This window comes from Streptomyces sp. NPDC048461, from assembly GCF_055587105.1.
The window spans coordinates 1-45032 of record NZ_JBVJGW010000008.1 but is presented as its reverse complement, the minus strand read 5'-3'; the positions used below and the strand labels follow the sequence as shown (position 1 = coordinate 45032).

Below are 45032 nucleotides of genomic sequence, written 5' to 3'. Positions count from 1 at the left end.
GGGTGGGGGGGGGGCGGGCCGGGGCGGGGGGGGGGGGGGGCGCGCCGCACGGCGCCGCGGGGGTGCGCGGCGGGGGGGTCGGGGGGGCCGCCGGGGGGGGCCCCCCCCCCCCCGCGCCGCCCCCGGCCCCCTGAACCGCCCCGCCCCACCCCCGTGCACGACCCCAGAACGGAATCCCATGCACACCCCCTCGCAGGACCCCCGCCGGTGGATCGTCCTGGCGATCCTCTCCGGCAGTCTCCTGCTCATCTCCATGGACACCACGATCCTCAACGTGGCCTTCCCCTCCCTCGTCGGAGACCTCCAGCCGGGCGCCGTCCAGCAGCTGTGGATCATCGACGTCTACGCGCTCGCCCTGTCCGGCCTGCTCGTCACCGCGGGGGCGCTCGGTGACCGCTGGGGACGCAAGCGGCTCCTGATGGCGGGCTTCGGCATCTTCGCCGTCGCCTCACTGATCGCCGTGTTCTCCACCGAGGCCTGGCACGTGATCGCCGCCCGCGCCCTGCTCGGCGTCGGTGGCGCCGCCATCATGCCGTCCACCCTGTCGATCCTGCGCAGCGTGTTCACCGACGCCAAGGAGCGTGCCTTCGCCCTCGCCGTGTGGGCGGCCGTGTTCGGCGGCGGCATGGCCTTCGGCCCGGTCGTCGGCGGCCTGCTGGTCCAGGACTACGGCTGGCACTCGGCGTTCCTGCTCAACCTCCCCGTCGCCGCGGTCATCGTCGCGGCCGGCCTGCGCTACCTCCCCGAGTCCCGCTCCCCGCGCGCCGCCGGAGCATGGGACTGGTGGGGCGTCGGGCAGTCGATCGTCGGCATGCTCGCCCTCGCGGGCGGCATCAAGCAGCTCGGCAAGAGCGGCGTCGCCGACCCGCTGCCCTGGGCGCTGCTGCTCCTGGCCGCCGTGGCCCTGACCGTCTTCGTCCGCCGCCAGCTGCGCCTGGACAACCCCCTGCTGCAGGTGCGGCTGTTCGCCAAGCCCGCCTTCAGCGTCGCGGCCACCGCCATCTTCCTGCCCATGGTCGGCATGGGCGCGATCCTCTTCCTGGTCACCCAGTGGTTCCAGTACGGCCAGGGCTACACCCCGCTGGAGGCCGGGCTGCGCCTCCTGCCGGCGCCGCTCGCCCTGATCTGCGCCTCGATGGTGGCGCCGAGCCTGATGCAGCGCTTCGCGATCCGCCACGTGCTGGGCGCGGGCCTGGTCGTCCTGGCGGCCGGAATGGCGCTGCCCTGGACCTTCCAGCAGTTCACCGACCTCGGTTACCCGGCCTTCGCCGCCGCCCTCACGATCATGGGCCTGGGCGCGGGCCTCGCCACGACGGTGGCCTCGGTCACGCTGATCTCCGCCGCTCCCGCGGACGAGGTGTCCAGCGCCGCCGCCATCGAGGAGACCTGCTACGAGCTCGGCTCGGCGATGGGCGTCGCCATCCTCGGCTCCACGGCCGCCGCCCTGTACCGCGGCAACCTCCCCGCCCTCGACCTGGACGGCCCCAGCACCGCCGCCGTGCGCGACTCCGTCGGCGAGGCCGCCCACACCGCCGAACGGCTCGGCGGCGCCGTCGGCCAGGCGCTGCTGGACACCGCCTCGCACGCCTACACCCTGGCGATCACCCCCGCGTTCCTGATGGCGGGAGTCCTCGCGGTCGCCGCGGCGGCCACCACCTGGTCCCTCATTCCGCGGGACCTGCAGCCCACCGAGAACCACTGACGGGAGCGGAGCCGAACGCGGGTGCGGCGGGCGCCGGGCCGAGCGTGGTGGTCCCGGGCGCGGCCCGGTGCCCCAGCCCCGTGCGGTAGACGTCCAGCGCCGCCTCCACCCGGCCGGCCCGCCGCAACAGGTCGCCCAGCAGCCGGCACAGGTCGGCGAGGTCCCCGCTCGCACCGCTGCGCTCCAGCAGGGCCAGCGCCCGTACGTAGTGCTCCTCGGCGGCCTCGGTCTCCCCGCGCTCCTCGGCCATCAGGCCGAGGAGGCGGTGTGCTCCGCCCGCGTGGACGGCGCCGTGGCTGTCGCCCAGCTCCAGCAGGGCCGAGAGCAGCCCGGCGGCCTCGTCGTGGCGGCCCCGCCGGCGCAGCACGTCCGCCAGTTCCACCTCCACCTGCGCCGTGTACAGCACGGCGCGACGGGCGGACAGCATGCCCCTGGCCGTGCGCAGCTCCCGCTCGGCCGAGGCGAGGTCCCCGTTCTGCGCCTGGACGTAACCGCGCATCCAGTGGCAGTGCGCCAGGTCCGTCCGCAGCCGCAGCTGCCCGTAGATCTCCTGGGCCTTGGCCAGCGACGCGTCGGCGTCGGCGACCCGCCCCTCGGCCAGGAACGTGCGCGCCACCTGCCGGTGCATGCCCGCCACCAGGGCCGGATCCTCCACCCGCGGGGCCAGGGCGAGGGCGAGCTCGGCGGCGTGCGCGGCGCGGGCGTGGGCGCCCATGTCGATGTACGGCCCGATGACCGCGGCGTACAGCAGGACCAGCGCCTCGGGGTCGCCCAGCCCGCTGGTGCCCAGCTCGTCGATCGCGGACTCCAGCAGGTAGCACGCGTAGCGCAGCTCCCCGGCCAGCAGGTGCGCGACGGCGCGTCCGCGGACCGCGCGGGCCCGGCGGGGGAGCGGCTCCCCGGCCAGCAGCCGCTCGGCCGCCTCGAAGCGGGCCGCCGCCGCGGGCAGTTCGCCCGCCTCCAGGGCGCAGTCCCCGAGCCCGAGCTGGGCCTCCGCCTGCTCGGGCGCCAGGCCCAGCCGTTCGGCCTCGGCGAGCAGGCCGCGGTAGCGCTCGGCGGCCTCCCCGGCCTCGCCGTCGGCGAGGGTCTGCTGCGCGTCGGTCAGTGCGAGCCGCAGCTCGGTGGCCAGGTGGGCGGGCCGCCCGGTGGTGAGTTCCTCGTACGAGGTGCCGAGGCGCCCGGCGAGGAAGCGCAGGGCGGTCTCGGAGGGGCGGACCTTGCCCGACTCCAGGGTGGAGATGTAGGCGGACGTGTACGCGGGGTCCGCCAACTGCTTCTGGGTCAGGCCTCGTTCGGTGCGCATGCGCTGAACCCTGCGTCCGATGCGGTCCGGTTCGTCCACGAAGTCCCCCTGGTTGCTCGAACTCCCCAGTATTCAGCGGGAGCGGGCCATTGCGCACCCTCCGCGCGCCACCTAATTTAAGCAACTGGTTCAGCAGACTTAATCCGCCACTTAACTCTCCTTCCCCGGTGAGGACTTCATGGATCCAGTGAGACGTTCCGTCACGGCCGTCGCCGCCGCCTGCGCAGCCGCCGTGCTCCTCGCCACCGGGCCGGCCGGAGCCGCCGGCGCGGCCGGGCCACCGGACCGGACCCGGGTGGAGGTGGAGGTACCGGGGCCCGAACGGGGCGGCGACGCCGGATCGGGCCACGTCGGCGTTCCGGCCGGCGGCCGGGAGAAGGCCGCGGGCCGGCTCTCCGCCGCCGAGCGGGCCGCCGACGGCGACGTGACCAAGGTGATCGACAACGGGCCCACCGCCGACCGGCTCGACGTCGTCGTCATCGGCGACGGCTACACCGCGTCCGAACTGGCGAAGTTCCACACGGACGCACGGGAGAAGTGGGCCGAGGTGACGGCCGTCGAGCCGTACACCACCTACCGGGCCCTCTTCAACGTGTGGACGGTCGACGCGGTCTCCCGCGAGTCGGGTGTCTCGGGCGACCCGGATCCGGCCACCGTCCGCGACACCGCCCTCGGCTCGTACTTCTGGTGCGAGGAGATCGAGCGACTGCTCTGCATCGACCAGCCCAAGGTCGACGCGTACGTGGCGAAGGCGCCGGCCGCGGACCTCGTCATCGTCCTCGCCAACAGCGCCAAGTACGGCGGAGCGGGCTACAACGAACCCAGCGAGACCCTGGGCTACGAGGGCATATCCACCGCCTCGGCGGACCACGCCAAGTCCGGCCAGGTCGCCATCCACGAGACCGGCCACTCGCTGGGCAAACTCGCCGACGAATACTTCTACCCGGGCGTCCCGGACTACGAGAAGTACACCGGCCCCGAACCGGCCGACTCCAACTCCACCACCCTGACCGCCGACCGGCTGGCCGCGGAGCGCGCCAAGTGGTACCGCTGGCTCGGCGAGGAGTCGCCCGACGGCGGCACGGTCGGCGCGTACGAGGGCGGCGGCTACTTCGCCACCGGGCTCCACCGGCCCACCGACACCTCCCTCATGCGGGTCCTCGGCAAGCCGTTCAACCTGCCCGGAGTCGAAGCGATGATCGGCGGCTTCTACCAGCACGCGCGGATCGTGACCCCGCTCACCCCCACCGACCGCACCCTGCGCCTGCGCCACACGGCGAAGGCGGCCGTGCCCCGGCTGGCCGGCGCGGACGGTCGGCAGCTCGACGTTCGCTGGTACCTCGACGGCAGGGAGATCAAGCGCTTCGCGGGCCGAACCGAGGTCCGCGTCGCGGACCTGTGGCTGTTCGACCTGCGCGCGCACCGGCTGTCGGTCACGGCGCAGGACCCGACCCCCTCGGTCCGCGACCCGAAGGTCGCCCGCACGCTGAAGTCCACCGCACAGTGGACCGTCCGGCTCTGACGGCCCCGCACCCCGTGCGAAAGCCGCTGCCGGGACCCCGAACGGTCCCGGCAGCGGCCTCCACGCGCGGTCGTCAGACGCGGCGCCAGCGCGCCATCGCCCAGGAGAACACGCCGAACAGGACGAGCCCCGCGGCGACCACCACGAGCAGCCACGGACCCGCGGGCGTCTGGGTCAGGGAACGCAGGGTGTCGTCCATGCCCTTCGCCTCCGCCGGGTCGAAGCGCACCGCCGCGTACACGACGAATCCGCCGGCCGCGGCGAAGACGATGCCGCGGGCGATCCCGCCGGCGACGCCGAGGACCTCGACCGCCTTGCGGACGCCCGGGGACACCCCGTCCATCGCGAGGTGCTTGCGGAAGGTGCGCCGCGCCGCCTGGACGGCGATCACGACACCGGCGATGCCGATCGCCAGCCCGACCGCGCCCACCCACCACGGTCCACCCGGCAGCTCCATCGCCTTCGACGTCATGTCCCGCGACTGCTGGTCGCCGGACGAACCGCCGGAACCGGCCGCGAACGACAGCACCGAGAACGCCACGACACCGTAGAAGACGGCGCGGGCGGCCGACGTCAGCCGCTTCGAGGCCTTCTCGCCGTCGGGACCGGCCGCGCCGAACACCGCCTCCGAGAGCCGCCACAGCATCATGCAGACGAGGCCGATCCCGACGGCCCACACCAGGAAACCGCCGAACGGCTTCGCCGCGAGCTCCTGCAGCGCCCCCTGCCGGTCCGCCTCCTGGCCGCCCTCGCCGAACGCGATGCGGACGGCCAGGACGCCGACGAGTACGTAGAGCACTCCGCGCGCCGTGAGTCCGGCCCGGGCTGCGATCTTGCGGCCCGTACCGCCCCGGGACGCGGTCCGGACGCCTTCTCTCGCCACTCCACCCCCCATGGCGCTCAGACCTCGCCGCGCCAGGAGCCGGTTTCGACCCCTCGCGCCTCGATGAAGTGCTTGAAGCGCTTCAGGTCGCCGGATATCTGCCGCTGGACGAAGCCGAGCTTGTCGGCGGCGTTCTCCGCGAGACCGTCCGGGACCCAGTTCATGTGCAGGTCGATCCGGGTGGTGGTGGCGTCCACCGGCTCGAACGTGACCAGACCCGCCTGGCGGGCCTCGCCGTCCACGGTCATCCACGCGATGCGCCGGTCCGGGAGCTGCTCGGTGATCCGGGCGTCGAACTCGCGCTCCACGCCGTTCACGTTCGTCACCCAGTGCGTGAGCGCGTCACCACGCTGCTCGATCCGCTCCACCCCCTCCATGAAGGCGGGGAACTCCTCGAACTGCGTCCACTGGTTGTACGCCGTCCGCAGGGGGACGTTCACCTCGACGTGTTCCTCGACGTGCGACATCGAGAATCCTTCCCTCGTGGTCGGTGCCTCCGCGGACCCTCGACAGAGGGGCCGCCTGGCGGATGCTTCGACCGCGCGGGTACCCGGGCGCGGTAGCTCCATGCGCCCGGGATCGCGGAGACGGACGGCGCCGTCCTACAGGGAGTCCATGCCGCGGTCGTCCATCCGGCTCTCCTGCTCGCTCTGCTCCTGGAGCCGGCGCGCCTTGTCGCGCAGCCGCTGCCGCTCGTGCGCGTCGGTGGACCGCTCGGCGGCCTCGTTCAGCTCCTGCGCCTTGGCCCGCAACTGCCCGGACCGGCCGCGGGACTCGCCTGCATCGCTCATGATCGCTCCTTGGAACCGTGGGGAGAGCGGGCGGAATCAGAGAACCAGCACGACCGTCCGCCCGCATCTCGAACCGTCACCGAGCGTGACGCTCCGGGTCGGGGTCCGCCGCCGGAGAGGTGGTGAGGGTGAACAGGGCGCCGTCCGGGTCACGCAGCGCGACCCATCGCTCCGTGGCGTTCGAGGTGACGTCGGAGACCGTACGGCCGCCCAGCGCCACGGCCGCCTCGACCGCGGGGCGGAGCCGCGGCACGCGGAAGTGGACGTGCCAGCGGGGCCGGGTGTGCGGGGTGTAGGCCGCCGCCTCCACCGGGCCGCTGCCCAGGCGGGCCACCGGCTCGCCGGCCTGCCGCAGGACCACCTGGTCCTCCTCGTACGAGACCTCGCAGCAGCCCGAGCGCCCGGAGGCCCACTCCAGCACCGCGCCGTAGAACATCGCCGCGTCGAAGGCGTTGCGCGTGCGCAGCTCCAGCCACGCCGGTGCCGGGCCCCGGCCCACGCGCCAGTCCGAGGAGACGGCACCCTCCCAGATCCCGAAGACCGCCCCCTCCGGGTCCGCGACGAGGGCCGCCCGGCCGCCGGAGTCGAAGGAGACCGGGCCGACCGCGATGGTGCCGGTGCGCTCGCGGATGCGGTCCACGGCCACGTCGGCGTCGTCGACGGCGAAGTACGGGGTCCACGCCGCCGCCACCCCCAGGTCGGCCGCGAGCGCGCCGATGCCGGCCACCGGAACCCCGTCCAGTTCGGCGACGGAGAAGGCCGTGCCGAGGCGGGCGCGCCGGTAGGTCCAGCCCGCGACCGCGCCGTAGAAGCGCTGCGAGGTGCCGAGGTCGCGGGCCATCAGGCTCACCCAGCACGGAGCCCCGAAGACCTCCTTCGTAGAAATCTTCACCGCTCGCTCCGTCCCTCGTAGCCCCGGACCCATTCTGGTCCTTTTCGGGACGACTTTCGCCGTCAGACGGGGAAGCGTTCGGTCACCACCAGTAAGCGGGATACCTGGGGGCGTTCCGGCGCACGCGGGAGGCGGCGTACCCGGTCAGGACGAGCAGCACGCCGGCGCCGAACACGAGCGGCGCGAACCGTGCGGGAGCCGGGCTCTGCAGCACGATCACCACCGCCGTGGCGCAGGCCGGGGAGTGCGGGGTGCGGGCGAGGGTGTTCAGGGCCAGGGTGACGCCGGCCGCGACGGCGGCCACCCAGGCGCTGCTGCCCGCGGCCGCCAGGGCGGCGTAGCCGACGGCGGTGCCCACGAGGTGGCCCACGACGACGCTGCGCGGCTGAGACAGCGGCAGCGCGGGGGCGCTGTGGACCAGGGCGGCGCTGGCGGCCAGCGGGGGGATCAGCACCGGCTCGTGGATCATCGCGCCGATGCCCACGAGGCCCAGGAGCACGGCCGTGGCGGCGCTCACGCTGTGCAGGGCGGCCGCGGGGGTGGGCCGGGCGGGCGCCCGGCCGACGGGTATCCGCGTCCGGGCGGGGGCGGGCGCCGGCCCGGCGCTGACCGGTTCGGGTGCGGGGGCGGACGGGGGGTGCAGTGCGGTGTTCATGGCGGAGGTCTCAGGGGCGGGCGGCCGACGGCCGGGCAGGGAGGCGGGGGCAGGGCGGGGAGGCGGGGGGCAGGGCGGGGCGGGCACGGGTGGTGGGGCACGGGCGGGCACGGGGGTGGCGCGGGCCGGGGAACGGAGCCGGGCGGAGCGCCGCACGGGTGGTCGGCGGGTGCTCGCGGGCGCGTCCGTTCCTCGTGGGCCGGCGCGGCCGTCCCCGACCCTATCCACCCGGTGTGTCCCGACTTCGTCCGGGGTACGGAGCCTGGTGGTCGAGCCGCTCGGGACCCGGTGGTCGGCCCGCTCGGCAGCGCCCGGCGCTAGGGTCTCGGTGCTCCGGGAGGCCGGGGCGCGAGGTGTGCGGCACAGACGCGGAAGGCAGGCATCCCATGGCAGGTCCCCTCATTCCCGTGATCGACCTCGGACCGTGGCGCTCCGGCGCCCCCGGGGAACGGGCCCGAACGGCGGCCCGCGTGGACGAGGCGCTGCGGGCGGCCGGGTTCCTGCTGGTCACCGGGCACGGGGTGGACCCGTCGCTACCCGTTCGGATCAGGGAGGCGGCCCGCGCGTTCTTCCGGCTGCCGCCCGGGGCGAAGGAGCCGTACGCCGTCACCGTCGGCGACCGGGGCTGGCTGGGCCCCGGAGCCGAGGCCAACAGCCGGGCGGAGGGCGCCCCCTCCCCGCCGGACCTCAAGGAGTCGTGGTCCTGGGCGGCGGAGGAGCCCACCGGCCGGGCCGCCGTGGACGCGGAGTGGTTCCGGCCCAACGCCTGGCCCGCCGAGGTGCCGGAGCTGCGGCCGCTGGTGACGGAGTACCTGGCCCGGATGCGGGCCCTGTCGGACGAGCTGCTGGAACTCCTCGCCGAGGCCCTCGGGCTGGGCCGGGACCACTTCACCCGTCACACCTCGCACCCGACCTGGGGGTTCAGCGTCAACTGGTACCCCGGCACCGAGGTCGTCGGCCCGGCGCTCCCCGGCCAGTTCCGCATCGGGGCGCACACCGACTTCGGCACCGTCACCGTCCTCGACCGCGAGCCCGGAGCCGGCGGGCTCCAGGTCCACACCGACGCCGACGGCTGGCAGGACGCGCCCTACGACCCGGCGGCCCTGACCGTCAACATCGGTGACCTGATGGCCCGCTGGACCGGCGACCGCTGGCGCGCCGGCCGCCACCGGGTCCTCCCGCCGCCGCCCGACGCACCGGCCGAGGAACTGATCTCCCTCGTCTACTTCTACGAGTGCGACGCGCACACCCGGGTGGAATCCCTGCCCGCCCCCGTCGGGCGGATCCGGCACGACCCCGTCGACTCGCACGCGTACCTGCGCGAGAAGCTGCGCGCGATCGACTCCGGTGGGGAACGTACGACGTGAGGGGGAGCCGGTGTCCCACCCGGGTGGGACGGCCCGCTCCTCCTGCGAGCTGACGATCCGGCACCCGCCGCTCCGTAGCGTCGTACCCATGAACCGACGCCGCACGGCTTCCGCCGCAGCCCTGCTCGCCCTGCTCCTCCCGCTGCCGCTCGCGGGCGGGGCCGCCGCCGCCTCCGACGCCCCCCTCACGGCCTCCGACGCCCCGGCCGCGGCCGAGACCCGCCGGGCCTTACCCGAACTTCCCCGCCCCACCGGCCGCTTCGCCGTGGGGCAGGACACGCTCCACCTCGTCGACCGCGGCCGCACCGACCCCTGGGCGAAGGCCGGGCCCCGGGAACTGATGGTGACCATGCGCTATCCGGCGCACCGCGGTACCGGCGGCCCGGTGCGCTACCTCACCAGTGCCGAGGCCCGCCTGCTGCTCGTCTCCCGCGGTCTGGACGGGGTGATCCCCGTCGATACCCTGGCCGGCACCACGGCGCACTCCCGGTCCGGCGCGCGGCCCGTCGCCGGTCGCCATCCGCTCATCGTCCTGTCTCCCGGGTTCACCGTCCCGCGCGCCACCCTCACCTCCCTCGCCGAGGACCTGGCCTCCCGCGGCTACGTCGTCGCCGCCGTGGACCACGCGTACGAGAGCGCGGGCACCGCCTTCCCCGGCGGCCGGGTGCTGGAGTGCCTGGCGTGCGAGACGACCGGCGGCGGCGCGGGCTACCGGGCGGTCACCGACAACCGCGCCCGCGACGTGTCCTTCCTCCTGGACCGCCTCACCGGACGCAACCCGGCCTGGCGCCACGCGGGCCTCATCGACACCGGCCGGATCGCCATGGCGGGCCACTCCATCGGCGGCGCCTCGGCCGCCGCCACGATGGCCGTCGACCCCCGCGTGCGCGCCGGCGTCGACATGGACGGCTCGCTGATGACCCCCGTTCCCGAGGACGGACTCGGAGGCCGCCCCTTCCTGCTGCTCGGGGCCGCCGACACGGTGCCCGGCGGGGACGCGAGCTGGGACCGGGACTGGTCCCGGCTCAACGGCTGGAAGCGCTGGATCACCTTCGCGGACTCGGGCCACTTCACCTTCACCGACTTCCCGGCCATCGGCGACCAGCTGGGCCTGCCGGACCCGGGGGCCCCGCTCCCGGGCGTCCGCTCCGTCGAGCTGACCCGCCGCTACGTCGGCGCCTTCTTCGACCGGCACCTGCTCGGCCGTCCGCAGCCGATCCTCGACGGACCGGTCGCGGACGCCCCCGAGGTCCGCTTCCACACCCCCTGAGCGGGAGCTCAGACCACCGTCACCGGGTGGCGCACGACCGCGTCGAACAGGTAGCCCTGCGTGTTGTGGGCCGCCGTCGCGGGCTGCGTCCGCCCGGTGGCGTCCGTGGCCCGCGCCAGCAGCGCGGCCGGACCCGTGGCCCGCGGGGTCCACGGCAGAGACCAGCGCACCCACCCGCCCCGGCGCGGGGCGTCGTGCAGCCTGGCCCGCTGCCAGCGCGCGCCCCCGTCGGTGCTCACCTCCACCCGGTGCACCGGCGCCGCACCCGACCAGGAACGGCCGGTCAGCAGGCGCGTACGGTGCACGGGGAGGGTCGCGCCCGCCTCCAGCTCGAAGGCGCTCTTGAGCGTCTGCCGGGTCAGCGGCGCACTGCCCTGCGGGGGCTGATCGGGCCCGAACAACCGGTACAGGTCCGTGTTCCACGGGGTGTACAGCGGCTCGGCGCTCACCTCGATGTCGCCGACCCATTTGATCGAGGAGATCCCGATCCAGCTCGGAACGATCACCCGGACCGGTCCGCCGTGGTCGGGCGGCAGCGGCTCGCCGTTCATCTCGTACGCCAGGATCACGTCGTCCAGGGCCTTCGACACCGGCAGCGGACGCCGCACCCGCCCCAGGTTCACCCCGTTCGTGACCACCTCGTCGTCCAGCCCGCGCGGCAGCACGTCGACGGCCGCGCGGGTCACGCCCGCCCGCCGCAGCACGTCCGAGAGCCGGGCGCCGCGCCAGCGGGCCACGCCGATCGCGCCGAGGGTCCACGCCGTGCCCGTCACCTGCTGGCCCTGCTGGGTGGTGTAGAAGCTCCGGCCGTTGCCCGCGCACTCCACGAACAGCGTCCGCTCGACCGCCGGCAGGGACCGCAGCCGGTCGTACGAGAACTCCACCGGGCCGCCGGCCAGCGCGTCGCCCCACACGTTCAGCCGCCAGCCGGACGCCTCGATCCGCGGGGTCGAGGTGTGGTTCCGTACGAAGAACCGGTCGACGGGAGTCAGCGGGCCGGTGCCCCGCAGGGCGGCGAAGTTCGTCTCCGCATTGGTGCCCCGGACGGTGAACAGCTCGGGCGGCAGTGGCTTGACGATGCCCGGCGCGGCGGCTGCGGCGACGGCGCCGGAGCCGGCCGCGGCACCGGGGACCGCGGCGGCCCCCTCCGCGGCGGCTTCGGCGCTGCCCGCCGCGCCCAAACCCAGCGAGCCCGCGGCGGCCCCCGCCGCGAACAGCCTGAGCAGGTCGCGGCGGTCCACCCCGGCGGAGCGGGCGCGGCCGCGCGCCCACTGCCGCAGTCGGGCACGGTCGTACTGGCTCTCGTCCGACAGGTCGAGGGGCATGGCGGGACACTCCTTGGTCGCGATTCCCGACGGACCGTAGAAGCCCACCCCCACCTGCGGGAACCTTCTCGCCGTGATGGCCACGAACCTGCAACACGGCCGCAATGCCGGACCCGATTACCGCTGCGCAGCGGCGTTCGGCAGGATGGGCCGCATGACCGAGATCCTGACCCCCCGCCTCATCCTCCGCCGCTGGCACGACGACGACCTCGTCCCCCTTTCCGAGATCAACGGGGACGCGGAGGTGATGCGGTGGATCGGCGACGGCTCGGTCCGCGATCTGGACGAGACCGCCGACGACCTGGAGCGCATGGAGGACGAGTGGGACGAGGAGGGCTTCGGGCTGTTCGCCGTGGAACTGCTCGGTTCCGGCGAGCTGATCGGCGTCGTCGGCCTCTCGGTGCCGGAGTACCTGCCCGAGGTCATGCCCGCCGTCGAGATCACCTGGCGCCTCGGCCGCCAGTACTGGGGCCAGGGCTACGCCTCCGAGGCCGCCCACGCCACCCTGGAGTTCGCCCTCCAGGACCGCGGCCTGGACCGGGTCGTGGCGATCAACCGGGCCGGCAACGACGAGTCCGAGAACGTCATCCGCAAGCTCGGGATGGTGGCCGAGCGCGACACCACCCACCCGGCGTACGGCCACCTGCTGCAGGTCCACGGGATCGACCTCACCGAGTACGAGGCCTGAGCCCGCGCGCGGGCCGCCGCCGGCCTGCCCGCCCCGCAGGGCGGCCGGCCGCACACATCGGCCGCACACATCGGCCGCACACATCGGCCGCACACATCGGCCGCGCGCATCGGCCGCACACACCGGCCGCGCGCATCGGCCGATCGGACGACCCCGGGGTCGTCCGGTCCGCCCCCGGGCTCCGGCCGCCGGGCGGACCGGGCGGGGCCCGCCGCGGGACCACCATGGACCGGGGGAGAGGAAGGGCGCAGGCGGCCCCTCCCGCCCCGGAGCCGAGAGGAACACCATGAACCCGCACGACCGACCGCTGCTCGACGCCGCCCGGCGCGGCGACCCCGACGCGGTCGCCGCGGCGCTCGCCGGGGGCGCCGACGTCGAGGCCCGCGACGACGAGCTGCGCACCCCCCTGCTGCTCGCCGCGCTCGGTGACCACACGGACGCGGCCGCCCTGCTCCTCGCGGCCGGGGCCGACCCCGACGCCCCGGACTCCCGCGCCGACAGCCCGTGGCTGGTCACCGGGGTCACCGGCAGCGTCCGCATGATGCGCCTGCTGCTGCCCGCCGGCCCCGACCTGAAGCAGCCCAACCGGTTCGGCGGGATCTCCCTCATCCCGGCCGCCGAACGCGGGCACACCGCGTACGTGCGCGCCGTGCTGGAGGAGACCGCCATCGACGTCGACCACGTCAACCGGCTCGGCTGGACCGCCCTGCTGGAGGCCGTGATCCTCGGCGACGGCGGCCCGCGCCACGAGGAGATCGTCGCCCTGCTGCTCGCGGCGGGCGCCGACCCCGCCCTGGCCGACCACGACGGGACCACCCCGTACGAGCACGCCGTGCGCCGCGGGTTCGACGGCATGGCATGCCTGGTGCGGGCCGCGGAGGAGGAGCGGGGGACCGGCCGGTGAACCCCCGCGCAGGAGGCTCCCGTACGGCGCTCGCGGCCCTCGCCGCCGCCCTGCTGCTCGGTGCCTGCGCCGCACCGGGGGAGGCCGCCCCCGGCCCCGCCGACCCGGCGCCGTCCGCGTCCGTCCCGCTGCCCGCCGCCGCGGCGACGCCCCCGGGCACGCTCCTGACCGCCGACTTCGGCGGCGACACGGTCACCTTCGTGGACCCGGTGCGCGGCGCCGTGGCCTCCGTACCCGTCGGCAGGGCCCCGTACGGGCTGGCCGGCGGCGCCGGCGGCCGCGCCTGGGTGGCCACGGCCGAGGGCGTGGCCGTCGTCGACACCCGCACCCGCGAGCGGTCGGCCCGCATCCCCCACCGCACGGACACCGGCCCGGCCGCCGACGGCGAGTACCGCGGCGGGGGCATGGGCATCGCGCTCTCGCCCGACGGCACGCGCGCCTACGTCGGGGTCAACGTGCCCGGCACCACGGGCGTGCTGGAGGTGATCGACACGGCGACGCGCCAGGTCACCGCCGTGGTCCCGGTGGGGCGGCGCCCCTTCGACGTGGACGTGTCGGCCGACGGCGCCGAGGTGTACGTGACCGGCCACGACTCCTTCGACGTGACCGTCGTCCCGGCCGGCTCGCTGCGTCCGCGCCGGATCGAGGTCGCCCCGTACGGCACCGAGGGCGGACTCGGCTCCTGGCTCAAGCCCCACTACGCGGCCGTCCGCCCCTCGGACGGGAAGCTGCTGCTCCCCTTCGAGGGGGAGCGGCTCGCGGTGGTCGACCCGCGCACCGGGCGCACCACCGTCGAGCCGATGACCGCCGACACCCACCAGCACGGCGCCACCGCGGCGGCGGACGGCCGGCTCCTGGTGGTGGGCACCGGGGCGGTGGAGCCCGGCGACGGTGAGGGCCCGTCCCTGACGGTGCGCGCGCCGGACGGAACGGAGCGGGTGTTCCCGCTGGACGGCCCGCACGAGGACGTGGCCCTCTCCCGGGACGGCCGCACCGCCTACGTCACCGGCGGGTTCACCCGCGACGGGTACTGGAACGGCATCACGGTCGTCGACCTGGACACGGGCACCACCCGCCGCCTGGCCGCGGGTGACCGGCCGCTGGGCGTCGCCGTGCTGTGAGCGGGCCCGGGTGCATTCCCCGGAGGGCCGGCGGGTCAGCCGGTGCGTTCCGTGTGCGGACGCGGCTGCGGCGCCGGGCCCGCGAACGGCGGGAGGGACTTGAAGCCTTCGTCCAGGGTGACCGTCGGGACGATCCGGGCCAGCGCCTCCCGCACCCGGGTGAGCGGATGGTCGGGGAACTCGCCGTCCCACTCCTCCAGGTCGGCCACGTGGTACGGCAGCCGGCCCGCGATGTCCGGCGCGTAGGGATGCGGAGCGAAGTACCGCTCGGGGCCGACCCGGCCGAGGACCACGGCCTCGCGCAGCCCGGTCATCGGGCCCTCGGCGGCCTGCGCCTTCACCACCGTGCTGCAGCCCGCCCGCGGCACCGTCCAGGAGCCGATGAAGGCCTGCCCGTGCCCGTCCGACCGCGGAACCTTGACCAGCTGCCGTACGGCGGGGACGGTGTCCACCGTGGCGAACGCGGCCTCGATCAGGCCGGCCCCGGCCTGCGCGACGGACCGCGCGAGGCCCTCGCGGAGCCGGTCGGGCCGGTCGAGCGGCGCCGGGAGGTCCGGTACGAGACCGAAGAAGTGGACCGACAGGACGAGTCCCTGCCCGTCGGTCCACACGCCCGCCTCCCGCTCGGTGAAGCCGGTGAGGTCCATGCCGGTGATCGCAGTCATGGGGCCCATGATGCCGACCCGGCCGGGGCGTGCCGTCAGGAGGGGCCGGTTCCCGGGGCCTGGGCCCCGCCGCCCGCCCTGACCGCGGCGAGGGCGGCCGCGTGCAGGCCCGCCGGGTCACCGTGGTGGGGGAGGGGGCTGCCGGTCAGCGTGTACCACTCGTCGGCGTCGGTGTACTGGATGTCGAACCGGACCAGGCCCCCGTCCTGTTCCGTCGTGCGCAGGGTGAGCGGCCCGGTGATGACGCCCACCTCGTCCGTCATCGCGCCGCCGGGACCGGCCTTCGCCTCGTCCTGCCACCGGTGGGGCTCGGGCGTCGCGCCGCTCATGAGGCGCAGCTGTCCAGCATCGTGGTGAGCATCTTCTTCTCCGGTTCGGTGACGGTCAGTTCGTAGGCGGACTTCACGGTGGTCCAGGCCCGGCCGTACTGGCACCAGCTCGACTTGTCCGGCGGCTGCCACAGGTCCGGGCTCTGGTCGCCCTTCGACCGGTTGGAGGCCGCCGTCACCGCCAGCAGCTGGGGGTGGGTCAGATCGTTGGCGAAGGCCTTGCGCCGGGCGGCGTCCCAGCCGGCGGCGCCCGAGCGCCACCCCTCGGCCAGCGGCACCATGTGGTCGATGTCCATCTTCCCGGCGTCGGTGACGACCACCGCGTCGTACAGGCTCTTCCACGTGCCGGACACGGCCTTGCACTCGCCGTCCTGCTTGACGTCGGCGCCGTCGCGCTTGAGGACCGTCTCGCGGGTGTCGCACTTGTTCCCCTGCTGGGCCCAGTGCGTGAACTTGTCCCGGCTGTACCCCGCCATCGTGCCCACCGGCGCGACCTTGAGCGCGGCCAGTTGCGTACGGGCCACGGCCACGGTGACCAGGCCCGGCAGGACGTCGCCGGCCGCCGGTTCGCCGCCGCCACCGCCTTGGCCTGGTTCCGACGGTTTGCCCCCGCCCGCCGGCGGGGACGCCGACGTCGCCTCCCCGGAGGGCGGCTTCCCGTCGGGGCCCGTCCCCACCGGACCGGAACACCCCGCCGCGGCCAGCAGCAGCCCCGCGGCCAGCACCGCACCCGGCACGCGCATCTGACGAACCATGACCCCACCCCAAACCCGACTCCGCGTCAATGTCCCCGGGAGCCTACCCAGAACCGGACATTCAACCGGGCCGCGACCCTCCGGAGGGTGTTGTCAGTGGCGCTCGCTAGTCTCCCGGCATACCGCAGCCCAGGGGGGTCCCATTCCCCTGGACGAAGCTGCGCGGAACCGGGCGGGACACGCGGGAGAGGTGCGGACGGATGGCATGGCTGGCAGCGGGCGAGGGGTACGAAATCGCCCTGGTGGAGGGGCGGGTGGCGGCGCGGTCGACCGGCGGCCGCACGAGCGGGAGGCAGCTGAAGACACTGCCCAAGGCACTGAAGGACCATCCCGAGGTGGACCGGCTGCGCCGGCTCGCCGAATGGCTCGACCGGCACGAGGCGTCCTGCGTCGCCCAGGTCGACGCCTGGATGGTGTCCTCGCTGCCGGTGCCGACCGCGCTGATCGCCCGGGTCTGGCCCGACGAGGCCTGGCAGCGCGCCCTGCGCGACCTGGCCGTCGTCGGCGAGGACCCGGAGGAGGCGGGCTTCCTGCGCGACGCCACCGCCGCCGGTGAACTGAAGGTGGTCAACCTCGGCGGGGAGACGGTCCGCCTCTCCCCGCGCACGGTGACCCTGCCGCACCCGGTGCTGCTGCCCGACCTGGAAGACGTACGGGAGTTCGCGGCCGAGCTGGGCATCGAGCAGCGGGTCGAGCAGATCCACCGCGCCACCTGGCACAAGCCCGACGGGCTCGCGGAGAGCGCGACCGAGGTCCGCGACTACGCGGGCGGCGTCTTCGCCAGCCGCTTCGGCCTCGCGGCCCGGGCCACGGGCCTCGGCTACCGGGTCTCCGGCGGATACGCGACCTGCAAGGTCCGGGACGCGGGCGGCGGCCGTGCCGTCGAGGCGGCCGTGTGGATCGGCGAACCGTACTACGAGGACGAGACGAGCACCGGCGGCCTGAACTGGCACGACGAGGACGGCCGGGCCGTGCGCCTGGCGGAGGTCGGACCGGTCGCCTGGTCCGAGGGCATGAGGATGGCCGCGGCGCTGTACGCCGGGCGCAAGATCGAGGAGGGCGGGGACGCGTGAACGACCACCAGACGCACACGGACGGAACGGACAACGGGGCGGCCGCGGCCGCCGGCACCGGGCCCGCGGGCGGCGGGGACGCCGCACTGCTGCTCGCGGCGGGCGCCGTGCTGCCGCCCGGCACCACCGGCGGCGGGCCCACCGCCGTCGAGCTGACCGCACGCTCCTACCGGCACCCCGCCCTCGGCGACGACCGCGTCGTCGTCCGGCTCGCCGCCGCCGAACTCGGCGCCGCCGAGGACCTCGCCGCGGGATTCCTGGGACTCGTACCCGACGCCGGCGCGCCGCCCGTCGTCGGCCTCGGCCGCCGCCAGGCCCTCGGCTTCCCCGAGTGGGTCCTCGTGCACCACCCCGAGGACGGGCACCACGCCCTCGCCGTCGTCCCCGAACTCGACCGGCTCGCCCGCCAGGCGAAGACCAAGCCCAAGGCCGCCCTCGACGCCTGCCACGAACTCGCCGGCCGGCTCGCCGCGTCCGTCCCGCACTTCCTCCCCGTCTTCTACGAACAGGCCGCCCGCACCTTCCTCGCCGTCGAGAACGCCACCTACGCCTCCCAGCTGTTCGGCCGCGCCCGCACCGCCGAGGCGCAGCACGGCCTCGGCGTCGACGAGGACCGCCTCGACGCCGTCTTCCTCGAGTTCGCCCTGGCCGGCGCCCTGCCGGTGAAGGTCCTCACCGGCTACGGCAAGGACCTCGCCACCCGCGTCACCCCCGCCGAAGCCCACGCCCGCTTCCGCCGCCTGTGCGTGCGCCGGACCGCCGGCGGGCTTCCGCCCTCCGCCCAGGCCGCCACCGAACTGCGCCGCCTGGCCCGCGCCGCCGGCCTGACGGGCACCGAACCCGAACAGGACTACCTCGCCGACCTGCTGCCGCTGCCCGCCACCCTGCGCGCCGCGACCGGCTGGTGGAAGGCCCACCGCACCGCCCTCGTCGCGCTGGCCCGCCGCGTTCCCGCCGTACGCGGCACCCTCCTCGGGCTGACGCCCCCCGGCGGCGGCGACAGCACCGAACTGACCGCCGTGTGGCTCGGCATCCTGGAGGAGTCCGGCGCCACCGCCGGCCTGGTCTCCGCGGACCTGCCCGCCGACCAGCGCTGCGCCGACGGCGCCGCCGGCTGGCTGGAGCGCTTCCACGCCGCCCGCCACGCCGGCTGGGGCACGCACCCCACGCTCCCGGCGCTGCTCGGCCTCGTCGAACGGTGCGCCCCGGCCCTGCGCACCGAACTCGCCCGCCCCGGCCGGGAAGCCGGACTGCGCATAGGCGTCCAGGACGCCGACCTCCTCGACCTCCTGCTCACCCTCGGCCTGCCCGTCGCCGACCCGGACGAGTCCGACCGGCGACACCGCCACGACCAGCTGAACCTGCGCGACTGGGCCCGCGCCGACCAGCGCCGCGACCTGCTGGCCATCGCCGCCGACGCACGCTTCCACCCGGCGTTCGACCGGGCGCTGAACGCCCTCGGCGACGCCGCCGGCGGAGCCGACATCATCCAGGCCGTCGCCGCCTCGCCCGGCGGCCGCCCCCTGCTCGCCCGCTGGGTGCGCACCGTCGCCGCGGAGTCCACCGCCGCCGGGCTGCCGGGAGTTCCCGAAGCCATCCAGCGTCTGACCTGGCTGCCCGCCGAAGGCCTCGCACTGGCCCCCGACGAAGTCGCCGCGGCGGCCGCCACCGACCTCGCCGAGACCCTCGCCCGCACCCTGCGCGGCGGCCTCTTCGAGGAACTGGAGTGGGCCTCCTGGGAGAGCGCCGTCACCGAACTCTCCCCGGACCGGCGCTCGTCCGACCTGACCGTGGTCGAGGCCTGGCCCCACCTGATCGTCGCCAACCAGACGCAGGTGCGGGTCATCGACGCGGACTCCACCGTCCTCACCCACGACCTGCGCGTGCCCGCCGGCGCCGGGCACCGCCTCGGATTCCACTACGTCGACGGCGAACTGCTCGTCCTGTGGTCCTCCTGGAGCGCCGGCCAGATCCAGGGCTACTGGCACACCTCGCCCGGCACCGTCATCACCCTGGAGACCGACCGGAACCACTGGTCCCTGCGCTCCGACCACATCAGCCTGCCCCTGCCGGGCGGCGGCCGCGCCACCGGAGCGGGCGTCCTGCACGCCGGCGACACCCGGCTGCCCGAGGAGAAGCCGCTGCTCGGCGACGGCACCTCGTACTGGGTCTGGCGCTCCCGCGACCAGCACCAGGACGGCGGCTGGACCGAGTACGACCCCGCCGGCCCCGCCTACGGGCGCAGCTCCCTGCCCGCGTTCCTCACCGACGCGCTGCACGGCCACCCGGACACCGCCGCCCTGCCCGGCCACGCCTCCTGGCTGCGCCCCGCGCCCGAGGTCGCCGGCTCGGTGCTCGGCGCCCCGGCCGGCGGGCTCCTCGGCTGGCGCGCCGTGCGCCTCCGGGGCGGCGGCTGGCACGGGAGCGACACCGGCGGCCGCTCCGTCACCGTCCCCGAGGGCCACGACGCGCCCGTCGGCGCGGTCACCTTCCCCGGCGACGACCGGCCGCGCGCCCTGTCCCACCACTGGCGCGAGCTCAGCCTCACCGACCCGGACGGCGTGGTCACCGCCACCTCGCGCGGGGACCACGGGCACGCCGCCTTCGGCACCGGAAGCGTCGAACTCCCGCCGCTGTCGCACTGGTACGCGCTGCGCCCGCGCGACCCCGAGGGGTCGGCGGTCCTGCGCGCGGCCGACCGGGAGACCGTCGCCGCCCTCCTCAAGGCGGCCGCCGCGGCCGAGCTGGTCACCGATCTGCCCGGCCTGGTGAACGCGGCCCTGCCGCAGGTCACCGCGCCCAAGCTGATCGGCGGCATCGTCGAGGTGCTCCGGTTCACCCTCGTCCAGCAGAAGGCCCTCGACGCCGTCGCCGCCCGGCTCCACGCGGACGGCGAAGCCACCGCGGACGCCGCCCGGGGCCCCGCCGACCAGCTGATCGGCGAGGCGGTGAGCGGACTCGTCAGCCGCGGCTACCAGCACTGGGGCAAGGACAACGACTCCGCGCACCGGATGCTGCGCGAACTCGCCGCCGCCGCGCGGACCGACGACGCCGCGGTCCCCGGCCGGCTCCACTTCGACGCCCCCGCGCTGCCCCAGTCCGGGCTCGCCTGGACCGGACTGCTGGACCAGCCCGCCGCCGTCGCCTACCGCGCCGTCGCGCCCGGCGCCGGTGACGAACAGCGGACGGCCCTCACCGCGCTGCTCGCCGCCGTCGACGCACTCGGCCTGGACTCGGCCGAAGGCTCCGCGGGCCGGTGGCGCCGCGTCGTGCTGCACCTGGACCGGCGCCACCTGGAAACCCCCGACGGCGTCGGCCGCAGCGTCTACCTGCGCAACGTCCTCACCCTGGGCGGCGGGGCCGCGCTCGCCCTGACCGAGCACTCCGAGTCCGTCCCCGACGGACACGAGTTCGGCGCCCTGTTCCACGACCCGACCGGCCGGTTCGAGGTGCCGGGCCCCTACACCGCGCGCGGGCAGGCCCCGCTCGGCGACCGCCGGCGCGGCCCCGGCTGGCTGTCCGCGTTCCTCGCCGCGGCCGCCGCGCACGGCCCGGCGCCCTTCCGGCCCGAAGCCGCTGAGGAGTTCAGCCGCCTCACCGGTGTCTCCGGCGCGCTCGCGCGGCTCGTCGTCGCGGGCATGCCGCACCTCGAAGGCTGGGAGCGCAACTTCCTGCCCACGGAGCTGCGCACGACCCTCGGTCTCAAGACGGCCGACGCCGCGACCGCCCGCGACGAGCTCCGCAACCTCGACCTCGACCTGCGGCGGGCCGTGGTCGCCGCCCTCCTGCCCGCCGATCCGGCCCGGCTGTGGACCGAGGGCCCGGACGCGGCCGCCGCCGCAGAGGTGTGGAACGCGCGGGTGGGCCGGCGCACGCCCGTGCCGGACTGGCTGGCCACCGAGGCCGCGCGCGCCGTGTCCGGAGGGTGGCCCGCACACCGTGCGCTGCCCGCCCTGCTCGACCCCGCGGCGTCGCGGGAGCTGAGCGTCGACGTCGCGTGGACCGTGCGGGGCGACCACGTGGAGCCCAGCGAGCCGGCCACCGACCCGTTCACCTCCTCGGTCCTGTTCGCCGCCGTGGCCATGGCGGCCTGGCTCGCGCACCGGCTGCCCGCGGGCGATCCCGTACGGGCCGTGCTGCCGCCCGCGCTGACCGCCGTACGGCAGCGGCTGGCCGCGCCCGACCTGCTGCTCAGCTTCTGGACCTACACGAGCCTGACCGACTTCCGGTCGGCGGCGGGCACCCCGACCGAGACCGCCGGGGACCACGAGCGCTACGGCGCGGTCCTGCTGCCGACGGCCGACGGCCGGCCCAAGCCCGCGCTGCGGACGTCCCTGCTGGACTCCACGGGGTCCGACCCGTACCTGCCGATGCTGCGCGAGACCGACCAGCACCCCTCGGGCGTCGAGGTGGCGCTGCGGGCCGTGCACGACCCGCGCTTCGCCGCGCTGCTCGCCGACCCGGGGACCCCGGCGGCGGGGACCACCGACGCGGACGGAACGTGGTGGCCGCAGGACCCGAGCCGCTCGGTGCCGGAGGTGGTGGCGGAGGTCTCCGCCGCCCACGGCCTCGGCGCCGACGCGGCCGCCCTGTACCTGGCGCTGCTGGCCATGCCCGATCCCACCGACCGCAACACGGCGCGCTGGACGGGCTGGAAGCCGGCCCGCCTCAAGGCGGCCCGCGCCGAACTGGCGGCCACCGAGCTCGTGGTGACGGCCAACCGCGCCCGGGCGGGACGCACGCTGTTCCTGCCGGGCGGCTGGAGCGAGCAGTCCTCACCGGTGCTGCCGCTGGAGCAGTGGAAGCTCCCGCTGTACGGGCTGGCGCCGGGCGGCAGGCCGGCCCTGGGCGCGCTGGTACCCGGCGAACCGGCCGCGGACCTGTACCGGCGGGCCTGGGCGCGGGTCCGGGAGGGCGACGGCCCGCGCTTCGAGCAGCTCCAGGTCAAGCGCACCCGCAGGCGCCGCGGCTGACGGTTCGCGAGGCCGACGGGCCGCGGTGGCACGGCGGGCCTGAGGGACCGCCGGCCCTCGGGGCCGCTTGGCCCGCCGCGCCTGCGCACCGTGGGGGTTCGCCTCTGCGGCGGGAGACCGGTGACGTCCGCGACGGCGGGGGCCGCCGGTCGCCCGGGCCTCGCGTGGGGCCTGGCTGCCGGTCGGGCTCGGTAGCGGTCGGGCCGTGTCCGTCGGGCTCGGCGTCGGTCGGTCGGTCGCGACCGGCCGGCGGGCGGGCGGGTCCCGCTGTCGGTGCGCCCGGCGGTGGGACGGGGGAGCGGGGCGCGCTGCGGCACGCACGTCCGGGCGGCCGGCCCCACGGGCTGACCGGTGGGGCTCCCGGTTCCGTCCGGGCCCGGTGCGCGGACGGCGACCGCTCCGGCCCGGCCGCTCGCGGGTGGAGGGGGCGCGACCCGGCTCCGCGTCCGCCCGCCTGTCCGCCCGTCCGTCCGTCCGGGGCGTGGAACGGCCGACCCGCCCGGCTGCGGGACGGCCTGCCCGCCCCGGCCCCGGGGCGGCACCGTCGGCCCGCCGGTATCCGCGCTGACGCCTGTCCGTACCCTCCGTGGTGCATTGTCCCGCCCCGCCTGCCCGTTCCGCCCCGCCTGCCCCGCCCGCCCGTTCTGTTCCGACCGTCCTGCCCGTCCACCCGTTCTGTCGCGACCGACCGACCGACCGACCGACCCGCCCGGTCCAGCCCGCCCGTTGGCGGCCCGGCACCGTCACCACACGCACCGTCACCACCCGACCCCCGCCCCCCTACCCGATCGCACCCACCCACCGGAGGACCACCCCGATGACCCTCACCGCACAGCCCGCCGCCGAGGCCCCCGCCCGCCAGGTACGCCCCGCGGAGGAGCGGTACGCCGCCGAGCTCGCCTTCCTCGCCGCCCAGGACCCCGGCCCCCGCCCGCCCGGCTGGGCCCTGACCCCGCGCGCGGTCGTCACCTTCGTCTGCGGCAGCGACGGCGCCGAACTCGCCCTGCCCGAGCGCCGCGACGGGCTGCCCGCGCGGCTGGCCGTAGCCCCGAAGTTCGTCGGTGAACGCTCCCTGGTGGAGCGCTGCGTCGTCACCCTCGCCGGCGAGCGCGGCCTGCTGCTCACCGGCGAGCCCGGCACCGCCAAGTCGATGCTCTCCGAACTGCTGGCCGCCGCCGTCAGCGGTACCAGCGCCCTCACCGTCCAGGGGACGGCCGGCACCACCGAGGACGCCTTCCGCTACGGCTGGAACTACGCGCTGCTGCTCGCCCAGGGCCCCACCGCGCAGGCCCTCGTCGACTCCCCGGTGCTCTCCGCGATGCGGACGGGGCGGGTGGTCCGGGTCGAGGAGATCACCCGCTGCCTCCCGGAGGTGCAGGACGCGCTGGTGTCGATCCTGTCCGACCGCCGGGTCAGCGTGCCCGAACTGACCGCCACCGAGGACGCGGTGGTGTCCGCCGCCCCCGGCTTCACCGTCATCGCCACCGCCAACCTCCGCGACCGCGGTGTCTCCGAGATGTCCGCCGCCCTCAAGCGCCGCTTCAACTTCGAGACCGTCGCCCCGATCGCGGACGCGGACGCGGAGGCCACGCTGATCCGCCGCCAGGCGGTCGCCGCCGTCCAGCGGGCGGGCGCCGCGTTCGGCGTCGACGACGCCGTCCTCGACGCGCTCGTCACGGTCTTCCGGGACCTCCGGTCGGGGCGCTCCGCCGAGGGCTGGGACGTGGAGCGTCCCGGTACGGTCATGTCCACGGCGGAGGCCGTGCAGGTGGCCGCGTCGCTCGGGGTCGCCGCCGCGTACCTGCCGGGCGGGGACGTGCTGGACCTGCTGCCGGGCCACCTGCTGGGCGTCGTACGGAAGGACGACCCGGCCGACCACGCGCGGCTGCTCGGATACTGGGACGGCCCGGTGCGCCGCCGTGCCGAGGACGGTTCGGCCATGTGGCGCCGCCTGTGGGACCTGCGCGGGAGCCTGTGATGGCGCGCACCGACCCGCGTGACGCGGTCGCCGCGCTGGCGGCGTCCCGCGCGCCGTACCTCCTGGGGGTGCGCCACCACAGCCCCGCGCTGGCCGCGGTGGTCCCCGACCTGTTGGACGCCTCGGGCGCGGACGTGGTCTGCGTGGAGCTGCCGGCGGAGTTCCAGCCCTGGCTGGAGCACCTGGCCGACGCCGAGACGGTGGCCCCGGTCGCCCTGGCGGGCACGGGGGAGGACGGCCGCCTGGCGTTCTACCCGTTCGCGGACTTCTCCCCCGAACTGGCCGCGATCCGCTGGGCGCGGGCCCGCGGTGCGGCCGTGCTGTGCTGCGACCTCCCGCTGTCGTCCCGCGCCTGGGCCGGTACCCCGGCGGAGGCCGGACCGGACCGGCCGGGGGCGCCGGCGCCCGCCTTCGACGCGGCCCCGGAGTCGTCCGCACCGGCTCCCGACGCGGCTCCGGCCGCTCCGGGGCGCTCGTACGCGGACGGGCTCACCGCCGCCGGGTCGGGCCGGACCGGCGAGGACATGTGGGACCGCGCCGTCGAGGTGCTCGCCCCGGGATGCGCCCCGGAGGCCGTACGGCGGGCCGCGCTCGGCGTCGGCTGGGCCCTGCGCGAGGACGCGGCCGTCCCGGCCACGGACCTGGCCCGCGAGGCCCACATGCGCGAGGTGATCGCCACGGCGGCGGCCGGCGGCCGTACGGTGGCCGCCGTGATCGGCGCCTTCCACGCCCCGGCCCTCCTGTCCCCGCCGCCCGGCGCCCCCGCGCCCCGGAGCACCGCCTCCGCCGCGGGCACCGAATCCGCCTCGGCGACGCCCACCGGCTCCGCGCACCATGCGCCGACCGGCACGACGCCCACCGCCCCCGCGCCCGGCGCGGGCACCCTCGTGGCTCCAGGCTCGGCGGCGCCCGCCCCGGCCACCGGCTCCGCACGCTCCGCGCCCGCCGGGGCTGCGCCCGCAGCCGGCGTCCGCGTCGGGGGCGGGGTCGCGGAGGCGGTCGCCGAGTCCGGGAGCGGGGCCGTCACCTCGCTCGTTCCGTACTCCTTCGACCTGCTCGACTCCCGCTCCGGGTACCCCGCCGGCATCCGCGACCCCCTCTGGCAGCAGGCCGTCCTGCACGCCGGCGGTGACCCCGTACGGGTCCGCGAAGCGGCCTCCGTCGCCGTCACCCGGCTGTGCCGCGAACTGCGCCGCGCCGGCCACACCGCGGGGACCGGCGAAGCCGCCGAAGCGCTGCGGCTCGCCTGCGACCTCGCCGTCCTGCGCGGACTTCCTGCCCCCGGCCGCGGCGAACTCATCGAGGCCGTCACCACCGTCCTCGGCCAGGGCGAGCCCCTCGGCCGCGGCCGGGCACTGGCCCGCGCCCTCGAGGCGGTGCTCGTCGGCACCTCCCGCGGGCGGATCAGCCCGCACGCGCCCCGCTCCGGCCTCGGCCCCTCGGTCGAGGCCGAGCTGGCGGAGCTGCGGCTCCCGGGCCCCGACGACCCCGCCTCCCGCGAACTCCGGCTCGACCCGCTCCGCTCACCGCTCGACGGCCGCCGCGAGGTGCTGCTGCACCGCCTCGTCGTCTGCGGCGCCTCGTACGGGGAACCGGTCGCCGTCGCCGCCACCGGCGACGGGTCCGCCCTCGGAACCAAGTGGCGCCTGGCCTGGACCCCGTCCGTCCCGGCGCGCCTCGACCTCGCCGGGGTACGCGGCGTCACCGCGGCCCAGGCGGCCGCGGGAACCCTGCGCGACACCGCCCGCCGCGCCGCCGCCGACGGCGGTCCGACGCCGGCCGGGATCCTCGCCGGGCTGGCCGCCGCCGCGCGCTGCGACCTGCCCGAGCTGGTCGGCGCACGGCTCCACGAGGCGGCCTCCGTGCTGCCGCAGACCGCCACCCTGCCCGAACTCCTCGACGCCCTCGACCTCCTGGAAGCCCTGCACCGCGGCCACCTTCCCGGTACCGGTCCGGAGACCCGCGCCACCGCCGCCGCCCTCACCGGAGACCTGCTCGAAGCAGCCGTACGCTCCCTGCCCGGCCTCGCCGGCAGCGACGACCCCGCCGACGCGGCCGCCCTGGTGGCGCTCGCCGACCGGGCCTCCGCGCTCCACCTGGGCCTGCGCACCGACGCCGCCCTCGCGGACCTGGCCCGGGAGGCGTCGCCGCTGATGCAGGGCGCCGCCCTGGCCGTACGGGTCCTCCTCGACCTCGACCCGGCCGCGGACCTCGGCGACCGGGCCGCCGGATGGATCGACGGCGCGGCCGGCCCCGACGGCCGGCGCGCCCTGACCCGCCGGCTGGGCGGGCTCCTCACCGCGGCCGGACCGCTGCTCCAGGCGTCCCCGGACGCGCTCGGCCCGCTCCTCGACCGGGTGGAACACCTCGCCGACCCCGCCTTCCTGGACCGCCTCCCCGCCCTGCGGGGCGGTTTCGACGCGCTGTCACCCGCCGCCCGGGACCGGCTGCTGGCCACCGTCGCCGAGCGCCTCGGCGACCGCGTCGACCTCGCGCTCGACGCCCCGCCCGCCCTCCTCGCCCTGTGGGCCGCCGCCGACGCCGCCGGCCTCGCCGCGCTGAAGGCCCTCCCGCTGCCCGGCGCCGCCGGTCAGGCCCGCGCCGGGGCACCTGAGCCCGCCCCGGCCCCCGGACCGTCGGCCCTCGGACCGTCGGCCCCCGGGGCCCCGCACGCCGCCGGGCCGGCCGGATCCGGCGTACCCGGCGCGTCCGACGCCCGGCGGATCGCCCCGGCCGACCGCTGGCGCCTGCTCCTCGGCCGCGAGCGCGACCGGCTCCCCGCGGGGGCCCGCCGCTACGCGCACGCGCTGGACGAGCTGTACGGCGCCGGTCGCGGCGAGGGCGCCGCCGACCTCGACGGCGGAAGGGGCGCGGGCCCGGGCGGCGGCCGCGAGGCGTCCTTCCCGACCGCCCGGGAATGGTCGGGCGAACTGGAATCGCTCTTCGGCACCGACGTACGGGAGGAGGTGCTCGCGCGCGCGGCCGAAACGGGCCGCACCGACGTGCTCGCCCAACTGGACCCGGCGAGCGTACGGCCCTCGGTGGAACTGCTGAGCTCCGTACTGTCCCTCGCCGGCGGCATGCCGGAGGCCCAGCTCGCCCGGCTGCGCCCCCTCGTCCGGCGGCTCGTCGACGAACTCGCCAAGCAGCTGGCCACCCGGCTGCGCCCGGCGCTGTCCGGACTGTCCACCCCGCGGCCCACCCGGCGCCCCGGCGGCCGCCTCGACCTGGCCCGCACCCTGCGCGCCAACCTCGCGCACACCCGCAGGCGCCCGGACGGCAGCGTGGTCGTCGTCCCCGAACACCCGGTCTTCGCCACCCGCGCCGGCCGGGAGGCCGACTGGCGGCTGATCCTCGTCGTCGACGTCTCCGGTTCCATGGAGGCCTCGGTCGTCTGGTCCGCCCTCACCGCGGCCGTACTCGGCGGCGTGCCGACCCTGTCCACGCACTTCCTCGCCTTCTCCACCCAGGTCGTGGACCTCACCGACCGGGTCGAGGACCCGCTCTCGCTGCTGCTGGAGGTCCGCGTCGGCGGCGGCACGCACATCGCCGCCGGACTCGCCCACGCCCGCTCCCTGATCACCGTGCCGAGCCGCACCCTCGTCGTCGTGGTCAGCGACTTCGAGGAGGGCGCCCCGATCGGCGGACTCCTCGGCGAGGTCCGGGCCCTCGCCGCCTCCGGAGCCCACCTGCTGGGCTGCGCGGCGCTCGACGACGCGGGCACGCCCCGGTACTCGGTCCCGGTGGCGGGCCAACTCGTCGCGGCGGGGATGCCCGTGGCCGCACTCAGCCCCCTCGCCCTCGCCCGCTGGGTGGGCGAACGACTCCGTGGAGAACCCCGTTGAGCAGCGCAGACACCCCCCTGCCGGCCGTCGCCCCCGAGGTGCTGGCCGAGGCGGTGGAGAACCTCACGGCCCGGCTGCGCAAGAAGCTGGACGCCGCCACCGCGAGCTGCGGCGCCGCAGCCGTCCGCGCGCCGGACGGCAGCGTCGCCCTCCGCTTCGGGGAGGACGCCGTCGTCACCCTGCGCCCGGGGCCCGGGGGGACGGTCACGCACGCCGACCAGGCCGTGTGCAGCTGCCTGCTGGCACCCCGCTGCCTCCATCGGGCCGCCGCCCTGGGCGCGGCACCGCTCGCCGACGCCCCGCTCGCCGACGCCCCGCAGGCCGAGGCCGTGCCGACCGGGCCGCTTCCCGCCGGCACGGGGCCCGCCGACGCCCCGCTTCAGGCTCCCGCCGCCCCCACCGGGGAGCCGGCGGCGACCACGGCCGGGGACACCGCGCCCCGGGCCCTGACCGCCTCCCAGACCGCGGCCGCCGCCGCGCTCTGGAAGGCCGCCGCCGAGGCTCTGGCCGCGGGGGCCACCGCCGGGGGCGCCGTGGTGCAGGCCGAACTCCTCCGCGCCGCGCACACGGCCCGCCTCGCCGCACTGCCGCGCGCCGAGGCGGCCGCCCTGCGCGTCGTACGGGGCCTGCGCGCCGCCCGCGAGCGGCAGGCCGCCCCGCGGCTCGGCGACCTGACGGAGGCCTTCCGGGAGCTCCTGTACACCGCGGCCCTGCTGGCGGCCGGTTCGCCGGACCCGGCGCTGACCGGCACGTCCCGCCGCGCCTACGCGCCGGGCGGCAGCCTGCGGGTGTACGGCCTCTGCCGGGAGCCGGTGCTGTCCGCCACCGGCTACGGGGGAGTGGTCACCCACCTCCTGGCCCCGGACGGCGGCCGCTACTCGGTCTCCGACGTGCGCCCCGGCGGCCTGGCCCGGACCCGCGGCGCGGGTTCCGCCTCCGTGGCCCTGGGCGGAGCCGCCCTGGACCACGCCGGACTGGCCCGCGGCGGCCTGCGCATCGCCGGTGCCACGGTCTCCGCGGAGGGCAGGCTCGGCGCCGGACGCGGGGTCAAGGCCACCCCGCTGCCCGGTGCGCCCTGGAGCGAGGGTCCCGCCGCCGCGCTGTTCGCCCGCCCGGCGGCCGAGGCAGTCGCCGACTGTCTGGCCGATCCGGACGGAGCCGAACCCGCACTGCTCGGCTGCGACGTGGCCGTCGTCGGCGCGGCCGGGGAAAACCTCCTGGTCCGCGAGGCCCGGCCGGACGGACCCCTGCTCCGGCTGCGCGCCGCACACCCCCACCCGGAGCTCCCGCACGCCGACAACCTGCGCCGCCTCGCCGGTCACCCGGGACTGCTGATCCGGGTCCTGGGCCGGCCCGACCTCGACCGGGCCGCCACCTTGCGGCCCCTGGCCGTGGGACCCGTACCCGGCGCCGACCACACCCTGCGGCTGCCCGAGGAGTGGCTCGGCCGCGCCGACCTCGGCTACGACCGCCTCCAGGGACAGCACCTCCCGCCCGCGGGCCACGCCCCGGACGCCGCCCCCGCCGCGCGCCCCTCGCCGGCGGAGCCGGACCCGCTGGCCGACTCCCCGCTGTGGCGCGTGCGCCGCCTCCTGGAGACCGGCGTCGCGGGAGGCCGCCGCGCCGTGGCGGAATCCGCCCGGGGCGAGGACCACTGCTCGGGGTACGGACCGCTGCGCCGGGCCGGATTCACCGCGGCGGCGGACTGCGCCGCGGCGCTGGCCGCCGAGGCCGACCGGCGGCCCCGCGACGTGTTCGGCCGGCTCGGCGACCCCTCCGCCGAGGGCTACGCCCGGGCCTGGCTGGCGGCCGCCGCCCACCTGTCGGCGGCGGAGCGCAGCCTGGTCGCCGCCTCCTGGGCGTCCGCGGGCCTCACCTGACGGCGCCGCCGTCCGGGCCGGGACCCGCGGCGCCGCCGAGCCAGGACCGCAGTACGGCGAGATCGGGTTCGGCCAGGCCTCGCCCCGGATCGACGCGGTGCAGCAGGGCCCGCCCGGGATGGCGGGCGGCGACCCACGCCCGGTCGGCGCCGGTGATCTCGTCGTCGACCCACACGAACGGACGCCCGGCCGCGTGGTCGAGGAGGGCCGGGGTCTTCCAGTGGATCCCGCCGCGTCCGTCCGCGGCGGAGGGCTCCGGCCACGACACCACCGGCAGGTCCGGCAGGCCGAGCCGGGGTGCGACGTACGCGTTCGCCTCCTCCATCCAAGTGGTGGCCCACACGAGCACGCACCCCAGCGCGGCCAGCCGGGGCCCGAGCGACGGGTCGATCCGCGCCAGGAGCGGGTTGGCGTCGTCCGCCGGGGGATAGGGGCCCGCCCCGAACGGGATGAGGGGACCGTCGACGTCGAGGTAGAGGAGCGGGCGGGCCGCGGGACCGGTCATGACGGAACGGTAGACCGCTTGACGCCGAGAAGTGTGAGTGGTTTATTACTCACATGAACACGGAACGACGACGTCAGCTCTCCTCCGCCGAGGAGCGCCGGGACACGGTGCTGCGCACGGCCATCGGCGCCTTCGCGGCCCGCGGCTACTTCGGTACGACGACCACCGAGGTGGCCAAGGCGGCCGGCATCTCCCAGTCGTACGTCTACCGGCTCTTCCCCCACAAGGAGGCGCTGTTCACCGCCGTCGTCGAGCACTGTTTCGCCCGGGTCCGCGCCAGCCTCGAGGAGGGTGCCGCGCAGGCCGGGGGGAGCGCCCCCGAGGAGGTGCTCCACGTGATGGGCGACGCGTACGCCCGGCTGATCGCCGACAAGGACCTGCTGCTCGTCCTGACGCACGCCCAGGCGGCCGCCGTCTCCGAGCCGGCCGTGCGGGAGGTCGTGCGTGCCGGGTACGCCCGGATGGTGGAGTACGTGCGCGGCGCCTCCGGCGCCGGGGACGCGGAGGTCCAGCGGTTCTTCGCCGTCGGCATGCTCTGCCACCTGCTCGTCTCGGTGGACGCGCAGGACGTGGACGCCCCGTGGACCCGCACCCTCACGGCGGGGGTCCGGCACTACTGACCGCATGGCGGGCGGGCGGGCCCAGGTGGCTCGCCTTCCCTTTGGCCCAAAGAGTGAGTGGTCAATCACTCTTACAAAGCATCGCGCATCCGAGGAGCACACGCCATGAACGCACCGCACACCGTCGACGAGAACGCCCCCGTCATCGTCCGCCTGGAGACCACCGTCCACGCGCCCCTCGCGACGGTCTGGGCCCTGCACACCGACATCGCCGGCTGGGCCGCCTGGAACACGGGCATCGACTCCGTGGCGTACGACGGCCCGCTCGCGCCCGGTTCGACCTTCCGCTGGCTGACCCACGGCCTGGAGATCACGTCCACCCTCCTCGAGGTCGTACCCGGCGCGCGGATCGTCTGGGGCGGTCCGGCCCACGGCATCGACGGCGTCCACGTCTGGACCTTCGAGCAGCCGGACCCGGAGGGCGCGGTGACCGTGCGGACCGAGGAGTCCTGGGCGGGGGCGCCGGTCGAGGAGCGGCCCGCGGAGCTCGAAGCGGCGCTCCGCCAGTCGCTGGAGCAGTGGCTCGCACTGCTGAAGGCCCACGCCGAGGCGGCCGCCGCGACCTGCGGCGACGACACCCCCTAAGGCACGGCACCCGCGCAGCCCGCCCCCACCCCATCCGAGAAGAAGACGCCGAGAGGCCACCGTCATGAGTCAGTCCCCGTCCAAGCCGTACCTGACCGGCCACTACGCCCCCGTCGCCGACGAGATCACCGCGACCGGCCTCACCGTCGAGGGCAGCCTGCCCCCCGAGCTGACCGGCCGGCTGATCCGCAACAGCCACAACCCCAAGCCCGGCATCACCCCCACCCACTGGTTCAAGGGCAGCGGCATGGTCCACGGCATCCGCCTGCGCGACGGCCGCGCCGAGTGGTACCGCAACCGCTGGGTCCACACCCCCGCCCTGGAGGGCGCCCCGTACATGACGGAGAAGGGGCCCGACCTGACGGCCAGCACCGCCGGGACGCACGTCATCGAGCACGCGGGCCGACTCCTGGCGCTCAGCGAGGCCGCGCTGCCCTTCGAGCTGACGGCCGACCTGGAGACGGTGGGCGCCTACGACTTCGGGGGAAAGCTGACCTCCGCCATGACCGCGCACCCCAAGGAGGACCCGGTCACCGGGGAGCTCCACTTCTTCGCCTCCTCCCCGTTCCCGCCGTACCTGGTCCATCACGTGGCCTCCGCCGACGGCCGGGTCCTGGACAGCCAGGACGTTCCCGGGGCGAGTGCCGCGCTCAAGCACGACTTCGCGATCACCGAGCACCACGTCGTGTTCCTGGAGGGCTCGGTCACCTTTGATCCGGGCGAGCACTCGGGCATCCCGTACGGCTGGAGCGACGAACAGCCCTCCCGCATCGGCGTCATGCCCCGCGGAGCGGGAGGTGCCCGGCGGATCCGCTGGTTCGAGATCGGCCAGGGCTACGCCATGCACCTCGCCAACGCCTACGAGGATGCGTACGGGCGGATCGTGATCGAGGGCCCGTCGGTCGGCCGGGACGGCTGGCGGCGCTCCTGGAACTGGTGGGTCGGCGCCCCCGACCGCGGAGCCGAGCCCAACTCGGGCTCCCGGGGCCGTCGCTGGACGGTCGACCTGATCGCCGGAGCCGTCCGGGAGGAGTGGACCGACGACCTGACCGTCGAGTTCCCCACCATCAACGAGGACTTCACCGGCCGCGAGCACCGCTTCCAGTACGCGCTGTCGTTCCCCGACGGCCTCGGCATCGGCAACCACGCGCTGGTCAAGTACGACCGGACCACCGGGGCCCGCTCCCTGCTGCCGTTCGGCACCGGACAGCTGCCGAGCGAAGCCGTGTTCGTACCCGCCGAGGGCGGCGCCGAAGGGGCTGCGGAGGACGCCGGGTACCTGCTCACCGTGGTCGGCGACCTCAACGCCGACGCGTCCAGGCTCCTCGTCCTGGACGCCTCCGACCTCGGCGCCGCACCGGTCGCCACCGTGCACCTGCCGCGCCGGGTGCCCGCGATGATCCACGGCTCCTGGATACCGGACGCGGCGAGCTGAACGCCCGGGACGCGGGCCGGCGCCGGGCGCGCGCGGTGGCCGCCCCCGCCGGGGGCGCTACCGGGATCCGCCCGCGGCCGGCCACCGCGCGTCCCACAGCGCGCAGTGATGTGCGGCCCGCGCGTCCACGGTGCGGATCCCGCCGGTCCCCGGCGCCAGGTTCAGCACGGAGGCCGGCGAGCGGTACCGCGGCCAGGCCGGCGCGCCGTCCGCCACCGGGACCCCGGTCCGGGCGAACGCCGTCCAGTAGCCGGTCATCCGGTCCGCGAGCTCCCGCTGCGGCGCCGCCAGCGGCACGGACGTGAACAGGTAGGGGAGTTCGAAGCCGTGCGACGCGGCGTAGGGCAGCCCCGGAACCTCCGCGAGGCCGGTGGCGTTGGGCGCGTCGCCGTCGGCGAACAGGTAGGCGTACGTCGGCACGTGCCGGGCCAGCGCCTCGCCGTCCCGCAGCGACGGGCAGGTGAACGAGGCGTCGGACAGCAGGGTGGCCAGCGCCACCGCCGGGGTGGGGTAGGCGGCCGCCGGGTACTGCGCCTCGACCGCGCGGGCGGTCCCGGCGTCGAACGACTGCTCCAGCCGGGCCCGGTAGGCGGCCCGGTCCGGCACCGGGAACGCGGCCAGGGTCTGCCCCAGGAAGACCCGCATCTCGTCGCGGGTGGTCCCCTGTACGACCGGCACCCGGTGGAAGCGCCCCTCGCGCAGCGCCCGCCGGGGCTCCGTCGGCAGCGCGGCATTGCCGTAGGAGACCAGCGAGAACCGCTGCATCAGTTCCGGGGTGGCGAGCGCGCGGGCGTCCAGCCGCCGCAGGCAGTCCACCGCCCCCACGGCCCCGGCGGCGGGGGCCCCGGCCGCCGGCCGGCCGCAGCCGAGCCGGACGGCCGCCGCGGCGCCGGCCCCGACCGTGCTCCGCTCGGGGGTGAAGGGCTCGTAGGTGCCGAGCGTGGGCAGCAGGGACCGCGGCGGCATCGTCGTCGAGCACGAACCGCTCTGCACGACCGCCCGGTGGAACAGGCCCGCGGAGGTCGGGGAGACGAGGTGCGCGCAGACGCTCAGCGCGCCCGCCGACTCGCCGAAGACGGTGACGTTGCGCGGGTCGGCGCCGAAGCGGCGCGCGTTCGCCCGTACCCAGCGCAGCGCCGCCTGCTGGTCGGCGAGGGCGAAGTCCGGGGCTCCGCCCAGCTCAGGGTGGCCGAACAGCCCGAAGATCCCCAGTCGGTAGTTGACCGTGACGACCACCGCGTCGCCCCGGACGGCGAGCCGGTCCGGACGGTACGGATCGCCCGCGCCGTTCTGGAAGCCGCCGCCGTGGAACCAGACCATGACGGGCCGCGGCGCCTCCCGGTCGCGCTCCGGCGGCGCGGTGACGTTCAGGAACAGGCAGTCCTCGGAGCCGCTGGGGCCGCCGGGGCCGAGCGGCGGGAGCTGCACGCAGCGGGAACCGGGCGCCCCGGCGTCCCGGACGCCCGGCCATGCGGGCGCCGGCTCCGGAAGCCGCCAGCGCAGCGGCCCCGTAGGGGGAGCGGCGTACGGGATGCCCTCGAAGGTGTCGTACGCGCCGTGCGCCCGGCCGCGCACCGCCCCCCGGTCGGTCTCCACCACGGGTCGCCCCGCGCCGGGCGCGGCGCCCGCCGCCGGTGAGGGGCCGGCGGCTGCGAGGAGGGACAGTCCGGCCGCCGCGAGCGCGCGGAGCGGCCGGCGGCGCAGGAGACGCATGGCGGGCACGGCTGACGCCCTTTCCCCGGGAAGCCCGGTGCTCCCACGGGGAGCACCCCGTTTGCGCGCCCCGAATGGCGCAGTGAACAGAACTGACAGTAAATGTAACAAAGCGTGCGCTTCCCATGACGCACGATGACCGGCGCGCGATGTGTAGACCCGCGCGTCGGCGAACGGAGCTTTCCATGAATGACCCCATCAACCTCGCGGCAACGGACGACGAAGACCACCGCGGGATCCCCGACGCCACCGCACCGGACGCTCCCGGCCAGGAGCCCGTGCGCACCCTGCTGGAAACGGCGGCGACCTGTCGCCCGCTCGAAGAGGTCACCGCGCTGGTGAGCCTCCTCAACGACACCGGCCAGTCGCCCAACCCCGGACACGAGGCGCTCCGCACGGCGGCCGTCAACCGCCCCGTGGACGAAGTGCGGCAGATGGTCGCCCTCCTGGGCGAGCACCCGCACGAGGTGGTGGAGGCGGACATCACGTTGCGCGCCGCCGCCGTCGGCCGGTCCATCGAGGACGTGGCTCTGCTGGTGACCATCCTCGGCGCCGAACCCGACGGGTCCGGCGCGCCGGAACGGGCGCCCGCCGGGTCCGCGGAACGGCCCGCGGAGGGCGCGGAGTCGCCCCAGGAGCGGCACGAGCCCGGGTACACGGAGCCGTACGGCGCCCCGCACGCGGCGCCCGCCCGCGCCGTGCCCGACGCGGAGCCGCGGACCCGTCCTCCCGCACTCCAGGCGCCGCCCCGCTCGCGGCAGGCCCCCGCCGTCCGGCCGGAGGCCTCCCCGGCCCTGCGGCACGTACTGCGCTGGCCCGTGGCGCTCGCCCTGCTGGTCAGCGGCGCGCTCCACCTCCCCGCCGACCTGACGGCGCTCTCCTCCGCCTCCCCCGCGGGCTTCCTGCCCCTGGTCGTCACCGTCCTGTGCCTCGGCGCCGGCGCGGTGCTCGCGGCCCGGGACACCCCGCTCGTGTGGCGGGCGGGGGCGGTCACGGCCCTCGGCGTCGTCGCCCTGCACGTGTGCGGCGGCGCCGCGCACTTCGACCCCCTGGCGGGGGCCGTGGGCGGGTCGCTGGCCTGGGCGGGCGTCATCGCCGTGTTCTGCGCCGCGGCCGGCGCCGTCCTCGCCGGACTGGCCCTGCGGAACCGTCAGGAGCGCCCGGCCTAGCACCGGCCGGCCCTCCCGGTACGGCACCGGCACCCCGCGCCCCGTGCGCGGGGTGCCGTGTCACGCCAGGAGGTTGACCGCCCCCGTGAACACCCGCGGCAGCCGCGCGGCCAGCGGCACGATCCGCCGGGCGAGCGGGGGCCGGTGGCGGGCCCAGAGCAGGGAGGCGGTCAGCGTGCGGTAGCTGCGCGAGAGCTCGCGCCAGGCCCGCTCGTACGCCTGCGGGCGCCCCTCCCGTACGCAGCGCACCAGTTCCCCGGCGGCGGTCACGGCCAGCGTGAGCCCCTCGCCGGTCAGCGCGTCGACGTAGCCCGCCGCGTCCCCGACGAACAGCACGCGCCCGGCCACCCGTACGCGCGCGCCCTGGCGCAGGGGCCCGGCCCCGCGCACCGGCGTGCCGGCGGCCCCCGCCAGGCGCTCGGCCAGCAGCGGGAAACGGGCGAGCTGTACGTCGAAGGGGGCGTGCTCCCCGGTCAGGAGGGCGACGCCGATCCGGCCGGGCCCCAGCGGGGTCACGTACGCCTCGCAGCGGTCTGCCCAGTGCACCTCGACGAGCCCGCTCCACGGCGCGAGGTCGTAGTGCCGGCGCAGCCCGTAGCGCGCCGGCCGGCCGGGCACCGGCGGGGCCGCCAGGCCCAGTCCGCGCCGCACGGGGGAGTGCAGCCCGTCGGCCGCCACGAGGTAGCGCGCGGTCAGCCCGGCGGCGTGGACGCGGTCGCCGTCCTCGACGACCCCGTCCACCCGCCGCGGGAGGACCCGGACGCCGAGGGCGGCGGCGCGTTCGGCCAGCGCGGACTGGAGCGCGGTCCGCCGGGTGCCGAGCCCCGGACCGCAGCGGAACAGCCCCTCGGCGCGGCGGCCGTTCACGCCGTCCACGTAGCGGATGCCGTGGAAGGGGTGCCCCTCCACGGGCACGCCCAGCTCCCGCAGGCGGCGGACCGCGCCGGGCATCAGCCCCTCCCCGCAGGCCTTGTCGATGGGGGTCGGCCGCGGCTCCGCGACCACGACCTCCAGTCCGCCGAGGGCGCCGTGGATGGCGGTGGCCAGCCCGGCCGGCCCGCCGCCCGCGATCAGCAGGTCGATCACCGTGCGGTGCCCGTCGCCGCCGGAGCCGTCGCCACGGCCGGCGTCGCCCCGGTGAGGGCGTCGTCCTCGCAGCGGATCCGTACGCGCAGCAGCACCGCGTTCAGCACGGTGAAGCCGAGCGCGGTCACCCAGGCGCCGTGCACCAGCGGCAGCGCGAACCCCTCCACCACGACCGCGACGTAGTTCGGGTGGCGCAGCCACCGGTACGGCCCGCCGGCGACCAGGGGCAGTCCGGGCACGACGAGCACCCGGGTGTTCCAACGCGGTCCGAGGGTGCGGATGCACCACCAGCGCAGGCCCTGGGCCGCGAGGGCCAGGACGAGGGCGGGCCAGCCGAGAACGGGCACGAACGGCCGGCCGGCCAGCAGCGGTTCCAGCACGCAGCCCGCCAGCAGGGCGGAGTGCAGGGCGACCATCGCCGGATAGTGGCCGCGGCCGTGCTCGACGCCGCCGCGCGCGAGGCTCCACGCGGTGTGCCGGCGCGCCGTGACGAGTTCGGCCAGCCGCTCGACGCAGACGAGGCCGATGAGGATCAGGTACCAGGTCATCGGGGTCACCACCGCAGGAGGACGAGTTCGGAGGCGAAGCCCGGACCGAAGGCCAGCATCAGCCCGACCGATCCGGGCGGCGGCGGACCGGCCTCCTGGACGGAGCCGAGGATGTGCAGGACGGACGCCGAGGAGAGGTTGCCGACGGAGGCCAGCGAGCGCCGGCTCGCGGCGAAGGCCGATTCGGGGAGCGCCAGGGCGTCCGCGAGGACGTCGAGCAGCTTGGGTCCGCCGGGATGGCAGATCCAGGCGTCCACGTCGGCCGGCTTGAGGTCGTGCGCCGCGAGGAAGGCCTCGACCTCCTCGGCCACGTGCAGCCGTACCAGGTCGGGGAGTTCGCGGCCCAGGACCATCCGGAAGCCCCAGTGGCCGATGTCCCAGCCGAGGAGGTGCCCGGTACCCGGGTAGAGGCGGCTGCGCGAGGCCACCACCGTGGGCCCGGCGGCGGTGGCGTGCAGCGGGTGGCCGCGTCCCACGGCGAGCAGCGCGCCGGCTCCGTCGCCGAACAGGGCCCCGGCGACCAGGGCGGCCATCGAGGTGTCGGCGGACTGGAGGGTGAGCGAGCACAGTTCCGTGGACAGCAGCAGCGCCGCGTGCTCCGGGTGCCCGGTGAGGTGGTCGTGGACGTGTCCGAGCCCCGCGGCGCCCGCGGCGCAGCCGAGCCCGAAGAGCGGCACCCGTTTCACGTCGGGGCGCAGCCCCGCCCGGCCGGCGAGCCTGGCTTCCAGGGACGGGGTGGCGAGCCCGGTCACCGTGGTCGACATGACCAGGTCGATCGCGTCGGCCGTCATGCCGGCCTCGGCGAGGGCGAGTTCCAGGGCCCGGGTTCCGAGGTCGAGGGCCGCTTCCACGAAGAGGGCGTTCATCGTGCCGAAGTCGTTCGCGGGCCCGTACCGGTCCAGCGGGAGCGCGAGGTGGCGTGCCTCCACGCGCGCCGAGGCGTGGACCCGGTGCAGGAGGGCGGAGTCGGAACCGGGCGGCAGGAAGCGGGCGAGCGCTGCCGTGATCTCGGACTGCGGGTGGCGGTGGGGAGGGAACACGCTGCTCACTGCCAGGACACGTGTCATTGATTCACCATAGAAAAGAACTGACATTTCGTTATGAATGAGGTGTACCGGGCGCGGCGCCGTCTACCGTGGCGTCGTGCCCGCGCGCCTCGCATCCCCCCGCCCCGCCGCGGCGGCCCCGCCGGCCGCCGGACGCCTCCGCGCGGCCCTCGGTCTGCTGGGGGCCTGCCACCCGGTCCCGGCGGCGGCCGTCACCCTGCTCGCCGCCGCCCTGGCGGTCGCCGTGGGACGCGGCCTGCCCGGGACCGCCGTGACCGTGGCCGCCGTGGCCGCCGGGCAGCTCTCCGTGGGCTGGTGCAACGACCGGGCGGACCTCGGGCGCGACCTCGCCGCCGGCCGCCGGGACAAACCCGCGGCCGCCGGGACGGTGTCCCCGACGGCCGTGGCCGTCGCCGCGGGCCTGGCCCTGCTGAGCTGCGTCCCGCTGTCGCTGGCCGCCGGCCGGGCGGCCGGCGCCGTCCACCTCCTCGCGGTGGCCGCCGCCTGGGCGTACAACCTCCGGTTGAAGGCCACCGCCGTCTCCTGGCTCCCGTACGCGGTGGCCTTCGGCCTGCTGCCGGCCTTCGTCACGCTGGGTCTGCCCGGGGCGCCGTGGCCGCCGGCGTGGCTCACCGCAGGTGCGGCCCTGCTCGGTGCGGGCGCGCACTTCGCGAACGTGCTGCCCGACATCGAGGACGACCTGGCCACCGGGATCACGGGCCTGCCGCACCGCCTGGGGGCGCGGTGGGCGGCCACGGCCGCCGGGTCCCTCGTCCTCGCCTCCACGGCGGTCCTGGTGGCGGGCCCGGCGGGGCGGGTGCCGGCGTACGGCTGGGGTCTGCTGGGCGCGGCGGCGGTCACGGCCCTGCTGGTCTCCCGCCGTCCCGCCGGCCGGCTCCCGTTCCTCGCGGTACTGGCCCTGGCCGGGGCGGACGCGGTGCTGCTGGTCGTGCGGATGCGGGGCTGAGGGCTGACCGGGACGTCGTCAGGGGGCGCGGCGGGTACGGGTCCAGGCCAACAGGTCGTCCGCGTCCCAGGTGTTGACGACGCGGTCGGCGGGGACCCCGCACGCGACGGCCCGCTCGCAGCCGAGGAGCTGCCAGTCCAGCTGGCCGGGGGCGTGCGCGTCGGTGTCGATCGCGAAGAAGGTCCCGGCCTCCACCGCGAGCCGCAGCAGCCGCCGCGGCGGATCCAGCCGTTCGGGCCGGCTGTTGATCTCCACGGCGGTACCGGCCTCGGCGCACGCGGCGAAGACCCGCTCCGCGTCGAACTGCGACTCGGGCCGGGTCCGCCCGGTGACGAGCCGCCCGGTGCAGTGGCCCAGTACGTCCATCAGGGGGTTGCCCACGGCTGCCAGCAGACGCCGCGTCATCGCGGGCGCGTCCATGCGCAGCTTCGAGTGCACGGAACCGACGACCACGTCCAGCCGCTCCAGCAGCTCCGGTTCCTGGTCGAGCGACCCGTCGTCCAGGATGTCGCACTCGATGCCCGTCAGGAGCTTGAACGGCGCCCAGGACGCGTTGAGTCCGGCCACCACGTCCAGTTGCTCCCGCAGCCGCTCCGGGGAGAGCCCGCGGGCAACGGTGAGCCGCGGCGAGTGGTCGGTGAGCACGGCGTACGCGTGCCCCAGCGAGGCCGTCGCCCGCCCCATCACGTCGATCGGGCTGCCGCCGTCGGACCAGTCCGAGTGCACGTGGCAGTCCCCGCGCAGCGCCGCCCGCAGGGCGAGGGCCTCGGGTGGGGGCGGGGGGCCATCGGGGAGGGCCGCGGCCTCGTCCTCCAGGGCCTGGAGGTAGCCCGGCACCGATCCGGCGAGCGCCTCCCGTACGACCTGGGCGGTCTTGGGGCCGATGCCCTTGACGGCCTCCAGGGAACCGGCGGATGCCCGGGCGGCGGTCTCGGGCCCGCCCATGCGGACGAGGGCGGCCGCGGCCGTCCGGAAGGCGCGCACCCGGTAGGTGGGGGCCTGCGCGCGTTCGAGCAGGAACGCGATCCGGTCGAGCGCCGCCACCGGGTCCATCGCTCACCTCCTCGCCCCAGTGTGGCGGGCGGGCCGACGTCCCGCGCGGGCGCGCCGTCGCTGAACGCCCGGGTCCGGGGTATACGGGAGGTGGCCCGGACGCCCGCGACCAGGACGGATGCGGGGACGGGACGGCCGGCGCATCCCGTGAACGGGCACGCAGCACCACCCGAGCGCGGAGCACGAACGAAGCACGCGGCACGAACGAAGCACGCGGCACGAACGAGGACGAGGACGAGGCATGACCGAGGACGAGGCGACACAGCCCCACGAGCCCTCCGGGGCGGAACGCGCCGCCCGCGACCGGGTGCGCCGCACGGCCACCGGGATGACGCACCACGAGACGGCGGCCGAGCTGGAGACCGCCGAGGCGGCGGCGGGCGACCTGGAACACGCCGACGAGGACACTGCCGCGACGGTGGCGGAGTGGCGGCGGATCACCGAGCTGCTCGTCGACCACGGCGGCCCCTACGCGCCGCACACCGACGCCTTCGTGCAGGGCCAGATGACGGCCCGGGAGAACCGGGCGAACGCGGCCGACGAGGACTGACCCCGGAGCGCGCCGAGGACCTCGCGGGGCGGCGCGAAGCCGCTCAGGCCTCCGGCGGGACGGCGGCGTCCAGGGCCGCGGTGAGGCGCCCGAGGCGGACGTGGAGGTCGTGGATCTCGGCGAGCTCGAAGCCGGTCGCGGCCGCGATGCGCCGGGGCACCTCCACCGCGCGGTCGCGCAGGGCGACGCCCTCGGGGGTGAGGCGCGCGCGCACCGACCGCTCGTCCTCGGTGCTGCGCTCGCGCACCACCAGCCCGGCCGCCTCCAGCCGCTTGAGCAGGGGCGACAGCGTCCCGGAGTCGAGCCGCAGGTGGCGGCCGATCTCCTTGACCGGCAGCTCGCCGTGCTCCCAGAGCACCAGCATCACCAGGTACTGGGGGTAGGTCAGGCCCAGGTCCTTGAGCACGACGCGGTAGAGGCCGCCGAAGGCCCGGGTCGCCGCGTTCAGGGCGAAGCAGATCTGCCCGTCCAGACGAAGGAAGTCCTGGTCGGCGAGGGGTTCGGTCGGCGTCTCGGTCATGTCGGCCAGTGTACCCGGGACATCGGGCGCGGCATTGAGTTGTGCGCAATCTAATTGCGTGCTCTACTGATGGGGCGCGGCCGGCCACCCGGCCCCCGCACCACGGTTCACCCCTGTGAGAGGAACTCCGATGGACGCCCTGTACACCGCCGTCGCCACCGCCAACGGCCGCGAAGGCCGCGCCGTCAGCTCCGACGGTCAGATCGACCTCGCGCTGGCCATGCCCCCGGCGCTCGGTGGAGACGGCCGCGGAACCAACCCCGAGCAGCTCTTCGCCGCCGGGTACGCCGCCTGCTTCGCCAGCGCCCTCGGCCTCGTCGGACGTCAGGCCAAGGCCGACACCAGCGAGGTCTCGGTGACCGCCGAGGTGTCCATCGGCAAGGACGGCCCCGCGTTCGGCCTGGCCGTGGTCCTGCGCGTCGAGCTCCCCGAGTCCCTGGCCGGCGAGACCGGCGCCCTGCTGGTCAAGCAGGCGCACGAGGTCTGCCCGTACTCCCGCGCCACCCGCGGCAACATCGACGTCGAGCTCGTGATCGAGTAGCCGGTCCGCGCGCCCCCGGGCGACCATGGGAGGGCACCGACCCGTACGGGGCCGCTCCCAGGGAGGCGCCCATGGCGCGCACCTACACCACGGACGCGCTGGTGGTCGGCGCCGGACCCGTCGGCCTCACCGCCGCCGGGGAACTGCGCCGGCACGGCGTCGGCTGCCGGATCGTCGACCGGCTGCCGGCCAGGCTCCCGTACGCGAAGGCGGTGGGGATCCAGCCCCGGACGCTGGAGGTCTGGGACCGGATGGGCTTCGTGCGCGACGCCCTCGACGCGTCCGTCCCGATGCGCGGCCAGCTGGTGTACGCCAACGGCGCCGAACAGGCCCGCATCGAACTCGTCATGCCCCCCGAAGTGCCGTACGGCTTCGCCGCGCTGCCGCAGTACGAGACCGAGCGCATCCTGGAGGCGTTCCTGGGCCGCTTCGGCACCGGGATCGAACGGTCGGTGGAACTCGTCTCGTTCGCCCAGGACGCCGACGGGGTCACCAGCCTCCTGCGCGCCGCGGACGGCACGGAGGAAGAGGTCCGCTCCCGGTACCTGATCGGCTGCGACGGCGCGCACAGCATCGTGCGCAAGGGCCTCGGCCTCACCTTCGAGGGCGGTGCCTTCGCCGACGGGTACATGCTCGCCGACGTGGAGGTCGACTGGGACCTGCCCGCCGGCTACGGCGTGCGCGCCATGCACCGGAACGCCGACGGCGCGGTCGACGACGTCCTCGTCGGCATCCCGCTGCCCGGAACGGGCCGGTACCGCATGTCGATGCTGGTTCCGCCCGAGCTCTCGGACGCCGGGCGGGCGCCCGGGGGCGACCAGACGTCCAGGACCGCCGGGGACGGGGTGGCGCACGGCCTGGAGAGCGGCCGGGCCCCCGCGCTGCCCGACATCCAGGCGGTCCTGGACCGGCTCTCCCCGCAGCCGACCACCGCGCGGAACATGCGCTGGGCCTCCGTGTTCCGGATCAGCCACCGGATCGTGGACCGGTACGGCGACGGGCGCGTGTTCGTCGCCGGGGACGCCGCCCACATCCACCCGCCGACGGGCGCCCAGGGCATGAACACGGGCATCCAGGACGCCTTCAACCTCGCCTGGAAACTCGCCCTCGACGTCGCGGGAGCCGCCGGACCCCGCCTGCTCCCCAGCTACGACGCCGAGCGGCGGCCCGTCGGCGAGGAGGTCGTCGGCCGCACCGTCCGGCACGCCGCGGAAGGGGTGCAGTCCGACCCGGAGGACCCGGCCACCCTGATGCTGCGCGAAGCCCAACTGCTCGTCACCTACCGGGGCGGCCCGATCGTCGACCCGTCGGACGACGGGGCCGGATCCGGCGGTGACGCGGGCGAAGCCGGAGCGGGCGGGACCGGCCCGGGCCCCGGGGACCGCGCCCCGGACTGCGGGGGCCTCCGCGGCCCCATCGCCGCCTACCCGCTGCGCCTGTACGACCTCCTGCGCGAGCGCGGCCACGTGCTGCTGCTGTTCGGCACCGGAGGCCCGGACGGCGCCGCGGACTTCGACGCACTCGTCACGACGGCCCGCGCCTGCACGGGGGACCGGATCGAGGTCTGTACGGTCCTCGCCCCCGGCGCCCCGGACGACGGCACGGCCCGGCCCGTCCACCACGACACGGAGGGCGAGTTCGCCCGGCTCTACGGGGTGGAGCGCCCCACCGCCTTCGTGGTCCGCCCCGACGGCTACCTCGGCGCCCGGCTCTGCCCGCCGGACCCGCACCGCCTGGCCGCCCACCTCCGGGCCGTCTTCGCCCCGGACGGTCAGGGACCCCCGTCCCACTCCGCGTCGACGTAGCCCAGCGTCCGGTTCATCGCGATGGCCCGCACGTTCGCCGGGTGGTGAACCGTACGCACACGGCCGACCCCGCACAGCCCGGCGAAGCCGACGCCCAGCACCTTCATGGCGATGGACACGCCCCGGCCCCGGTAGGCGGCGCGCACGCCCGTCATCTCGTTGAAGACGCACCCCGACGACCGGTGGTCCGAGGTCGCGGACATGCCGATCCACGCGTCGCCGTCGCGCGCGAGCACGACCCCGCGGGGATCGTACGACGGCACGTCGAAGCGCAGCCGCGCGTATTCCTCGTAGGTGTGGAAGGGGCCGCGCCCCGGAATGTCCGCGGAGCACTCCCGGTTCAGCTCGAACAGTCGCCGGCGCCCGTCCGGGCCGTCGCCCAGCTCGGCCAGCGTGGTGAAGGAGACACCGCCCGCGCGGGCCCGCTCCCCGTACGCCGCGAAGCGGCCCGGGTCGAAGGCGTGCGCGTCGAGTTCCAGCCGCACCCACCCGGCGGCCGCCACCTCCTCAGGCCCCGCCGTCGGCGCGGGCCGCTGCCTTGCGCTGACGTTTGCCCAGCGGGGCGAGCGACAGGTCCTGGCCCCGGGAGGTGAGCCGCTTGAAACCGTACCCGCGCTCGCCCAGCCAGCTCTCCGCCGCGAGTTCGGCGCGGGCCGTCGCGTCGAGGATGTCCTCCTCGGCTTCGCCGGAGTCCAGGAAACGGAACGTGAAGGAGTCGCGGGCCGCGATGTCGTACGCGAGGTGGCCCTCGGGCGTGAAGGCCGCGTACAGCATGTCGTGGTCGGAAGCGGCGGCGAGCAGCTCGGCCCGCTGGCCGTCGGTCAGGCCGTCGAAGGAGCCGCGGACGGTGATCCGGAAGGTACGGGAGCTCATCGGAGCACCCTAGGGGGTGTCGTCGAATTCGTTCCTGCCGTGCGGTGTCCGGCACGCACGCTCGCCGCGTTGTCGGGATCGCCCGTGTACATCCG

At 76.3% G+C, this 45032-nt stretch carries 39 protein-coding genes; 20 read left to right on the top strand and 19 right to left on the bottom strand.

The window, feature by feature from the left end; translation table 11 throughout:
- Nucleotides 1-178: 178 nt before the first annotated feature.
- The gene (locus ACZ6S8_RS16005) at nt 179-1702 is read left to right on the top strand and encodes an MFS transporter (RefSeq protein ID WP_469456095.1); all 1524 of its coding nucleotides are present in this window, start codon (nt 179-181) and stop codon (nt 1700-1702) included.
- Here ACZ6S8_RS16005 and ACZ6S8_RS16000 read toward each other — a convergent pair.
- Nucleotides 1665-3044, bottom strand: coding sequence for a tetratricopeptide repeat protein (locus ACZ6S8_RS16000; RefSeq protein ID WP_469456093.1), 1380 nt, complete (start codon nt 3042-3044; stop codon nt 1665-1667). The two genes, ACZ6S8_RS16005 and ACZ6S8_RS16000, sit on opposite strands and share 38 nt — an antisense overlap.
- A 139-nt stretch (nt 3045-3183) precedes the next feature.
- Here ACZ6S8_RS16000 and ACZ6S8_RS15995 point away from each other — a divergent pair, with 139 nt between their 5' ends.
- On the top strand, nt 3184-4527 hold the full coding sequence (locus tag ACZ6S8_RS15995) for a M64 family metallopeptidase (RefSeq protein ID WP_469456091.1): 1344 nt from the start codon (nt 3184-3186) through the stop codon (nt 4525-4527).
- A 73-nt stretch (nt 4528-4600) separates the two neighbouring features.
- Here ACZ6S8_RS15995 and ACZ6S8_RS15990 read toward each other — a convergent pair whose 3' ends face one another.
- The 5 genes from ACZ6S8_RS15990 to ACZ6S8_RS15970 form a co-directional block, all read right to left on the bottom strand.
- Nucleotides 4601-5422, bottom strand: a complete 822-nt coding sequence (locus ACZ6S8_RS15990) for a DUF1206 domain-containing protein (protein WP_469456089.1) — start codon at nt 5420-5422, stop codon at nt 4601-4603.
- A 5-nt stretch (nt 5423-5427) separates the two neighbouring features.
- Nucleotides 5428-5877 (bottom strand): SRPBCC family protein, encoded by a 450-nt coding sequence (locus tag ACZ6S8_RS15985; protein WP_469456087.1) that lies wholly within the window; start codon nt 5875-5877, stop codon nt 5428-5430.
- A gap of 135 nt (nt 5878-6012) precedes the next feature.
- Nucleotides 6013-6201 carry a DUF6381 family protein gene (locus ACZ6S8_RS15980; RefSeq protein ID WP_469456085.1) on the bottom strand — a complete coding sequence of 63 codons (189 nt, stop codon included), beginning with the start codon at nt 6199-6201 and terminating at the stop codon, nt 6013-6015.
- A gap of 76 nt (nt 6202-6277) precedes the next feature.
- On the bottom strand, nt 6278-7042 hold the full coding sequence (locus ACZ6S8_RS15975; protein ID WP_469456509.1) for a VOC family protein: 765 nt from the start codon (nt 7040-7042) through the stop codon (nt 6278-6280).
- A 133-nt stretch (nt 7043-7175) separates the two neighbouring features.
- The gene (locus ACZ6S8_RS15970) at nt 7176-7748 is read right to left on the bottom strand and encodes an HPP family protein (protein WP_469456083.1); all 573 of its coding nucleotides are present in this window, start codon (nt 7746-7748) and stop codon (nt 7176-7178) included.
- Between the two features lie 386 nt (nt 7749-8134).
- Here ACZ6S8_RS15970 and ACZ6S8_RS15965 point away from each other — a divergent pair, with 386 nt between their 5' ends.
- Complete coding sequence (locus ACZ6S8_RS15965; protein WP_469456081.1) at nt 8135-9115, top strand: isopenicillin N synthase family dioxygenase; 981 nt, start codon at nt 8135-8137, stop codon at nt 9113-9115.
- 88 nt (nt 9116-9203) lie between these two features.
- A complete protein-coding gene (locus tag ACZ6S8_RS15960; RefSeq protein ID WP_469456079.1) occupies nt 9204-10385 on the top strand; it encodes an alpha/beta hydrolase family protein in 1182 nt (393 codons plus the stop codon).
- An 8-nt stretch (nt 10386-10393) separates the two neighbouring features.
- On the opposite strand, the gene ACZ6S8_RS15955 is transcribed toward ACZ6S8_RS15960, so the two are convergent.
- The gene (locus ACZ6S8_RS15955; protein WP_469456077.1) at nt 10394-11710 is read right to left on the bottom strand and encodes a sulfite oxidase; all 1317 of its coding nucleotides are present in this window, start codon (nt 11708-11710) and stop codon (nt 10394-10396) included.
- 154 nt (nt 11711-11864) lie between these two features.
- On the opposite strand from ACZ6S8_RS15955, the gene ACZ6S8_RS15950 reads away from it, so the two are divergent.
- The 3 genes from ACZ6S8_RS15950 (at nt 11865) to ACZ6S8_RS15940 (ending at nt 14423) form a co-directional block, all read left to right on the top strand.
- Entirely contained in the window at nt 11865-12398 is a 534-nt protein-coding gene (locus ACZ6S8_RS15950) for a GNAT family N-acetyltransferase (RefSeq protein WP_469456075.1), read from the top strand.
- Between the two features lie 286 nt (nt 12399-12684).
- Nucleotides 12685-13302, top strand: coding sequence for an ankyrin repeat domain-containing protein (locus ACZ6S8_RS15945; RefSeq protein WP_469456073.1), 618 nt, complete (start codon nt 12685-12687; stop codon nt 13300-13302).
- A complete protein-coding gene (locus ACZ6S8_RS15940) occupies nt 13257-14423 on the top strand; it encodes a YncE family protein (RefSeq protein WP_469456072.1) in 1167 nt (388 codons plus the stop codon). Before ACZ6S8_RS15945 ends, ACZ6S8_RS15940 begins: the two co-directional genes overlap by 46 nt.
- Nucleotides 14424-14458: 35 nt before the next feature.
- Here the strand turns inward: ACZ6S8_RS15940 and ACZ6S8_RS15935 are convergent, their stop codons facing one another.
- Genes ACZ6S8_RS15935 through ACZ6S8_RS15925 form a run of 3 tightly spaced genes read right to left on the bottom strand, consistent with a single transcriptional unit; the run spans nt 14459 to nt 16172 of the window.
- Complete coding sequence (locus ACZ6S8_RS15935; RefSeq protein WP_469456070.1) at nt 14459-15088, bottom strand: hypothetical protein; 630 nt, start codon at nt 15086-15088, stop codon at nt 14459-14461.
- Nucleotides 15089-15123: 35 nt separating this feature from the next.
- Nucleotides 15124-15417 (bottom strand): hypothetical protein, encoded by a 294-nt coding sequence (locus tag ACZ6S8_RS15930; RefSeq protein ID WP_469456068.1) that lies wholly within the window; start codon nt 15415-15417, stop codon nt 15124-15126.
- Nucleotides 15414-16172 carry a GmrSD restriction endonuclease domain-containing protein gene (locus ACZ6S8_RS15925; RefSeq protein ID WP_469456066.1) on the bottom strand — a complete coding sequence of 253 codons (759 nt, stop codon included), beginning with the start codon at nt 16170-16172 and terminating at the stop codon, nt 15414-15416. The genes ACZ6S8_RS15930 and ACZ6S8_RS15925 overlap by 4 nt, the downstream gene beginning before the upstream one ends.
- A gap of 200 nt (nt 16173-16372) precedes the next feature.
- On the opposite strand from ACZ6S8_RS15925, the gene ACZ6S8_RS15920 reads away from it, so the two are divergent.
- From ACZ6S8_RS15920 to ACZ6S8_RS15900, 5 genes are all read left to right on the top strand, one after another.
- Entirely contained in the window at nt 16373-17245 is an 873-nt protein-coding gene (locus ACZ6S8_RS15920) for a DUF4132 domain-containing protein (protein WP_469456064.1), read from the top strand.
- On the top strand, nt 17242-22218 hold the full coding sequence (locus ACZ6S8_RS15915; RefSeq protein ID WP_469456062.1) for a DNA-binding protein: 4977 nt from the start codon (nt 17242-17244) through the stop codon (nt 22216-22218). Before ACZ6S8_RS15920 ends, ACZ6S8_RS15915 begins: the two co-directional genes overlap by 4 nt.
- Nucleotides 22219-23035: 817 nt before the next feature.
- On the top strand, nt 23036-24196 hold the full coding sequence (locus tag ACZ6S8_RS15910) for an ATP-binding protein (protein WP_469456060.1): 1161 nt from the start codon (nt 23036-23038) through the stop codon (nt 24194-24196).
- Nucleotides 24196-28041 carry a DUF5682 family protein gene (locus ACZ6S8_RS15905; RefSeq protein ID WP_469456058.1) on the top strand — a complete coding sequence of 1282 codons (3846 nt, stop codon included), beginning with the start codon at nt 24196-24198 and terminating at the stop codon, nt 28039-28041. Before ACZ6S8_RS15910 ends, ACZ6S8_RS15905 begins: the two co-directional genes overlap by 1 nt.
- Entirely contained in the window at nt 28038-29921 is a 1884-nt protein-coding gene (locus ACZ6S8_RS15900) for a hypothetical protein (RefSeq protein WP_469456056.1), read from the top strand. Before ACZ6S8_RS15905 ends, ACZ6S8_RS15900 begins: the two co-directional genes overlap by 4 nt.
- Here the strand turns inward: ACZ6S8_RS15900 and ACZ6S8_RS15895 are convergent.
- On the bottom strand, nt 29914-30426 hold the full coding sequence (locus tag ACZ6S8_RS15895; protein ID WP_469456054.1) for an HAD domain-containing protein: 513 nt from the start codon (nt 30424-30426) through the stop codon (nt 29914-29916). The two genes, ACZ6S8_RS15900 and ACZ6S8_RS15895, sit on opposite strands and share 8 nt — an antisense overlap.
- Nucleotides 30427-30479: 53 nt before the next feature.
- On the opposite strand from ACZ6S8_RS15895, the gene ACZ6S8_RS15890 reads away from it, so the two are divergent.
- The 3 genes from ACZ6S8_RS15890 (at nt 30480) to ACZ6S8_RS15880 (ending at nt 33066) form a co-directional block, all read left to right on the top strand.
- On the top strand, nt 30480-31046 hold the full coding sequence (locus tag ACZ6S8_RS15890; protein ID WP_469456052.1) for a TetR/AcrR family transcriptional regulator: 567 nt from the start codon (nt 30480-30482) through the stop codon (nt 31044-31046).
- A gap of 105 nt (nt 31047-31151) precedes the next feature.
- The gene (locus ACZ6S8_RS15885; protein ID WP_469456050.1) at nt 31152-31631 is read left to right on the top strand and encodes an SRPBCC family protein; all 480 of its coding nucleotides are present in this window, start codon (nt 31152-31154) and stop codon (nt 31629-31631) included.
- A 64-nt stretch (nt 31632-31695) separates the two neighbouring features.
- Nucleotides 31696-33066: a carotenoid oxygenase family protein gene (locus tag ACZ6S8_RS15880; protein WP_469456048.1), complete on the top strand. Its 1371-nt coding sequence runs from the start codon at nt 31696-31698 to the stop codon at nt 33064-33066.
- A 57-nt stretch (nt 33067-33123) separates the two neighbouring features.
- Here the strand turns inward: ACZ6S8_RS15880 and ACZ6S8_RS15875 are convergent, their stop codons facing one another.
- A complete protein-coding gene (locus ACZ6S8_RS15875) occupies nt 33124-34779 on the bottom strand; it encodes a carboxylesterase/lipase family protein (RefSeq protein ID WP_469456507.1) in 1656 nt (551 codons plus the stop codon).
- Nucleotides 34780-34964: 185 nt separating this feature from the next.
- On the opposite strand from ACZ6S8_RS15875, the gene ACZ6S8_RS15870 reads away from it, so the two are divergent.
- On the top strand, nt 34965-35948 hold the full coding sequence (locus tag ACZ6S8_RS15870) for a hypothetical protein (protein ID WP_469456046.1): 984 nt from the start codon (nt 34965-34967) through the stop codon (nt 35946-35948).
- Between the two features lie 60 nt (nt 35949-36008).
- Here the strand turns inward: ACZ6S8_RS15870 and ACZ6S8_RS15865 are convergent, their stop codons facing one another.
- The 3 genes from ACZ6S8_RS15865 to ACZ6S8_RS15855 are packed head-to-tail and all read right to left on the bottom strand — an operon-like array spanning nt 36009 to nt 38649.
- Complete coding sequence (locus ACZ6S8_RS15865; RefSeq protein WP_469456044.1) at nt 36009-37034, bottom strand: NAD(P)/FAD-dependent oxidoreductase; 1026 nt, start codon at nt 37032-37034, stop codon at nt 36009-36011.
- Complete coding sequence (locus tag ACZ6S8_RS15860; RefSeq protein WP_469456042.1) at nt 37031-37582, bottom strand: isoprenylcysteine carboxyl methyltransferase family protein; 552 nt, start codon at nt 37580-37582, stop codon at nt 37031-37033. The genes ACZ6S8_RS15865 and ACZ6S8_RS15860 overlap by 4 nt, the downstream gene beginning before the upstream one ends.
- 5 nt (nt 37583-37587) lie before the next feature.
- Complete coding sequence (locus ACZ6S8_RS15855) at nt 37588-38649, bottom strand: type III polyketide synthase (RefSeq protein WP_469456040.1); 1062 nt, start codon at nt 38647-38649, stop codon at nt 37588-37590.
- A gap of 76 nt (nt 38650-38725) precedes the next feature.
- Between ACZ6S8_RS15855 and ACZ6S8_RS15850 the strand changes: the two genes are divergently transcribed.
- Nucleotides 38726-39595 (top strand): UbiA family prenyltransferase, encoded by an 870-nt coding sequence (locus tag ACZ6S8_RS15850; protein ID WP_469456038.1) that lies wholly within the window; start codon nt 38726-38728, stop codon nt 39593-39595.
- An 18-nt stretch (nt 39596-39613) separates the two neighbouring features.
- Here ACZ6S8_RS15850 and ACZ6S8_RS15845 read toward each other — a convergent pair whose 3' ends face one another.
- Complete coding sequence (locus ACZ6S8_RS15845; protein WP_469456036.1) at nt 39614-40648, bottom strand: PHP domain-containing protein; 1035 nt, start codon at nt 40646-40648, stop codon at nt 39614-39616.
- A gap of 241 nt (nt 40649-40889) precedes the next feature.
- Between ACZ6S8_RS15845 and ACZ6S8_RS15840 the strand changes: the two genes are divergently transcribed.
- Nucleotides 40890-41198: a hypothetical protein gene (locus tag ACZ6S8_RS15840; RefSeq protein WP_469456034.1), complete on the top strand. Its 309-nt coding sequence runs from the start codon at nt 40890-40892 to the stop codon at nt 41196-41198.
- A gap of 43 nt (nt 41199-41241) precedes the next feature.
- Here the strand turns inward: ACZ6S8_RS15840 and ACZ6S8_RS15835 are convergent, their stop codons facing one another.
- Nucleotides 41242-41718 carry a MarR family winged helix-turn-helix transcriptional regulator gene (locus tag ACZ6S8_RS15835; RefSeq protein ID WP_469456032.1) on the bottom strand — a complete coding sequence of 159 codons (477 nt, stop codon included), beginning with the start codon at nt 41716-41718 and terminating at the stop codon, nt 41242-41244.
- A 130-nt stretch (nt 41719-41848) separates the two neighbouring features.
- Here ACZ6S8_RS15835 and ACZ6S8_RS15830 point away from each other — a divergent pair, with 130 nt between their 5' ends.
- On the top strand, nt 41849-42259 hold the full coding sequence (locus ACZ6S8_RS15830; protein WP_267719430.1) for an organic hydroperoxide resistance protein: 411 nt from the start codon (nt 41849-41851) through the stop codon (nt 42257-42259).
- Between the two features lie 71 nt (nt 42260-42330).
- Nucleotides 42331-44064: an FAD-dependent monooxygenase gene (locus ACZ6S8_RS15825; RefSeq protein WP_469456030.1), complete on the top strand. Its 1734-nt coding sequence runs from the start codon at nt 42331-42333 to the stop codon at nt 44062-44064.
- Here ACZ6S8_RS15825 and ACZ6S8_RS15820 read toward each other — a convergent pair.
- Nucleotides 44031-44567 (bottom strand): GNAT family protein, encoded by a 537-nt coding sequence (locus tag ACZ6S8_RS15820; protein WP_469456028.1) that lies wholly within the window; start codon nt 44565-44567, stop codon nt 44031-44033. The genes ACZ6S8_RS15825 and ACZ6S8_RS15820 overlap by 34 nt on opposite strands.
- A 4-nt stretch (nt 44568-44571) precedes the next feature.
- On the bottom strand, nt 44572-44937 hold the full coding sequence (locus tag ACZ6S8_RS15815; RefSeq protein WP_469456026.1) for a DUF6204 family protein: 366 nt from the start codon (nt 44935-44937) through the stop codon (nt 44572-44574).
- Between the last annotated feature and the right edge of the window lie 95 nt (nt 44938-45032).

Excerpts from the sequence above, each read along its gene's own strand:
- ACZ6S8_RS16005 (WP_469456095.1), top strand. The coding sequence starts at position 179 with ATGCACACCCCCTCGCAGGACCCCCGCCGGTGGATCGTCCTGGCGATC.
- ACZ6S8_RS15995 (WP_469456091.1), top strand. The coding sequence starts at position 3,184 with ATGGATCCAGTGAGACGTTCCGTCACGGCCGTCGCCGCCGCCTGCGCA.
- ACZ6S8_RS15990 (WP_469456089.1), bottom strand. The coding sequence starts at position 5,422 with ATGGGGGGTGGAGTGGCGAGAGAAGGCGTCCGGACCGCGTCCCGGGGC.
- ACZ6S8_RS15985 (WP_469456087.1), bottom strand. The coding sequence starts at position 5,877 with ATGTCGCACGTCGAGGAACACGTCGAGGTGAACGTCCCCCTGCGGACG.
- ACZ6S8_RS15980 (WP_469456085.1), bottom strand. The coding sequence starts at position 6,201 with ATGAGCGATGCAGGCGAGTCCCGCGGCCGGTCCGGGCAGTTGCGGGCC.
- ACZ6S8_RS15975 (WP_469456509.1), bottom strand. The coding sequence starts at position 7,042 with ATGGCCCGCGACCTCGGCACCTCGCAGCGCTTCTACGGCGCGGTCGCG.
- ACZ6S8_RS15970 (WP_469456083.1), bottom strand. The coding sequence starts at position 7,748 with ATGAACACCGCACTGCACCCCCCGTCCGCCCCCGCACCCGAACCGGTC.
- ACZ6S8_RS15965 (WP_469456081.1), top strand. The coding sequence starts at position 8,135 with ATGGCAGGTCCCCTCATTCCCGTGATCGACCTCGGACCGTGGCGCTCC.
- ACZ6S8_RS15960 (WP_469456079.1), top strand. The coding sequence starts at position 9,204 with ATGAACCGACGCCGCACGGCTTCCGCCGCAGCCCTGCTCGCCCTGCTC.
- ACZ6S8_RS15955 (WP_469456077.1), bottom strand. The coding sequence starts at position 11,710 with ATGCCCCTCGACCTGTCGGACGAGAGCCAGTACGACCGTGCCCGACTG.
- ACZ6S8_RS15950 (WP_469456075.1), top strand. The coding sequence starts at position 11,865 with ATGACCGAGATCCTGACCCCCCGCCTCATCCTCCGCCGCTGGCACGAC.
- ACZ6S8_RS15945 (WP_469456073.1), top strand. The coding sequence starts at position 12,685 with ATGAACCCGCACGACCGACCGCTGCTCGACGCCGCCCGGCGCGGCGAC.
- ACZ6S8_RS15940 (WP_469456072.1), top strand. The coding sequence starts at position 13,257 with ATGCCTGGTGCGGGCCGCGGAGGAGGAGCGGGGGACCGGCCGGTGAAC.
- ACZ6S8_RS15935 (WP_469456070.1), bottom strand. The coding sequence starts at position 15,088 with ATGACTGCGATCACCGGCATGGACCTCACCGGCTTCACCGAGCGGGAG.
- ACZ6S8_RS15930 (WP_469456068.1), bottom strand. The coding sequence starts at position 15,417 with ATGAGCGGCGCGACGCCCGAGCCCCACCGGTGGCAGGACGAGGCGAAG.
- ACZ6S8_RS15925 (WP_469456066.1), bottom strand. The coding sequence starts at position 16,172 with ATGGTTCGTCAGATGCGCGTGCCGGGTGCGGTGCTGGCCGCGGGGCTG.
- ACZ6S8_RS15920 (WP_469456064.1), top strand. The coding sequence starts at position 16,373 with ATGGCATGGCTGGCAGCGGGCGAGGGGTACGAAATCGCCCTGGTGGAG.
- ACZ6S8_RS15910 (WP_469456060.1), top strand. The coding sequence starts at position 23,036 with ATGACCCTCACCGCACAGCCCGCCGCCGAGGCCCCCGCCCGCCAGGTA.
- ACZ6S8_RS15905 (WP_469456058.1), top strand. The coding sequence starts at position 24,196 with ATGGCGCGCACCGACCCGCGTGACGCGGTCGCCGCGCTGGCGGCGTCC.
- ACZ6S8_RS15895 (WP_469456054.1), bottom strand. The coding sequence starts at position 30,426 with ATGACCGGTCCCGCGGCCCGCCCGCTCCTCTACCTCGACGTCGACGGT.
- ACZ6S8_RS15890 (WP_469456052.1), top strand. The coding sequence starts at position 30,480 with ATGAACACGGAACGACGACGTCAGCTCTCCTCCGCCGAGGAGCGCCGG.
- ACZ6S8_RS15885 (WP_469456050.1), top strand. The coding sequence starts at position 31,152 with ATGAACGCACCGCACACCGTCGACGAGAACGCCCCCGTCATCGTCCGC.
- ACZ6S8_RS15880 (WP_469456048.1), top strand. The coding sequence starts at position 31,696 with ATGAGTCAGTCCCCGTCCAAGCCGTACCTGACCGGCCACTACGCCCCC.
- ACZ6S8_RS15875 (WP_469456507.1), bottom strand. The coding sequence starts at position 34,779 with ATGCGTCTCCTGCGCCGCCGGCCGCTCCGCGCGCTCGCGGCGGCCGGA.
- ACZ6S8_RS15870 (WP_469456046.1), top strand. The coding sequence starts at position 34,965 with ATGAATGACCCCATCAACCTCGCGGCAACGGACGACGAAGACCACCGC.
- ACZ6S8_RS15860 (WP_469456042.1), bottom strand. The coding sequence starts at position 37,582 with ATGACCTGGTACCTGATCCTCATCGGCCTCGTCTGCGTCGAGCGGCTG.
- ACZ6S8_RS15855 (WP_469456040.1), bottom strand. The coding sequence starts at position 38,649 with ATGACACGTGTCCTGGCAGTGAGCAGCGTGTTCCCTCCCCACCGCCAC.
- ACZ6S8_RS15845 (WP_469456036.1), bottom strand. The coding sequence starts at position 40,648 with ATGGACCCGGTGGCGGCGCTCGACCGGATCGCGTTCCTGCTCGAACGC.
- ACZ6S8_RS15840 (WP_469456034.1), top strand. The coding sequence starts at position 40,890 with ATGACCGAGGACGAGGCGACACAGCCCCACGAGCCCTCCGGGGCGGAA.
- ACZ6S8_RS15835 (WP_469456032.1), bottom strand. The coding sequence starts at position 41,718 with ATGACCGAGACGCCGACCGAACCCCTCGCCGACCAGGACTTCCTTCGT.
- ACZ6S8_RS15830 (WP_267719430.1), top strand. The coding sequence starts at position 41,849 with ATGGACGCCCTGTACACCGCCGTCGCCACCGCCAACGGCCGCGAAGGC.
- ACZ6S8_RS15825 (WP_469456030.1), top strand. The coding sequence starts at position 42,331 with ATGGCGCGCACCTACACCACGGACGCGCTGGTGGTCGGCGCCGGACCC.
- ACZ6S8_RS15815 (WP_469456026.1), bottom strand. The coding sequence starts at position 44,937 with ATGAGCTCCCGTACCTTCCGGATCACCGTCCGCGGCTCCTTCGACGGC.